Origin of the sequence: Streptomyces sp. NPDC057486 (assembly GCF_042802415.1) — a bacterium.
Lineage (GTDB): Bacteria > Actinomycetota > Actinomycetes > Streptomycetales > Streptomycetaceae > Streptomyces > Streptomyces yanii.
Genome location: NZ_JBHVEE010000088.1, coordinates 1 through 40,892, shown reverse-complemented (window position 1 = coordinate 40,892; position 40,892 = coordinate 1). Strand labels below are relative to the sequence as shown.

General features: G+C 68.6%; 35 protein-coding genes and 6 pseudogenes. 23 read left to right on the top strand and 18 right to left on the bottom strand.

Translation table 11 applies throughout. From position 1 onward, the window contains the following. Positions 1-334, top strand: a 334-nt coding sequence (locus tag ACFU6I_RS32025; protein WP_384372972.1) for an aldo/keto reductase, incomplete at its 5' end; no start/stop codon positions are given. A gap of 50 nt (positions 335-384) precedes the next feature. Beyond that, positions 385-804, top strand: a complete 420-nt coding sequence (locus ACFU6I_RS32020; RefSeq protein WP_384372970.1) for an SRPBCC family protein — start codon at positions 385-387, stop codon at positions 802-804. A gap of 291 nt (positions 805-1,095) precedes the next feature. Here ACFU6I_RS32020 and ACFU6I_RS32015 read toward each other — a convergent pair. From ACFU6I_RS32015 to ACFU6I_RS31990, 6 genes and pseudogenes are all read right to left on the bottom strand, one after another. Beyond that, positions 1,096-1,293 (bottom strand): annotated as a pseudogene (locus ACFU6I_RS32015) (hypothetical protein); the annotation flags it as partial. A gap of 43 nt (positions 1,294-1,336) precedes the next feature. Then, on the bottom strand, positions 1,337-1,507 hold the full coding sequence (locus tag ACFU6I_RS32010; RefSeq protein ID WP_384372968.1) for a YceI family protein: 171 nt from the start codon (positions 1,505-1,507) through the stop codon (positions 1,337-1,339). Then, complete coding sequence (locus tag ACFU6I_RS32005) at positions 1,501-1,704, bottom strand: hypothetical protein (RefSeq protein WP_384372966.1); 204 nt, start codon at positions 1,702-1,704, stop codon at positions 1,501-1,503. Before ACFU6I_RS32005 ends, ACFU6I_RS32010 begins: the two co-directional genes overlap by 7 nt. Positions 1,705-2,034: 330 nt before the next feature. Continuing rightward, positions 2,035-2,172 carry a hypothetical protein gene (locus ACFU6I_RS32000; protein WP_384372964.1) on the bottom strand — a complete coding sequence of 46 codons (138 nt, stop codon included), beginning with the start codon at positions 2,170-2,172 and terminating at the stop codon, positions 2,035-2,037. A 441-nt stretch (positions 2,173-2,613) separates the two neighbouring features. Further along, entirely contained in the window at positions 2,614-3,480 is an 867-nt protein-coding gene (locus tag ACFU6I_RS31995) for an RNA polymerase sigma-70 factor (protein WP_384372962.1), read from the bottom strand. Further along, positions 3,477-4,055: a carboxymuconolactone decarboxylase family protein gene (locus tag ACFU6I_RS31990; RefSeq protein WP_384372960.1), complete on the bottom strand. Its 579-nt coding sequence runs from the start codon at positions 4,053-4,055 to the stop codon at positions 3,477-3,479. Before ACFU6I_RS31990 ends, ACFU6I_RS31995 begins: the two co-directional genes overlap by 4 nt. Before the next feature lie 138 nt (positions 4,056-4,193). Here ACFU6I_RS31990 and ACFU6I_RS31985 point away from each other — a divergent pair. Then, positions 4,194-4,382 (top strand): annotated as a pseudogene (locus ACFU6I_RS31985) (Tn3 family transposase); the annotation flags it as partial. A gap of 83 nt (positions 4,383-4,465) precedes the next feature. Here ACFU6I_RS31985 and ACFU6I_RS31980 read toward each other — a convergent pair. Next, entirely contained in the window at positions 4,466-4,981 is a 516-nt protein-coding gene (locus tag ACFU6I_RS31980; protein WP_384372958.1) for a putative immunity protein, read from the bottom strand. A gap of 386 nt (positions 4,982-5,367) precedes the next feature. On the opposite strand from ACFU6I_RS31980, the gene ACFU6I_RS31975 reads away from it, so the two are divergent. From ACFU6I_RS31975 to ACFU6I_RS31965, 3 genes are all read left to right on the top strand, one after another. Next, positions 5,368-6,804: an MFS transporter gene (locus ACFU6I_RS31975; protein ID WP_384372956.1), complete on the top strand. Its 1,437-nt coding sequence runs from the start codon at positions 5,368-5,370 to the stop codon at positions 6,802-6,804. An 881-nt stretch (positions 6,805-7,685) separates the two neighbouring features. Further along, positions 7,686-9,329: a cytochrome c oxidase subunit I gene (gene ctaD / locus ACFU6I_RS31970; protein WP_384372974.1), complete on the top strand. Its 1,644-nt coding sequence runs from the start codon at positions 7,686-7,688 to the stop codon at positions 9,327-9,329. Then, on the top strand, positions 9,326-9,715 hold the full coding sequence (locus ACFU6I_RS31965) for a cytochrome c oxidase subunit 4 (RefSeq protein WP_384372954.1): 390 nt from the start codon (positions 9,326-9,328) through the stop codon (positions 9,713-9,715). Before ctaD ends, ACFU6I_RS31965 begins: the two co-directional genes overlap by 4 nt. A gap of 9 nt (positions 9,716-9,724) precedes the next feature. On the opposite strand, the gene ACFU6I_RS31960 is transcribed toward ACFU6I_RS31965, so the two are convergent. Together ACFU6I_RS31960 and ACFU6I_RS31955 are read right to left on the bottom strand one after the other, a co-directional pair. After that, a complete protein-coding gene (locus ACFU6I_RS31960; RefSeq protein ID WP_384372952.1) occupies positions 9,725-11,365 on the bottom strand; it encodes a cytochrome bc complex cytochrome b subunit in 1,641 nt (546 codons plus the stop codon). A 477-nt stretch (positions 11,366-11,842) separates the two neighbouring features. Further along, positions 11,843-12,631 (bottom strand): MBL fold metallo-hydrolase, encoded by a 789-nt coding sequence (locus ACFU6I_RS31955; RefSeq protein WP_384372950.1) that lies wholly within the window; start codon positions 12,629-12,631, stop codon positions 11,843-11,845. A 96-nt stretch (positions 12,632-12,727) separates the two neighbouring features. Here ACFU6I_RS31955 and ACFU6I_RS31950 point away from each other — a divergent pair, with 96 nt between their 5' ends. Both ACFU6I_RS31950 and ACFU6I_RS31945 read left to right on the top strand, forming a co-directional pair. Further along, a complete protein-coding gene (locus tag ACFU6I_RS31950; protein ID WP_384372948.1) occupies positions 12,728-13,336 on the top strand; it encodes an ABATE domain-containing protein in 609 nt (202 codons plus the stop codon). A 389-nt stretch (positions 13,337-13,725) separates the two neighbouring features. Beyond that, positions 13,726-15,036, top strand: a complete 1,311-nt coding sequence (locus ACFU6I_RS31945; RefSeq protein WP_384372946.1) for a PP2C family protein-serine/threonine phosphatase — start codon at positions 13,726-13,728, stop codon at positions 15,034-15,036. Positions 15,037-15,276: 240 nt separating this feature from the next. On the opposite strand, the gene ACFU6I_RS31940 is transcribed toward ACFU6I_RS31945, so the two are convergent. The 3 genes and pseudogenes from ACFU6I_RS31940 to ACFU6I_RS31930 form a co-directional block, all read right to left on the bottom strand. After that, positions 15,277-15,684 (bottom strand): STAS domain-containing protein, encoded by a 408-nt coding sequence (locus tag ACFU6I_RS31940; RefSeq protein ID WP_384372944.1) that lies wholly within the window; start codon positions 15,682-15,684, stop codon positions 15,277-15,279. Positions 15,685-15,830: 146 nt separating this feature from the next. Further along, positions 15,831-16,195 (bottom strand): annotated as a pseudogene (locus tag ACFU6I_RS31935) (DUF488 domain-containing protein). A 529-nt stretch (positions 16,196-16,724) separates the two neighbouring features. Continuing rightward, positions 16,725-17,201 (bottom strand): annotated as a pseudogene (locus ACFU6I_RS31930) (HAD family hydrolase); the annotation flags it as partial. Between the two features lie 459 nt (positions 17,202-17,660). Here ACFU6I_RS31930 and ACFU6I_RS31925 point away from each other — a divergent pair. Together ACFU6I_RS31925 and ACFU6I_RS31920 are read left to right on the top strand one after the other, a co-directional pair. Beyond that, complete coding sequence (locus ACFU6I_RS31925) at positions 17,661-18,161, top strand: Dps family protein (protein WP_384372942.1); 501 nt, start codon at positions 17,661-17,663, stop codon at positions 18,159-18,161. 298 nt (positions 18,162-18,459) lie between these two features. Further along, on the top strand, positions 18,460-19,230 hold the full coding sequence (locus tag ACFU6I_RS31920) for an SDR family NAD(P)-dependent oxidoreductase (protein ID WP_384372940.1): 771 nt from the start codon (positions 18,460-18,462) through the stop codon (positions 19,228-19,230). 498 nt (positions 19,231-19,728) lie between these two features. On the opposite strand, the gene ACFU6I_RS31915 is transcribed toward ACFU6I_RS31920, so the two are convergent. Then, positions 19,729-20,907 carry a GDSL-type esterase/lipase family protein gene (locus ACFU6I_RS31915; protein WP_384372938.1) on the bottom strand — a complete coding sequence of 393 codons (1,179 nt, stop codon included), beginning with the start codon at positions 20,905-20,907 and terminating at the stop codon, positions 19,729-19,731. A gap of 92 nt (positions 20,908-20,999) precedes the next feature. After that, positions 21,000-21,569, bottom strand: coding sequence for a TetR/AcrR family transcriptional regulator (locus tag ACFU6I_RS31910; RefSeq protein ID WP_384372936.1), 570 nt, complete (start codon positions 21,567-21,569; stop codon positions 21,000-21,002). 71 nt (positions 21,570-21,640) lie between these two features. On the opposite strand from ACFU6I_RS31910, the gene ACFU6I_RS31905 reads away from it, so the two are divergent. The 7 genes and pseudogenes from ACFU6I_RS31905 to gap all read left to right on the top strand — a co-directional run bounded on the left by ACFU6I_RS31905 (position 21,641) and on the right by gap (position 30,042). Then, positions 21,641-22,132 (top strand): FBP domain-containing protein, encoded by a 492-nt coding sequence (locus ACFU6I_RS31905; protein WP_384372934.1) that lies wholly within the window; start codon positions 21,641-21,643, stop codon positions 22,130-22,132. Positions 22,133-22,337: 205 nt separating this feature from the next. Then, a complete protein-coding gene (locus ACFU6I_RS31900; protein WP_384372932.1) occupies positions 22,338-23,486 on the top strand; it encodes a serine hydrolase domain-containing protein in 1,149 nt (382 codons plus the stop codon). 153 nt (positions 23,487-23,639) lie between these two features. After that, positions 23,640-23,942 (top strand): annotated as a pseudogene (locus ACFU6I_RS31895) (transposase); the annotation flags it as partial. Positions 23,943-24,535: 593 nt separating this feature from the next. Then, positions 24,536-26,737, top strand: coding sequence for a M4 family metallopeptidase (locus ACFU6I_RS31890; protein ID WP_384372930.1), 2,202 nt, complete (start codon positions 24,536-24,538; stop codon positions 26,735-26,737). A 264-nt stretch (positions 26,738-27,001) separates the two neighbouring features. Then, a complete protein-coding gene (locus tag ACFU6I_RS31885; protein ID WP_384372928.1) occupies positions 27,002-27,490 on the top strand; it encodes a carboxymuconolactone decarboxylase family protein in 489 nt (162 codons plus the stop codon). 489 nt (positions 27,491-27,979) lie between these two features. Then, positions 27,980-28,936, top strand: coding sequence for a GlxA family transcriptional regulator (locus ACFU6I_RS31880; protein ID WP_384372926.1), 957 nt, complete (start codon positions 27,980-27,982; stop codon positions 28,934-28,936). 107 nt (positions 28,937-29,043) lie between these two features. Then, a complete protein-coding gene (gene gap / locus ACFU6I_RS31875) occupies positions 29,044-30,042 on the top strand; it encodes a type I glyceraldehyde-3-phosphate dehydrogenase (protein WP_384372924.1) in 999 nt (332 codons plus the stop codon). Positions 30,043-30,469: 427 nt separating this feature from the next. Here the strand turns inward: gap and ACFU6I_RS31870 are convergent, their stop codons facing one another. Beyond that, the gene (locus tag ACFU6I_RS31870) at positions 30,470-32,002 is read right to left on the bottom strand and encodes an ArnT family glycosyltransferase (protein ID WP_384372922.1); all 1,533 of its coding nucleotides are present in this window, start codon (positions 32,000-32,002) and stop codon (positions 30,470-30,472) included. 647 nt (positions 32,003-32,649) lie between these two features. Between ACFU6I_RS31870 and ACFU6I_RS31865 the strand changes: the two genes are divergently transcribed. From ACFU6I_RS31865 to ACFU6I_RS31850, 4 genes are all read left to right on the top strand, one after another. Beyond that, the gene (locus ACFU6I_RS31865) at positions 32,650-34,131 is read left to right on the top strand and encodes an NCS1 family nucleobase:cation symporter-1 (RefSeq protein ID WP_384372920.1); all 1,482 of its coding nucleotides are present in this window, start codon (positions 32,650-32,652) and stop codon (positions 34,129-34,131) included. 23 nt (positions 34,132-34,154) lie between these two features. Further along, positions 34,155-34,880, top strand: a complete 726-nt coding sequence (locus tag ACFU6I_RS31860) for an aspartate/glutamate racemase family protein (RefSeq protein ID WP_384372918.1) — start codon at positions 34,155-34,157, stop codon at positions 34,878-34,880. A gap of 56 nt (positions 34,881-34,936) precedes the next feature. After that, positions 34,937-36,313: an allantoinase AllB gene (gene allB / locus ACFU6I_RS31855; RefSeq protein WP_384372916.1), complete on the top strand. Its 1,377-nt coding sequence runs from the start codon at positions 34,937-34,939 to the stop codon at positions 36,311-36,313. A 384-nt stretch (positions 36,314-36,697) separates the two neighbouring features. Next, positions 36,698-36,985, top strand: a complete 288-nt coding sequence (locus ACFU6I_RS31850) for a hypothetical protein (protein ID WP_384372914.1) — start codon at positions 36,698-36,700, stop codon at positions 36,983-36,985. A 312-nt stretch (positions 36,986-37,297) separates the two neighbouring features. Here ACFU6I_RS31850 and ACFU6I_RS31845 read toward each other — a convergent pair whose 3' ends face one another. Next, positions 37,298-37,990, bottom strand: coding sequence for a DUF899 domain-containing protein (locus ACFU6I_RS31845; RefSeq protein WP_384372912.1), 693 nt, complete (start codon positions 37,988-37,990; stop codon positions 37,298-37,300). 138 nt (positions 37,991-38,128) lie between these two features. On the opposite strand from ACFU6I_RS31845, the gene ACFU6I_RS31840 reads away from it, so the two are divergent. Continuing rightward, positions 38,129-38,776 carry a GNAT family N-acetyltransferase gene (locus ACFU6I_RS31840; RefSeq protein ID WP_384372910.1) on the top strand — a complete coding sequence of 216 codons (648 nt, stop codon included), beginning with the start codon at positions 38,129-38,131 and terminating at the stop codon, positions 38,774-38,776. Between the two features lie 86 nt (positions 38,777-38,862). Here ACFU6I_RS31840 and ACFU6I_RS31835 read toward each other — a convergent pair whose 3' ends face one another. Then, positions 38,863-40,146 (bottom strand): NAD(P)/FAD-dependent oxidoreductase, encoded by a 1,284-nt coding sequence (locus tag ACFU6I_RS31835; protein WP_384372908.1) that lies wholly within the window; start codon positions 40,144-40,146, stop codon positions 38,863-38,865. Between the two features lie 101 nt (positions 40,147-40,247). Here ACFU6I_RS31835 and ACFU6I_RS31830 point away from each other — a divergent pair, with 101 nt between their 5' ends. Continuing rightward, positions 40,248-40,595 (top strand): transposase, encoded by a 348-nt coding sequence (locus ACFU6I_RS31830; protein WP_384372906.1) that lies wholly within the window; start codon positions 40,248-40,250, stop codon positions 40,593-40,595. Between the two features lie 142 nt (positions 40,596-40,737). Here the strand turns inward: ACFU6I_RS31830 and ACFU6I_RS31825 are convergent. Continuing rightward, positions 40,738-40,892 (bottom strand): annotated as a pseudogene (locus ACFU6I_RS31825) (SAM-dependent methyltransferase); the annotation flags it as partial.

The window sequence follows — 40,892 nt, the reverse complement described above, 5'->3', positions numbered from 1 at the left end:
GAACGTCGACATGGTCGTCGGCGGCCCCTACAGCTCCGGCGTCCTCGCCGGCGGCACCCACTTCGAATACCAGCAGGCCCCGCCCGAGATCATCGAGAAGGTCACCCGCCTCAAGACCCTGACCCACAAGCACGGCATCTCCATCAAGGCCGCCGCCCTCCAGTTCTCCCTCGCCCACCCGGCCGCCGCCGCCGTCATCCCCGGCGCCACCCGCCCCAGCCGCATCGCCGAGGACACCGCCGCCCTCAACGAAACCGTCCCCGCCGCGTTCTGGACCGACCTCCGCACCACCGGCCTCGTCAGCCCCGCCGCCCCACTGCCCAACGACGCCTGACCCCCCACCCCGAAACCCCCACCCCAACACCAGGACCCAGGAGAAAGACCATGGCCTCCACCTCCGTCAGCCGCACCGTACCCGCCTCCCCCGACCAGGTCTGGAACCTCATCGGCGGCTTCGACACCCTGCCCGACTGGCTCCCCTACATCCCCGAAAGCACCCCCCTCGAAGGCGGCCGCGTCCGCCGACTGACCAACCCCGACGGCGAAGTAATCATCGAACGACTGGTCGACTTCAACGAGACCGAACGCCACTACAGCTACGCCATCCTCCAGGCCCCGTTCCCGGTCAACGGCTACCTCTCCACCATCCGGGTCCACACACTCCCCGGCCGGGACGACATCGCCGAGGTCCAGTGGTCCGGCCGCTTCAACCCCCACAACGCCACCGAGGACGAAGTCGTCGACCTCTTCACCACCATCTACCGCGACGGCCTCGACGCCCTCCACAAGGCACTCTCCGCCTGACACCAAAGCCGTGACACGGCCAAACCGTGCAGCCCGGACATGCATCTCGCGTGCCCGGGCTGCGGTTTTCCCGGACCCCAGCCTCGCCCTCCGTCGAGGGAGCGGCAGGGGCCGGTCTGGTTGCCTTGGGTGCCGAAGAACACCCGCAGGGGGCGGGGTGCCGGAGTCAACGATCTTGAGGAGTGCCCGGCCTGCGCTCGGTGACTGGCCGCGCTCCGCTGGCGTACGGGGATCTAAGCACCGGTTACGCAGTGCACCGGCGCCGCACCGCCTGCCGGATCACGTTGCGGGTGGGCGGGTTCCCTCACGTCCTCGGGTGCCTGGTCCGGCCTGGGCGGTCCAATACCCCGCATGATCACTCCGGTCGTGCGGGGGCGGTGCCGTCCTTCCCCAAGCTCTCAACTCCGTTCGAGCAGGGGATACCCCATCCCGGACCGGGTGCCCGAGGGCGCGTCGTCCGACCGTGATGCCCGCGGCATCGTGACGGGACATCATCAGTAAGCAATCCGTGCGGCAACATGGAGGAGAGTTGTCAGGTCCGCCTGATCGCGGCGATGTCGAGCTCCAATGTCACCTTCGGGCTGACCAGAATCCTGCTCGCGGCGTTCCAGTTCACGCCCCAGTCGTTGCGGTTGATCGTGATGCCGCCCTTGAAGCCGACCCGGAAGCCGCCCCGCGGATCGTTCTCGGCGCCGGTCAGCACCTCGCGGGTGGACAGGTCATCGCGGTGGTCAGGTAGCGTGATCCCTCTGCGGTCGGCGGGCAGGTCATGTCGCCGAACAGCCGCAACTCCGGGCGAGGCGCGGTGAAGTCGCGCTCGAGCAGGTCCGGGGCAAACACCGGCCTGCGGGCCTGGCGGGTCAGACCGCGGCGCCGGCGGCGACACGCGCGCTCGCGCATGATCCGTTCCACGCCATCGTTGCCATCCCACGCAGCCCCAGGCCCTGCACCGCACCTGCGTCGGCGCAACGCCAACGCCCGCCCCCGGCAGGCTCGCCGCCCGGCGCAAGGAACGCACCCGCATCCGCATCGAGACAGGCATCCGCTGGGGTGGACGCCCCCTCGCACCCGCATCCTGACCACACCGGCGAACCGGTACGGTCACACCTGGGCCGCCTGGTCGTCGCCTGCGAGGTCGTGCAGGGTAGCGACGCGCGAGGCCAACGCTTGCGTCTCACCGTCGTCGATCCAGGTTCGGGCCACGCCCGCGAGGACGCTGAACGCGGGTTGTCAGTGGTCGTCGACCGCGGTGACGGTGATCCGGACGGCGGCATACTCATCGGCCTCAGGCATGGGGTCGGCGATCACCTGGGCGTCTCCGCGTGCGGTGAACGCAACGTTGCCCTCGGCGAGGAAGGTGAGTGCCACCCTTGGCCGGCGCCTGAGGCGGTCGAGCGTGTCCGGCTGCGGTGCAGGCTGAGCAGGATCGTGCTGGCCTCGGCGCGGACCGGCGCGGACACGGGGATGGCATGCACGCCGTGCTCGGGCAGATCGCCCAGCGTGCTCAAGACGCCGATGGTGCGCGCCGGCCAGTCGGGCAGGATGGTTATGCGGGTCACTCCAAAGGATGTTGTAGTAGTGCCTGACGGCCGGGTGGGCCATGGACCGGCTGAACGTCAAGCCGGCTGGACCAGGCCGATGACACGGGTGGATCGCCGTCAAGCGCGAGCGCGAGATGGACCCGGTGCGGCTGCGCCCGCAGCCGTGCGAGTTCGCCCCGTACTCCGCCGTCGGACCACGGTGCGGTGGTGAGTGTTCCGGGCGGTTCCAACCGCCCGGAACACTCACGACGCCGGTGCAGCAGCGGGCTTATCTGGCGAGTTCGGCCGGTTGGTCCAGCCGCGTCAGTTTCCGCGGGTTTCTCACCACGTAGATCCGGGTGATCCGCCCGTCCTCCACCACGACGCTCACCGCGGACGGCTCACCGTCGAACTCGACCCGGCCCGCAGGCGCACCGTTGAGCCATACGGCCGTGGTGTCGAAAGCGGACACCACCCGGTGTGCGCGCGCGAGCAGCGGCGCCACCAGCTCGATACCGTGGACCGGTTCCAGAGCGGCGGCCACAAGTCCACCGCCGTCAGCGATCAGGACCACGTCCGGCGCCATGACCTCCATCAGCTCCTGCACCTGCCCGGTCCGCAGCGCGACCAGGAACCGTTCCATCACGGCCTGCTGCTCCGACCGGCTCACCTGCACCCGCGGCCGCCGAGCCGCCACATGCTCGCGTGCCCGCCGAGCGATCTGCCGCACCGCGGCCGCGGTCTTCCCGACGGCCTCGGCGATCTCGCCGTAGGGCATGTCGAAGACCTCACGGAGCACGAACACCGCCCGCTCCGTCGGCCCGAGTGTTTCCAGCACGGTCAGCATCGCGATCGAGACGCTCTCCGCGAGTTCGACGTCCTCGGCGACATCGGGGCTGGTCAGCAGCGGTTCCGGCAGCCACTCGCCGATGTACTCCTCCCGGCTGCGCGACAACGTCCGCAGACGGTTGAGCGCCTGCCGCGTGACGACCCGGACGAGGTACGCCCGCGGGTCGCTCACCTGCGCGTGGTCGACGGCGGCCCATCGCAACCAGGACTCCTGCAGCACATCCTCCGCGTCGGCCGCCGATCCGAGCATCTCGTAGGCGACTGTGAACAGCAGACTGCGATGGACGACGAACGGATCCTCGGTCATGCCGACGGCGCCACGCCGGACGGCTCAGGGCGCTTGGCCAGCGGAATCTCGCAGGCATCGGAAAAACCCTGCGAGGTGACTCCGTTCGCGTTGTTGTTCCTGGTCGCCATGTTGACAAACGCGATGTACGCGGTGAGCTCGACCATCGCCGCGGGGCCGAGCCGCTCCAGCAAGCCGGCGTACAACTCGTCGGTGACGGTCGGCGGAGTGCTCGTCATGGCCTCGGCGTACTCCAGCACGTCCCGCTCCAGCGGCGTGAACACCTCCGACTCCCGCCAGCGCGGCACCTGGCTCGCCTTGACCAGGTCCAAGTCCTGGTTCTGCGCCTGGAAGTAGCCGACGTCCAGGCACCAGCTGCAGCCGACCTGTACGGCGACCGCCATGTGCGCGAACGACTTCAGGCCCGCGTCGGCCGCGTCCCACTCGGCCAGCTTGCCCGAGAACTCCAGATTGGACGTGGCCACCTTGGGGCTGTGCCACACCACCTCGACGGGCTCGGGCACTTCACCCAGCTGCTTGATCATGTTCTCCCTCAGCTCGGTGGGAAGTTCCGCCTTCGGCACGCGCAGCGCCATGATGTCCTCCTTGAACGGTTGCCTTTCCGGCAGTACGCCATGAAGACACCGCCGGACCCGCGAATGTGACAACCACCGCCACCGCACACAGATCATGAGCGCGCACAGGCCCACGCCCGCTCACAGAAGCCATCCGCGATCTCCATCCGTGAAGGTGCCATCTCCTCCACCCTGCTGCTGCAGCGCCTGCGCGCGGGCTCCCGCAAGAACGCCACCTACACCGCCTTCCGCGAGGTCGGCCGCGTCATCCGCACCGTCCAGCTGCTGCGCTACCTCACCGACGCCCCGCTGCGCCGGCGGGTCACGGCCGCGACGAACAAGGTCGAGGAGTTCAAGCGAACGTTGCGCCGCCGCTGGGGCAGATTGGACTCCATTGTGATGCTGGACGGGACTGGCGCCCCGACGTGCGCTCAGCAGTCGAACACCGACCAGCAGATGTCGTTCCGCAACCGCTGGTCGTCAAGTACGAGTTCGCGAATCGCCTCCGGGAGCTGGTCACGCTGCCACTGGCACTCGAGTCGCCCTGCGGCCTCGCCCTCGCCTTCCGGCGCAGCAACACTTGCAGCCTTGATCGCATAGGCGGCCGCACCGAGTTCGTGCGCGGCGACGTGTGCCACAGCCCCGGCCTGGCCGGCAGCGTACGCGGCATGCCGTGCTGCCCCACGCAGGTCTCTGGCCGCACCCATTGCATGGCCGCCCGCCGCGCGCGCCTCGGTCATCTTGACCTCGCCACGCACCCAGGCGCGGGCATGCTCGATCGCCTGACGCGGCCGTGGGTCCCCAGGCCGAGCCAACTCGAAGAGGTCAAGGACGTGCTCCGCGCAGGATGCCGCCCAAAGAGCGAGGAGGTGGTGATCGGAATCAGTGAGGGTCCCACCGCGGCGGATCGTCACGAAACGAGGGTCCCGGACCTTCGGGAGGATCATGGTTGGCACTCCTTTGCTTGCATCCGCCCAACGCCCGAGGGCGCGCACGCGCGCCAGGCACGCCCACAAGTAAAGCCTGCAAACCCAGTGGTTGGCTCTGCGGTGGGCTGCTGCACCGGGGCATCGTCCGCACGGCCGTCGCCGACCTCATGCCCGAGCCCGCCGCGGCCGGCCGCGGACACTGCCATCCCGAAGCTGCCGGTCACCCTCGACAAGCCGGGTACCGACGGTCCCGGCGCAAGGCAAGGCCCGTCGCGACTACGGCAACCGCTTCAACACCCTGGCGGCATCAACCGGACCGAGCACGACCTTCCATACCCACCAGGGGTATGTTACGGTGCAGCCGTTAGATACCCCTAGGGGGTATTCAGAAAGGGGTCGGAGCCATGTCAACCGTCAATCCCAGGCGCTGGTGGGCACTCGTCGTGCTCGCCGCGGCGCAGTTCATGGTGATCATGGACACGTCGATCATCGGGGTGGCGCTCCCCGAGATGCAGAAGGACCTCGGCTTCTCGCAGGGCGAGTTGCAGTGGGTCTTCAATGCGTACGTCATCGCCTTCGGCGGGCTGTTGCTGCTCGGTGGCCGCCTGTCCGACCTGATCGGCGCGCGCAGGATATTCAGCGCCGGCTGGGTCGTGCTGATCGCGGGCTCGATCGTCGCGGCAGCCGCGCAAACGGCCTGGGTGGAGGTCGTCGGCCGTGCGGTGCAGGGCGTGGGCGGTGCGCTGATCGCACCCTCGGCCATGACCTTGCTGATGATGCTCTTCGCGCACGACCCGAAGGAACTCGGCAAGGCCATGGCGCTCTATGGCGCCGCAGCTCCCGCGGGCGGCACGGCCGGTGTGTTCCTCGGTGGCGTGTTCACCGAGTGGCTGAGCTGGCCGTGGATCTTCATCATCTATGTCCCGATCGGCGTTGCCACGCTCGCCGCGACCAGGCTCCTGCCCGCTGTCGGCAGCCGTCGCGGTGCCGTCGACGTTCTCGGAGCGGCCGCGGTCACCGCCGGCCTGGCGCTCGCCGTGTTCGCTATCGTTCGCGCGCCGGAAGCCGGCTGGCTCTCCATCGGCACCGTGCTTCAGCTGGTCGGCGCCGCCGCGCTGCTCGTGCTCTTCTTCGTGATCCAGAAGACGGTGCGCGAGCCGCTCATGCCGCTCGGTATCTGGCGCGTCCCACGGCTCGGCTCGGCCAACCTCGCGATGGCTCTGCTCGGCGCCGCGTGGATCCCCATGTGGTACTTCCTCAACCTGTACCTCCAGCAGGTCCTCGGCTACGGGGCCTTCGCGTCGGGTGCCGCGCTGCTGCCGATGACCGGCCTACTGATGATCTTCATGACCGCGATCACCGCGAGGCTGCTCGCGAGGTTCGGAGCCAAGCCGCTGATCGGCGCAGGTCTGCTCGTCCTCGCCGCCGGTCTGTTCTGGCTGTCCGCCGTCGAGCCCACCGGCACGTTCGTGGTCGACGTCCTGCCGGCCTCGCTGGTCGCCGCGCTCGGCATGTCGCTCGCCTACATCCCGGCGATGATGGCTGCGATGTCCGGAGCCCCGCAGGAGCAGGCGGGCCTGGCGTCCGGCATCGTCAACACCACCTACCAGGTGGGCTCGGCTCTCGGCCTCGCCGCGCTGACCGCGGTGGCCACGTCGCAGGGCGCCGGTCAGCTGGGCAACCTGCCTGCACTGACAGTCGGCTTCAGCGCGGCATTCATCTGGGCCGCCGCGATCGCTGCGGCAGGCGGAGTCATCACCCTGCTGGCGATGCGAAGCGACAAGGTGGCTGCGGCGCAGCAGGCCACCGGCGCTCCGGAGAGCGAGCGGGCCGGCGTCTGACGCCGGCGGAACCCGCTGAGGCAGGCGGATGTATGGCCGCGTAGGCCGCCGGCCACCAGAACAACAGGCCAAAGAACCGGCGAAGGGCCGTTCAGTACAGGGTGACCTGCACCGGACGGCCCTCTCCCTTTGGATCACATGCCCGTCTCTGGCTCCTTCAAGAGTTCTGGTCCACATGTACCGACAGAGCCGTGCGCCTCACTGGCTCTTCAGGGAGACGTCGCGCAGGGTGTCGGAGACGGCCCACGTCAGGCCGGCGGTGAGGGTAGTAGCGCCCCACGGGCCCCAGGCAGCTGCGGGCGCCTCGTCGGCCGGAAGCCCCAGGGAGGGCGAGCATCGCAGCCTCTGTCAGAGCGATCGCCACGTCCCATGACGGGCAGCCCACGTGGTGCACCTGGCTGCCGCACGCTGTGACGATCACGAGGCCGACAGCGATGAGAGACCGGGTCGGTGTCGTCATCGCCGCTCGCCTTCGAACGGCGGGTCGATGCGGTCCGTGGGCACACTCCCCGGCGGCTGGCGGACGTCGACCGACCGGTGGTGCAGCTTCGGCCGGAACGCCGGCGTGTGCTTCGCGTATGCGGTCCGCCGTTCGCCGAACCGGCGGCGGCTTCGCGGTTCCCGTTCGCTCGCACCAGAACGGACAGCTGTCTGACTCCTGCCCCCGGGCATCCTGGACACGTCGGGCCCTTGGACACCCGTTCGGAGCATCGGTGAACCGGTGAAATTCGAGGTGTCACCGCCAGTCGTACGGGCGGCCCATGGTGGCAGGCTCCACCATCGAGTCAACCTGGCGGGACGGAGAACCGATGGCGCAGGACCTACACGAAGCCGCGCCGGCCGAGTCGGCCAACAGGCGCATCAATGCCGGTGTGAGACTCATGGGATGGCTGACGACCACGGACCACAAGGTCATCGGCAATCTCTACATGGTCACCGCGTTCGGGTTCTTCCTGCTGGCCGGAGTGATGGCCATGCTCATGCGAGCGGAGCTGGCCCGGCCAGGACTTCAGATCGTCAGCACAGAACAGTACAACCAGCTGTTCACCATCCACGGCACCGTCATGATGCTGCTGTTCGCCACGCCGATGTTCGGCGGCTTCGCGAACGCCATCATGCCGCTGCAGATCGGTGCGCCCGACGTCGCCTTCCCCCGCCTCAACGCGCTCACCTACTGGCTCTTTCTCTTCGGCGGAATCATCGTGGTGTCCGGATTCGTGGTGCCCGGCGGCGCGGCACATTTCGGCTGGTTCGCCTACGCTCCGCTGAACAGTGCCGTCTTTTCGCCCGGCGCCGGCGGAGACCTCTGGGCCATGGGCCTGGTGCTGTCGGGGATCAGTACGACCCTGGCATCGGTCAATTTCATCACTACGATCGTCTGCCTGCGCGCCCCGGGTATGACCATGTTCCGAATGCCGATCTTCACCTGGAACGTTCTTTTCACCTCGATCCTCGCGCTGTTCGCCTTTCCGGTGCTCGCTGCCACGCTGCTCGTCCTCGAAGCCGACCGGAAGTTCGGGGCGCATGTCTTCGACTCCGCCAACGGCGGTGCGCTGCTGTGGCAACACCTGTTCTGGTTCTTCGGCCATCCCGAGGTCTACATTGTCGCGTTGCCCTTCTTCGGAGTGGTGAGCGAGATCATTCCCGCGTTCAGCAGGAAGCCGATGTTCGGGTATTTCGGAATGGTGATGGCCACGGTCAGCATCACCATGCTCTCAGCGGTTGTCTGGGCCCATCACATGTTCGCAACGGGAGCCGTTCTCCTGCCCTTCTTCTCCGCCATGTCGTTCATCATCGCCGTGCCCACCGGCGTCAAGTTCTTCAACTGGATCGGCACCATGTGGCACGGAAGTATCTCGTTCGAGACACCCATGCTCTGGGCGATCGGCTTCCTAGTGACATTTCTCCTCGGCGGCCTCAGCGGAGTACTGATCGCCTCACCCCCGCTGGACTTCCATCTCACCGATTCATACTTCATCGTCGCCCACCTCCACTACGTGCTGTTCGGAACAGTGGTCTTCGCAATGTTCGGCGGCTTCTACTTCTGGTGGCCCAAGTTGACCGGCCGCATGCTGGATGAACGCCTCGGACGTATCCATTTCTGGTCCTTGTTCGTCGGATTTCAGCTGACCTTCCTGGTCCAGCACTGGCTGGGGGAGGCCGGAATGCCCCGGCGTTACGCCGACTATCTCTCGGCGGACGGCTTCACCCTGCTCAATACGATCTCGTCCGTCGGCTCCTTTCTGCTGGGCCTGTCGACCCTGCCGTTCCTGTACAACGTGTGGCGCACCAGCCGTTACGCACCGAGGGTCGAGGTGGACGACCCCTGGGGGTTCGGCCGTTCCCTGGAGTGGGCGACCTCCTGTCCACCCCCGAGGCACAACTTCCGGGCTCTGCCCCCCGTACGTTCAGACTCACCGGCCTTCGACCTGCGCCACTCCATCGGGCCGGAGAAGGAGAAACCGGGCCTCGGCCGAGGCGGGTCCCACTCCGCATCGGGCGCCGAAGAGGAGTCGGGCCAATGAAGACCGAGGCCATTCTCTTCGCCGGAGTCGCGGGGTTCTTCCTGGTGACCGATGTTCTCTATGCCGTGTGGTCCCGTGATCCGACAGGCACGGCAGCTCTCACCGTCTCGTTCCTCATGGCGTTGCTGGTCACGTTCTTCTTCGCCACCAACTACCGGAGGAAAGGACTGCGCCCCGAGGACCGCGGGGACGGGCACGTCGATGAGCGGTCCGGTCCCGTGGGCTTCTTCTCCCCGCACAGCATCTGGCCGTCGCTGACAGCCGCGGGGATGGCCCTGCTCGCCCTCGGTGTGGTGTTCGGTCTGTGGCTTTTCCTGATCGGGCTGGGTGTGGTCCTGGCCGGGGTGTTCGGAATGGTCTTCCAGTACGCGCGTGCGCAGGCCTGAGGACGGTTCTCAGTCCTCAAGCCTGCGGACCGGCTCCGGCGGCGCCATCCGCTCTGCGATGTGGGACCGTTGCTCGTCCGTGGCCGGCAGTTCCACGAGGTCCCCGTAGTACCAGCTGCTCAGCACGGTCCGAAGCCGTTGCCGACGCGAGATCGGGCTCTCCGCGGGAAGCTCCAGAGGCGTCGGGACATCACGCATCAGGATGCGGTGGCGGGCTGTCTGGCTCAGGCCTCGGTGGCTCTCCGAGAGGTCTCCGTTCACCGACTGGACCACCTGGCCGGTCTCCTCGCCCTCGGCCAGCCGTCGGCGGTCCCGCATCTGAAGGGCGAGACAGAGGCGCTTGGTCAGCGCGAAGGCCAGAACCGGGGCGGCGATCAGCGCGATTCTGAGGATCCAGATCATGGCCTCGATCGAAACCCTGAACGAGAGGGCGACGACGTCGTTGCCGCCGGCGACGAGGAGAACGGCGTAGAAGACGATGGCCGCCACGCCGAGCCCCGTACGGGTCGGCCGGTTGCGCGGCCGGTCGCACAGATGGTGTTCCGCGCGGTCGCCCGTCAACCACTTCTCGAAAAAGGGATAGAGGAACAGCACTGTGAAGACCAAGCCCGGCAGCACGATCGCCGGAATGAACACATTCCACATGATGGTGTGGCCCGCGATGTCGGTCTCCCATGGCGGCATCAGCCGGAGCGCGCCCTCCAGGAATCCGACATACCAGTCCGGCTGCGCGTTACCGGATACCTGGTTGGCGCGGTAGGGGCCGTAGTCCCACACAGGGTTGATCTGGGCGAGCGCACCCAGCAAGGTCAGTACGCCGAACACCATGAAGAAGAAACCTGTGGTCTTCGCGGTGAAGTGTGGGAACGCCGGTGAGCCGACGGCGTTCTTATTGGTCTTCCCCTGACCCGCCCAGTGGGTGTGTTTGAGATAGACAACCAGGATGAGATGAGCGGTGATCAGCGCCACGATAAGACCGGGCACGAGCAGGACATGCACGGGGTACAGACGAGGGATCACGTCATCGCCCGGGAACTGTCCTCCGAAGACGAACAGCTCAAGGTACGTTCCGACGACAGGGATCGACCCCATGATGGTGGCCGCCGTCCTCAGGCCCGTACCGGACAGCAGGTCGTCGGGCAGCGAGTAACCCGCGAATCCTTCGAGGAGCGCGAGTACGAACAGTGTCACGCCCACGATCCAGTTGGCCTCCCGCGGTTTACGGAAGGCACCGGTGAAGAAGATCCGCAGCATGTGGACGGCGATCGCGGCGACGAACACCAGAGCCGCCCAGTGGTGGATCTGACGCATCAGCAGGCCTCCGCGCACATCGAAGCTGATGTCGAGGGTGGTGGTGTAGGCCTGCGTCATCCTCTCGCCCTGAAGGGGCACATAGGAACCGATGTAGACACTCTCCGTCATGCTCGGGTTGAAGAACAGGGTGAGGTACACGCCCGTGAGGAGCAGGACCACAAAGGAGTAAAGGGCGATCTCGCCGAGGAGAAAAGACCAGTGGTCGGGAAAGGCCTTGCGCAGCAACGGCCTGGCCAACTCGCTGACGGGCAGGCGCGCATCCACCGCGCCGTATCCACTGGCCGTCGCCGGCCCGGCCTGGGTCTTCAGCATCGCCTTACGCCTCCGCAGGGGCATGCACCACTCTCCCGTCGATCTACCTGCCAGCCTGCGCCCCTTGTCGTTCCGGTTCGCCCCTTATGGGTAACGCATTACTCGAAGGGGCTACGCAGAATCGCGGTATCGGCACCTGATCAGCCGACTCGGCCTTGACGTGCCGGGTGGGGTCGCACTGGTGCGTCGGGCCCAGGGTCGGCGGCAGGGCGCCCTGCCCGGTGTGGTCCCGAGGTTCGCCCACGAGCGCCGTCGGCGTGAGGCGGTGCAGGGCGGTCCGGGTGGAACATGCCGGCGAGCATGTCGTAGTCCCCGTGCTCAAGGGCCTGGTAGAAGCGGCGCACGAGGCCGGCATTGGTTTCGGTGGACACGTGATGGGCCCCTTCCCTGTCGTCCTGGTGCGGCGCCGGGACCCGCGGGGGGCTGCTGCCGGAGTCGGGGCCCGACGCGTATCGGGCCCCGACCGGCACGAGGTCTTGGTTCCTGAACGGCAGTTCAGGTTCAGACGCGCTGCGTCCAGTCCTGGTCCAGGCGGTCGGCCAGGCCTGCGGCGGTGAAGGCGGCCTCCAGTTCCTCGTGTCCCTCGGTGAAGTGGGCCCAACTGTCGTGGTGGACCGGGACGACGCGGCGGGCGCCGAGGATCCGGGCGGCCTCGGCGGCCTGCTCGCTGTCCAGGACGATCAGATTGCCGTCGAAGAGCATGGGGAAGCGGGGTGCGCCGGCGAACAGGATGGCGGTGCCCACCGGGGCGAAGCGCTCGGCAATCTGCCGGACCGCGTCGAGGGAGGCGTTGTCGCCGCTGACGTAGACCGCCGGCAGGCCCTCGCCGGTCAGGACGAAGCCGACGACCTGGCCGGAGAAGGGCTCGACCTCCTCGCGCCGACCGGGGCCGTGGATGGCGGGAACACCGGTGACGGTGACCGTGCCTCCGCCCGGACGCTCCAGCTCGATCGACTCCCAGTCGGCCAGGCCCTTGGCCTTCTCCCCGAGGCGCCGTCCGCCGCCGGGAGTGGTCAGGGTGAGGGGGACGTCGGCAAGCAGAGCCCGACCGGAGGTGTCGAGGTTGTCGGCGTGCTCGTCGTGGGAGAGCAGGACCACGTCGATGGGGCCGAGGTCTGCAGGGGTGGCGGCGGAGGGCGCGGTCTTGGTCAGGGTCGGGCCGGGCGAGGGGTATTCACCGGGGCCGTCGAAGGTCGGGTCGGTCAGGAAGCGCAGGCCGCCGTACTCGAACAGGGCGGTCGGCCCGCCGAACGTGCGGACCGGGAACTGCTCGGCGTTGAGCTGGGACATCACGTCTCCCTCATTTCTAACGGAAACTCTCTGCATTTAACGTGACTCCAAGCTAGGCAGGCATCACGGAAAAATGCAAGCGCTACCATGAGATGCATGGACGACACCCTGGCCACCGACACTGCGCAGACCGCTCTGCCCCCAGCTCCGGGTGCCGACCGGTACCACTCCTTGGACTTCGCCGACACCGCCGCGACCCTGCCCGCCGGCCAGAGCTACGACCTGCTCGCCGCCCCCGAATCGGCCATGCGCTGGCTCGCCGCCCACGACCTGACGACCCCGGGCGTGCAGCTGTACGAGGTGTGCGCACAGCGGATGCGCACGCTGCGCGCACACGTGCGGACCCTCTTTGCCGCCCGCGTCGACGGCACCACCCCGCCCGAGGAATCCCTGTTCGCGGTGAACGAGGCACTCACGGCCGTACCCACCGCACCCCTGCTCGCCTGGGACGGGGCCCAGGGACTGCGCCGCATCCAGGCACACCCCACCGACCAGGCCGTCAACCACGCACTGGCGACCCTCGCCGCCGACGCCGCCGACCTGCTCACCGGTCCCGACGCCGACCTCCTTGCCGCCTGCGGCTCCTCCCCCTGCGACCGTTTCCTCCTGCGCACCCACGGCCGACGCCACTGGTGCTCCACCCGCTGCGGCGACCGCGCCCGCGCTGCCCGCGCCTACGCGCGGCGCAGCGGTGCCCCGCACTGACGCTGCCCTCGCCGAATACCTCATGCGCCCTGGTGGGGGTCAGTATGCGGGGGTGCACAGGAGCCCGACGCCGGTCGCTCGCGTCGGTGCTCCGGCGCGGCTGCCGAGGGCTGCGGCAACATGATCGGTCGCGCTGATGCGACTGGCCCACCCAGGCGTGACGACCGCGTTGGCCATGGTGCGCCTGCTGCCGATGAGCGACCGGGACCAAGGGCTGTCCCGTAATCCCTGGCGGGCGCACGACGACAGAGGGAGCCTGACACAGGGGCCTCCTGGGCCGGGCACAGGGACGGCGCTCCGCTTCGGCCTGCTCCCGGTCGAGTGAGCGCGTAGTGTGACAAGGCAGGGCGACATGATGACGGTGCCCAATGGCGCCGAGAGGAAGCACCATGGCGCACAGCCCGTGGCAGAAGCGGGGACGGGGCCAGGCCCGGGGCGGCGTGCCCGTGCCGCCGCAACGTGCTCTGGACGCGCGCCGACTGCGGCGCCTGCTGGGCGCGGTCGGGGCGGTCAGCGCCGACATGGACACCCGCATCGTGCTGCACCGGATCGTGGAGGCGGCCACCGATCTGGTTGCCGCGCGCTATGGGGCACTTGGGGTGGTTTCGGAGAGCGGCAAGATCATCGACCTGATCACCGTGGGCGTCGACGATCCGCACCTGTGCGCCGCCCTGGGCCTGCCGCAGGGCCATGGGCTGCTGCACACCATGGTCGACGACCGGGAACCGTTGCGGGTGGCGAATGTGGCCACGCACCCTCATTCGGTCGGCTTCCCGCCCCGGCATCCGGTCATGCGGACCCTGTTGGGCGTTCCGCTCGTGGTGCGCGGCAACGTCTACGGGGACCTCTACGTCGCCGACAAGTTGGATGGCACACCCTTCGATGACGATGACGAGGGCCTGCTGACGGCATTGGCCAGTGCCGCGGGCGTCAGCCTCGAAAACGCCCGCCTGTATCAGCAGCTCAAACGCGCCGCCGAGCACTTTCAGCGCCGCATGCTGCCTGTCCTTCCCGACCTCTCGCCGCTCGAGGCCGCGGCCCGCTATGAACCCGCGTCCGAACTGCTGAGGCTGGGCGGGGACTGGTACGACGCCATGGTCCTGCCCGATGGCGCCACCTGCGTCGTGGTGGGTGACGTGACCGGTCACGACGTGGAGGCCGCCCCGCTGATGGGGCAGATCCGCAACATGCTGCGGGCGATCGCCCTCGACCGGTGCGGGCCGCCCGGCCTCGTCATGTCAAAACTGGACCACGCGCTGACGATGTTCGACGACCCGCCCACGGCCACCCTGGTACTCGGCCGCATCGAGCATGGCCCAGAGGGCGAGGGGTACACCTTCGACTGGAGCAACGCCGGGCATCTGCCGCCGCTGCTGATCGGTGCGGATGGCAGCACGCGCTACCTGGCGCCCGCCCGTCACGGAATCCCGGTGGGCATCGACGCGTCCGTCTCCCGGTTCACCCACGACCACCCCCTCCCGCCCGGCAGCACGCTGCTGCTGTTCACCGATGGGCTGGTCGAACGCCGCGACCAGGACATCGACACCGGGCTGAGTGACCTGGCCGAACAGGCCGCCCGCCTGGCCACGGCACCGTTGGAGGAGCTCTGCGACACCCTGATCAGCCGAAGCCGGAAGGTGTTCGACGACGACGTGGCCCTGCTCGCCCTGCGCACCCCCTCGGACAGCACGGCGCAGTGAGAGACACGCGCCCGCCGACCGGCACCGCTTTCCTGGCCGACATCAAAGCACTGCTCGAACACTGCACACCGTCGTGCAGGACTGTCCTGGCCTGCCTCGCCCTCCTCCCGTGAACGGAGGTAACACCACACGGCCACAGCTGAGATCGAACATGGAGGAAACCGCACCCCACACGGGGCCGCGCACCCACCACGGGTCGGCCGCCATCTGAACACCTGGTTCGGCGACGCCGCGCGTTCCTCAGTCGGAGGTGGGATGGGGCCAGTGCGCGAGGCTTCCGGGCGACGGGGGCGACTGCACCGCTTCCGCTGCCGAGGGGTAGAACTCGTAGCTCTCACGCATGCCGCTGAGGTCGAAGATCCTGAGCACCCGGCTCGACACGGACGCGATATGCAGCGATCCCTCGTACTCACGGATGCGTTTCGTGATCGCCACGATCACGCCCAACCCCATCGAATCCATGAAGGCGACGAAGCCCAAGTCCAAAACGAAGTGGCGGCGCCCCTCATCGAGAAGCTTGATCACCGCTTCGCGGATCATGGGCGCGGTATGGGCATCCACCTCACCGTCGACCTCCACGACGGTCCAGCCGTCAACCACGTCATAGCTGACGATCATGCTCTCGTGCCGGACGATGTTCGTTCGCATGGCCATCCTTCTTCACTTCTGTGGACGGCGCAGGATCCGCCGGCACGATGAGGCCTGGACGATCAACCCACATCCCGATCGCGGTCTGCCACGGACCGGTCGGCGCAGATGACGGAGACCGTCGCCGCTGGTGTCCTGCGTGATGGTCATCGGCTCCTGGTCAGCCACTCGGCGAGAACAGCGGCCTGGCCGTGGTCCACATCCTTGGTGGCGGCCAGCAGTATGAGCTTGTTGTGTGCTGCCTGGTCACGCAGATGCTCGGCCGCCTCGTGATGCCCGGCGTCGCGCAGTTCTGCCGGGTAGCGGCGACGGAACTCGGTGAAGCAGCTGGGCGCATGGCCATGGACCACCTCCGCAGTTCGCTGGACGGGGCGGCAGCACGCTGCCACTCGCCCGGATGCGCGTCCTCCTTGCGCATGCCGCGGGGCCGGACCCGGTCGACCAGCACGCGCTTGCCGTCCTTCGGCGCAGCTTCCTCGTGAACTCGGCGATACGTGATCTGTTCGGCCATGACGGTTCCCTTCCAGATCGGTCGGCCGCCTCGGCCTTGAGCAGGTGATGGCTCCGTACCCTTGCTGGAAGCGGACGTTCCCGACTCGCCCATTTTATCGGGGACTGGTGACGCGAACCCGTCGGGACTCCGCGGGGTCGGTCATGAACCGTCACCGGAGCAGCGCCGTCCGGGGCGGCGCATCGACGAGGAGCATGGCGTGCCCAGCAGACGCCTCCGCTCGAGTCACACGATCTTCCCGCGCGGACGGCTCCCCGCATGAGGTCCTCCCACGAGCTGGACGCGGCAGGGGCCACCGGGGTCGTGGACGGCCCGGGGCTTCCGCCACGGGGCGAGCACTGTCGATATGGCCTGGCCGAGGCCGGTCTTGCCGATACCGGTCACATGCCGAGGAGTGCTGGGATCCGGTGGACGCCGTCGAGGATGTGAGTGGGGTGTTCGGCTGCGAGTTCGTGCCGGGTCTGGGCGCCGGTGAGTACGCCGATGACGGTTGTGGCGCGGGCGGCGTGGCCGGCACGGTGTCGAGTGCGGTGTCGCCGGCGACCAGGACGGTCGTACGGTCGGTGACCCCGGTGAGTTCCATGGCGCGGTGGATCATGTGGGGCTCGGGGCGGCCGGCAGGTACTTCGGAGGCGCAGACGACGGCGTCGAGGTGGTCGCCGACGCGCCAGCCGAGGGATTCCAGTAGCGGGTCGGTGACCTGGCGGTCGAAGCCGGTGGTGAGGGCGACACGGACGCCTGCCGAGCGGAGTGCGGCGAGCGTTTCGGTGAACAGCAACCCGCCGCTGGTACGCAGTCCGGCGACCAGCGGGTGGTTTGTGCCGGTGGGATGGATCGTGTCGTAGTCGGCGTCGGTGCGCACCGCGCCCAGGCTCGCCGGCAGGTAGGACACCGCCGCGCCGAACTGATCAGACTGCGCCAGATCCAGCACCACCCGGCCCTCGGCGAGCCAAGGGCTGTCCCGTAATCCCTGACGGAACAGCGCGCGACGTCGGATGCGGTGCATCGCAAGGCGGAGGACTGTCCTCATACTGGGCGCATTCGGGCGTTCCGACAACGCAGCGCGGTGTCGTAGCCGGCGTCGTGCGCCCGCCAGGGGTTACGGGACAGTCCTTAGGAGCGACGCGGTCGCTGGGGTCTGCTCGGCTGATCAGCCGTCGTGCTGGGGACGAGGTCGATCGGTTGCGGTTGCAGCGATTGCTGTACTCCCCTGCTGCACAGCCACTCGTTGTCGATCCCGGTCGTGAGCCGTGAACTCCGGCGCAAATGAGCGGACGAGGGCGGAGCTCTTCTCCTCCCGCTCCCCACGGTGGGCATCCTTCCGGGTCTCCCCCTGATCGCATGGCCGCCCAAGCGGATCAGGCGCAGTGGCGGCAATGAGAGACCTACGTACGCTTGATCGCGTAGAAAGGCAGCCTCCAGTTCCAGGGGGCTGCTATGCGATCCATGCACAAGGAGACGCGTCATGAATGCTTCCCCTGGGGGTTCCCGACGTTCGGAGAACGATGCCGCCGGATTCACGGCCTCGCCGCAGTTGACCCGAGCGTTGCAACAGATCGTGGTGGATCTCGTCGAACTGCACCTCCAGGGGAAGCAGGCCCATTGGAACGTGGTCGGCCACAACTTCCGGGACCTGCACCTGCAACTTGATCAAATCGTCGACGACGCAAGGGAGTCGGCCGACATCGTCGCCGAACGCATGCGCGCCCTGGCGACGTTGCCGGACGGTCGCTCCGACACTGTGGCTGCGAGCACCACTCTCCCCGCATTCCCGGAAGGAGAGCTGAGTGTGAGCACTGTTGTCGATCTTGTCACCACGCGCCTGCGTGCCACCGTCGATACGGTGCGTACCCACCATGCCCAGGTCGACAGCGAGGATCCCTCCACAGCCGATCTGCTGCACGCGATCATCGACTCCCTTGAGAAGCACGCCTGGATGGTCAGCGCGGAAAACCGATCCTTCTGACACCACTGCACGCCCCTGGAAGCAGATCGGTGAAGTACAGGGTGTCGGCATCCGATCCGGCTCGACCGCGGGTGTGCTGTCGGGCCAGGGCAGGACTTTGTCGACGCGGACCGGTACCGGCGCATACTGCGGGCCGGGGCACACGAATGAGCTCACCGACTTGCACGCCGCGTGCACGCGGAGATCGGCACCGCGGGGATCCGGGGTCAGGTTCCTCTGGTATGTGGCCCAAAAGGTCACCGTCTTCCCCCGTCGTCACGCCCCTCACGCCTGCAAGCCCCTACCGAAGGACCACGTCATGCCTGCTCTTGTTGTCCTCATCACCGGCGCGCTTACCGGGATCGGCCGCGCAACCGCCCTCGCCTACGCCCGTGAGGGCGCGAACGTGGTGGTCAGCGGACGCCACCAGGACGAAGGCGACGCGCTCGCCAAGGAAGTCGGGAGCAGCGGTGGCCGAGCCCTGTTCGTGAAGACCGACGTACGCCGAGACGCCGAGGTCCAAAACCTGGTCGACCGCGCGCTGGAACACTTCGGGCGACTCGACGTCGCCTTCAACAACGCCGGTACCGAGGGCAGGCTCACCCCGATCACCGAGGTGACCGACGAGTTGTACGAGGAAACCTTCGACACCAACGTCAAGGGCACGCTCCTCAGCCTGAAGCACGAGTTCCGGGCAATGAGGGCGCAGGACGGTGGCGGCAGCGTCGTCAACGTCAGCTCCACCTACGGCCTGATGGGCTACCCCGACTATGCCCTGTACGCGGGTAGCAAGCATGCCGTCGTCGGTATCACCAAGGCCGCGGCCCTGGAGGGCGCCAAGCACGGCATCCGCGTCAACGCAGTGGCACCCGGCTACACGAGGACAGCGATGTACGAGCGCGCCACCGGCAGCGACGCCGTCCGCGCCGCCGTCAACTCCGTACTTCCGATGGGCCGTCCGGGCACCCCCGAGGAGATCGCGGCGGCCGTGCAGTACCTGGGGTCGGACAAGGCCAGCTACATCACCGGCCAGACACTCACGCTCGACGGCGGCCTGATGTCCGGCTGGCCCCTGTTCCCCGCCTCCTGACTCGTCCTTGATCGTCGAGGGGCTCTTCGCCCTCGCCTCCCTCGCCCGGCCGAGCGGGGCGCCAACGGCAACGGCAACGGCAACGGCAACGGCAACGGCAGAAGCTGCTCACGGTCCGCCGTACAGGTCGAACCAGGAACCGATCGCGTCCGGGAGAGGCGCATCGAAGGGCTGAGCCCGATGCGCGGGACACCGCTGCCGCCGCGGTGCCCCGCGTGAGGACTTCGCACTGGAGCCCGAGCTGCCCATCGTCCCGAAGACGGGGACGATCCCCACCGACGCCTCCATCTCGGAGCAGACGCGGCAGGTCCTGCGCGCGAAGGTCGAGATTTCCGCGGTCGCCGTCCGTCGAGGCATCACCGAGGGGACCCATCACCACCCAGCCGGCCTGATGTGCCTGCGCTTGGAACCCGGCGCCCGCATCGGCCACGCGGGCGGGAACTCCCCCGGCATCAGAGCGGCTACGTAGCGATCGCGGTCTACGTGACCGCGATCCGGTCAATCGGTTCCGGCGGCGAAGGGGGCGCCGTCGCCGAACGCGAGCCGCGCAAAGTTCTCGCCGATGCGGCGGTGTCCCGCAGGGTCGGGGTGGACCTCGTCGGGCAGCGGGAATTCGGCATAGTCCTTCTCGCCGTACAGATCACGGCCGTCGAGGTAGTGCAGGTTCGGGTCGTCGGCCGCCCGCTGGTGGACGATCCGGGCCAGTTCGTCACGGATGACGTTGAGCGTCAGGCGCCCGGCGGCGCGTTCGGCCGGATCGCCCGTCGCCTTGAACCGCAGGGTCCCGCCGTCGAAGTCGGGCGCGAGAGGGCCCGGGGTGTCCTCCTGGACCGGGCACAGGATGGCGGACACGACCAGCAGCGGCGTGGTCGGATGCCCCTCGCGGATGGTGTCGAGGAAGCCGTGCACCGCAGGGGTGAAGGCACGCAGGCGCATCACGTCGGAGTTGACGACATTGATGCCGAGCTTGACGCTGATCAGGTCCGCGGCGGTGTCCCGCATCGCACGGGCGGTGAACGGGTCGAGCAGCGCGCTGCCGCCGAACCCCATGTTGATTAGTTCCACTTGACCTTGGGCAGCTGCCAGCGCCGGCCAGATGGCGGTCGGATGCGCGGCGTTCGAGCCGTGACTGATGGAACTGCCGTGGTGCAGCCACACCCTGCGCCCGCTGTCCGGAGCCGGCTCGACGGGGGCGTCGGTGCGCAGGGCAATCAGCTCGGTGATCTCCGTATGCGGAAGCCAGATCTCGACATCCTTGTCACCCGGCGGCAGATCGGCGAACCGGGCGGTGCCGGCGGGCCCCTCCGACAGCTCGGAGGACTGGGTGAGCATGTCGGTGATCGTGCGCACATTACCGCCGGCCACCGTGGCCTGGGCAGTGAGACGGCCGTCGACCAGCAGGTCGTACACGCCGTCCGCCGGGGCCGGGAAACCTCGGTAGACCCGCTTGGTGGGCAGCGTGTCCAGTTCGATCGTGGTGGCCCGGGTGCGGAAAGCCAAGCGCACACCGGAGGGCTGGGCCTCGGCCACGGCCAGTTGGTCGTCGGGGATCTGCCGGCGCGCCCGGGCGGGCAGCCGGTGCGGCAGCAGACCGTGCGCGGTCGCTTCCACATCGAGGGAGCCGCGCAGCATGTCCGCGGTGACAGGTGTGGTGATCGTGTCGTGCCCTGTGTTCATTGCCTCAGCCTGTTGATCAAGATTTTCGGATTGTTCATGCGAGCCGGCGCGCGGCGCCGCGGACCGCCTCAGGCGGTGCGGCCTTCATCCGGTCAGGGTGTGGCCCGGTTCCGCAGCAGAGCGTCGAGGCCGTCCACGATCCAGGCCCAGGATTCCTGCGCGTCGGGGGCGCTGTGCTCGAAGCCTCCGGCCAGCTCCAGGCTGACGTAACCATGGAAGACGCTGCCCAGCATCCGGACCGCGTGCGTCTGGTCCGGCTCCGGCAGGTCGTAGCCGCGCAGGATCGCCCGCGTCATCTGTGCGTGCCGAGCGCCGGCACTGGCGGCCGCCGTCTCGGGGTCGAGCCTGAGCCGGGCGGCGGCGTAGCGACCGGGGTGCTCCCGAGCGTAGTCGCGGTAGGCATCCGCGAAGGCCGCCAGGGCGTCCTTGCCGGCCCGTCCGGCCAGGGCGTCGGCAGCCCGGTCGGCTAGTTCCTCCAGCGCGAACAGGGCGATCCTGGTCTTGAGGTCCTGGGAGTTCTTCAGGTGCGAGTACAGACTCGCAACCTTGACGTCGAACCGCCGGGCGAGCGCCGAGACGGTCACCTGGTCGAAGCCGACCTCGTCGGCCAGTTCCGCTCCCGCCCGGGTCAGACGCTCCGGGGTTAGCCCTGCTCGAACCATAACCTTCCTCCTATCCAACGAGAACCATTATGCAGTTGCCTAATAGCTTTAGGCAACTTAGCGTGTCTTCCATGAAGCCGCTGACTGAGCAAGACATCCGTACCGCGTTCGTGAACTGCACCAAGGGCGAGGCGAAGCGCCTGCCCGTCCCCCGCGACCTGGCCGAGCAGCCCTGGGACGACCTGGACTTCCTCGGCTGGCGAGACCCCCAGGCCCTCGACCGGGCCTACCTCGTGACCGAACTGGACGGCCGCACGGTCGGCATCCAGCTGCGCTCCTCCGACGTGGGCTCCTGGCAGATGCGGCGAAGCATGTGCTCGGTATGCGTGACCACCCACACCGGAGGCGTCTCCCTGATGGTCGCGCCGAAGTCCGGGAAGGCCGGGCAGCAGGGCAACTCGGTCGGCGTCTACATGTGCAGCGACCTCGCCTGCCCGCTGTACGTGCGAGGCAAGAAGGACGCGGGCGCCGGCGCACGCCTCCACGAGTCCCTCACCCTGGAGGAGAAGATCCAGCGGACCGTCACGAACCTCGCCGCATTCATCGCCAAGATCACCACGTGAAACAGCCGGCCACATCCTTGGGGGGGTAGCCCCCGGCACCGCCCTGAGGACAGCGCATCGGTATGTCAGGGGGAAAGCCGGATGGGGCGATCCCCCCTCTGCTGCTGGGATGGTTGCCGACCGTCGGTTCCGGGGGCCGCACAGTCGCGGGCCACGGCCTGAGCGGTCCCTGAAGGCGTGCAACCTGAACAGAGAAGGGGTCGTCATGCATGGGTCAAGAAGGCGTCGGCGAGGCTTGCTCGTCCTGACCAGCCTGGCCACAGCCGTCCTCGCCGCATCGACCGCGCCCACGGCGGTGGCGAAGTCACGGCCGACCGATCCGCTCCAACGGCAGGTGGAGGCGATCCACGACACTGGGGCCGTCGGTGTGCACGCCGAGGTGACGTCACCGGACGCACGCGACAGCGCGTACGCGGGAACGGCCGCGACGAACACAAGGAGGCCGATGCCGCGGTACGGCAGGTTCCGGATCGGCAGTGCCACCAAGACCTTCACCGCCACGGTTGTGCTGCAACTCGTCGGCGAGGGGCGACTGTCCCTGGAGGACACCGTCGAGCAGTGGCTGCCGGGAGTGGTCCGGGGAAACGGCAACGACGGCAGCCGGATCACCGTGCGGCAGTTGCTGCAGCACACCAGCGGCATCCCTGATGTCGGGCCGGAGATATCCGCGTTGAACAGCGCGGACGGCTATCGGGCCGAGCGGTTCCGCACGTACACCCCCGAGGACCTGGTGGGTCTGGCGATGCGTCACCCTCCCAAGTTCTGCCCGGGCGCCGGCTGGTCGTACTCCAACACCAACTACATTCTCGCCGCGATGGTCATCCACAAGGTCACCGGCCGGAGTTGGGCACGGGAGGTGAGGGACCGGATCATCCGCCCCCTGGACCTGAGGGACACCAGTACGCCCGGCGACTTCCCGTCCATCCTGGGCCCGCACGCCCAGGGCTACACCGCGTTCGGCACCGACACCGACATCGACGTCACAGAGCTCAATTCGAGTATGGCCGTCGGCTCCGGCTCGATCATCAGCACCGCGCATGATCTGAACCGGTTCTACGCCGCGCTGCTCGGCGGCCGCCTGCTGGCTCCGGCGCAGCTCGACGAGATGACGACCACCATGCCCGCGCCCGAGTTGGGCGTGAGGTATGGACTCGGTCTGGCCGAGATCCCGTTGCCCTGTGGCGGCAGCTACTTCGGCCACCGGGGCGAGCTCCTCGGCTATGTCGCCTGGGGCGGCGCCACCCGGGACGGGACCCGGACCGCCGTGGTGTACGTCACCCGTGACGGCGGCCAGGACACCCAGCAGGCCATGACCACACTCGTGGGTCAGGAACTGTGCCGGACGCGTTCTTAGTACTCCAGCCGTAGACATTGATCTTGCTGGTGGACCGACTGCGGGAAGGTCGCGGCCACCCCTGATCATCGGTGTGTGAAGACTGAAGATCATGCAGTGGCCGCAGGTCGCAGCGTAGACCCTGCCCGCCGGCAGGAGGCGTTCGAGGCCCTGATGGGCCGGATGGCGGGCCGGTTCGCGCGGGTTGAGCCCCGGCGCCGGGTGAGGGATCTGGTGCTGGGGCTGCTGTCGGACCTGCCGCGCAAGAACTGCTGGTCGATCGCCGAGTGGGCCGGGGAGGCGAGTCCGGAGGGCATGCAGCACCTGCTCGGCCGGGCCCGGTGGGATGCCGACCGCGTGCGTGATGACGTGCGTGAGTACGTGCTTGAGCATCTGCACGACGAGGATGCGGTGCTGGTGGTCGACGAGACCGGGGACGTGAAGAAGGGCACGCACACCGTCGGGGTCCAGCGCCAGTAGACCGGAACCGCCGGGAGGATCGACAACGCGCAGGTCGAACACAGCACCCGGCACCTGCACATCGCCGCCCACCCCACCCGCGACCGGGCTGTGCAGCAAACCCGAAACCTGGCCACGAGCCCGAAAACCGCCGACTCCTGCGCACCCGCATCCTCGGCGGCGTCATCAACGAGCACCGCTAAGGGTTTGACCTGCAGCGACGACTTCCCGAGCCCCGCAGGGCGGCGGTGCGGAAGATCCGGCGGTAGCGGAGTACTGCCGCTGCACCGCCGTGCGCGGCGGCCAGGACCGGAGGGAGTCACCTGGGCTGTCGGAATCCGGCATGTCAGGAACCAGACACCATCAAGGACATGACATGAACAGGTCGACAATGGCAGGCTCTCGATCGGCCGCACGGGGCTATGCGTTCCCCACAGGGATCTCGCACCGCTGCTGCCATGTCCTCCTCACCGCACCACCAGCTCTACTCGGGCAGTACCCCCTGCCCGGGCTGTCACCGACCGCAACCCCGGTCGCCGCAGAAGGAGTTCCGCGTGAGAAAGACCCCCCGCAAGGCTGTAGCCGCGAGCGCGCTCTTAGCAGGCGCCGCGATGATCGCTGTTGCGCTCCCGACGCCCGCCACCGCCGGCACCCAGGCCGACGCTCCCAAGCCGCAGGTACGGGCCGGCGCGCTGCAGGTCCAGCTCAGCCCGAGTGAGCGCGCCACGCTGCTCGCCGACGCGCAGGCCACCGTCGCCACCACCGCCAGGACCCTGGGCCTGGGCGGCCAGGAGCAACTGCTGGCGAAGTCCGTCCTGAAGGACGCCGACGGCACGGTGCACACCCGCTACGAGCGGACCTTCGCGGGCCTGCCGGTCCTCGGCGGCGATCTCGTCGTCCACGCGGCGGCGAACGGCACCGTCAAGGGCGTCAGCAAGGCGACCAAGGCTACGGTGAAGGTCGCCTCGACCACCGCCGTGAAGAGCGCCGACTCGGTGAAGACCTTCGCGCTCGGTCGCGCCAAGGCCAAGGGCACCACCTCCCCGAAGGCCGACACCGTCCGCAAGGTCGTCTGGGCCGCCTCCGGCAAGCCCGTGCTGGCCTGGGAGTCCGTGATCGGCGGCGTGCAGCACGACGGCACCCCGTCCGAGCTGCACGTCATCACCGACGCCACCACCGGTGCCAAGCTGTTCGAGTACCAGGGCATCGAGACCGGCACCGGCACCGGCCAGTACAACGGCCAGGTCACCCTCGGCACCACGCTGTCGGGCTCGACCTACGAGATGACCGACGGCACCCGCGGCGGCCACAAGACGTACGACCTGAACGGCGGCTCGACCGGCACTGGCACGCTGTTCACCGACGCGGACGACGTGTGGGGCAACGGCCTGCCGAGCGACCGTCAGACCGCCGGTGTTGACGCCGCGTTCGGCGCCCAGGCCACGTGGGACTACTACAAGGACGTCCACGGCCGCAACGGCATCAAGAACGACGGCGTCGGCGCCTACTCCCGCGTCCACTACGGCAACGCCTACGTCAACGCGTTCTGGTCCGACTCCTGCTTCTGCATGACCTACGGCGACGGTGCGGGCAACGCCAAGCCGCTGACCGCCGTCGACGTGGCCGCCCACGAGATGACCCACGGCGTCACCTCCAACACCGCCGGCCTGATCTACAGCGGCGAGTCCGGCGGTCTCAACGAGGCGACCTCCGACATCTTCGCCGCGGCCGTCGAGTTCTACGAGAACTCCGAGACCGACCCGGGTGACTACCTGGTCGGCGAGAAGATCGACATCAACGGCAACGGCACCCCGCTGCGCTACATGGACCAGCCGAGCAAGGACGGCAGGTCCAAGGACGCCTGGTACTCCGGCATCGGCAGCATCGACGTCCACTACTCCTCCGGCCCGGCCAACCACTGGTTCTACCTGGCCTCCGAGGGCAGCGGCGCCAAGGTCGTCAACGGCGTGAGCTACAACAGCCCGACCTCCGACGGCCTGCCCGTCACCGGGATCGGCCGCGACGCCGCCGCGAAGATCTGGTACCGCGCGCTGTCGACCTATATGACCTCCTCCACCAACTACGCCGCCGCCCGCACCGCCACCCTGCAGGCAGCCGCCGACCTGTACGGGCTCGGCAGCGAAACCTACAACAACGCCGCCAACGCCTGGGCCGCCATCAACGTCGGCCCGCGCATCGTCGAGGGCGTGACGGTCACCGACCCCGGCCCCCAGACCACGCTGGTCAAGAAGTCCGCGAGCCTGCAGATCCAGGCCACCAGCACCAACCCGGGCGCGCTGACCTACACGGCCACCGGCCTACCGGCCGGCCTGTCGCTCAACGCCTCCACCGGCCTGATCTCCGGCACCCCCACCAAGCTGGGCACCAGCACGGTCACGGTCACGGTCACGGACTCGACCAACGCCTCCTCCACCGCGACGTTCACCTGGAACGTCGTCAGCGTGATCAGGACCTTCGAGAACACCACCGACGTCGCCATCCCCGACGGGGGCGCCGCGGTCTTCTCGGACGTCAACGTCACCGGGATCGCCGGCAAGGCATCGAGTGCCCTCAATGTCGACGTGGACATCAAGCACACCTGGCGCGGTGACCTGGCCATCGATCTGGTGGCCCCTGACGGCACGCTGTACCGCCTGAAGGATTCCAACATCAGCGACTCGGCCGACGACGTAGTCGCCACCTACACCGTGGACGCCTCCAAGAAGACCGCCAACGGCACATGGAAGCTCAAGGTCCAGGACATGTTCCGCGGCGACAGCGGCTTCATCAACAGCTGGAAGCTGACCTTCTGACCTCAGTAGCAGCACACTGAGGCGGCGGGCCCCCTCCCGCCCGGGCCCGGCCGGTCCTGACCGGCCGGGCCCGAACGCGGTGGACACACATGTCGAGCAGCACGATGGCCAGGCGCATGTGCCTGCTGCCGCATTGGCAGCGGAAGCAACTGCGCCTTGCCCCGACCGAAGAATTTCACGGCTTCCCGTCACATCTGCGTGCGCCGGTCCGTCAGTGCCTTGAAGGCGCCGACCGAGGCGACACAGAAGCGAAGGAGACCAGCCATGACGAACCCCTCGATCTCCCGGATGCCCAACCCGGCCGAATTCGTGCCCGAGCTGAACGATGTCAGCGCCGCCCTGTTCCGCGCCACCGGCAACCAGTCGCTGCCGCGCACCACGATCAACCTGATTCACCTGCGGGCCGGCCAGATCGTCCACAACACCTACCTGACCGTCCTCAACACCGGCTTCCTGCGCAAGGCCGGCGAGTCCGAGGAACGCATCACCGCCGTCGCCTCCTGGCAGGACGCCCCCTGCTTCACCGACGCCGAACGCGCCGCCCTCGCCCTGATCGAAGCCACCCTCCAGCCCGCACCGCACGGCCGCGAGCGCGTCACCGACGAGATCTACGCCGAAGCCGCCAAGCACTACGACGAGAAGGCGCTCGCCACCCTCACCATCGCGATCGGCCAGATCAACTTCTTCATCGCCCTCGCCGTCATCGGCAAGCCCCAGCCCGTCACCTCCCTCGCCGACCAGCAGTGGGACTAAGGGCTGTCCCGTAATCCCTGGCGGGCGCACGACGCCGGCCACGGCACCTCGCTGCGTTGCCGGAACGCCCGAATACGCCCAGTATGTGGACGCTCCTCCGCCTTGCGATGCACCGCATCCGACGCCGCGCGCTGTTCCGCCAGGGATAACGACACACGCCCTGGTGCCGTAGCAGCCGACGTTTGCCCTGTGGGCGCGTCACTCGGTTGCCGCGCCGGGCGGCACCGAGGTGCTGACCGGACCAACTGATCATTTCACCGGCCTCGCTGGTCGCCGGGAGCCCGGGGGAACGTTCCGGTGGTCCGGTCGCGCGTGGCGAGGGCAGTGCTCGGCGTCCCGAAGGCGGCGAGGCGGTCTGGGCACGAGCGCGTCCAAGGGGCCGACGTCCTCACGGTCCGGGCCGCGGGCGGTCCCGCGCAGCTCCAGGCCGCGCAGGTCTGCGGCGGCGACGTCATCGGTCGTCGTGCGAGCCCTCGTACCCTGTTTCCCGTGCCCTCTTCCAGCCTGCGTCGCGTCGCCGTCCTAGTCCTCGAGGGCGCGAAGCCGCTTGATGTCGGCATTCCCGCACAGGTGTTCACGACCCGGGCGAGTATGCCGTACGAGGTGCGGGTGTGCGGCGCGGCACCCGGGCCTGTGACGGGAGGCGACGGCCTGGCCTACCACGTCACCGACGGTCTCGACGCGCTTGCATGGGCTGACATTGTCTTCATCCCGGGCTATCGGTTCCCGGACCGCGACGACCCACCACAGGCCGTCGTCGATGCCTTGATCGCCGCACACGATCGAGGTGCACGGCTGGCCGCCATTTCGACGGGCGCCTTCGCGCTCGCGGCCACGGGCCTGCTCGACGGCAAGCGCGCCACGACGCACTGGCACTACGCGCGGGCGCTCGCAGAGAAGCATCCGCTCGTCCGGGTCGACGAGAACGTCCTGTTCGTCGACGAAGGCAGCGTGCTGACGTCGGCCGGCGCCGCCTCGGGCATCGATCTGTGCCTGCATATCCTGCGCGGCGACCTCGGGGTGGCGGCGTCGAACCACGCGGCCCGGCGCCTGGTCGCGGCCCCCTACCGCAGTGGCGGCCAGGCGCAGTACGTGCCGCGGAGCGTGCCCGAACCGCTCGGGGAACGGTTCGCCGCCACCCGCGAATGGGCCCTGCACCGGCTCGACGAACCTCTCAGCCTCGAATCCCTCGCCCAACACGCGGCGGTCTCTCCGCGCACGTTCTCGCGGCGCTTCGTCGAAGACACCGGGTACACGCCGATGCAGTGGGTCATGCGTGCCCGCATCGACCTGGCCCGTGAGCTGCTCGAGCGTTCGAAGCGCAGCGTCGAGCAGATCGCGAACGACGTCGGTCTGGGCACCGGCGCGAACCTGCGGATGCACTTCCAGCGCATCCTCGGCACCACCCCCAGCGAGTACCGGCGCACCTTCACCCGGGGCGAGTAGCCCGACATCCGGCGCTTGGCGCGATCCTTTCGAACCATGGCGCTCTCGCCACGGCCATGGCCGGATCCCACACGCGAGGCTGGTGACGAACCGAAGGGACACCACACATGACTCGCATCGCCATCAACGGATTCGGCCGCATCGGACGCAACGTGCTGCGCGCCCTGCTGGAACGCGACAGCAGCCTCGAGATCGTCGCCGTCAACGACCTCACCGAGCCCGCCACCCTTGCCCGGCTCCTCGCCTACGACACCACCGCCGGACGGCTCGGCCGTCCGGTGACCGTCGACGAGGGCGCCCTGGTCGTCGACGGCCGGCGCATAGCGGTGCTTGCCGAGCGGGAGCCGGCGCAGCTGCCGTGGGCCGAGCTCGGCGTCGACATCGTGCTGGAGGCGACAGGCCGCTTCACGTCGGCCAAGGCGGCCCGCGCCCACCTGGACGCGGGAGCGAACAAGGTTCTCGTCAGTGCGCCGTCGGACGGTGCCGACGTCACGCTCGCGTACGGGGTCAACACCGAGGCGTACGACCCGGCCGTGCACACGATCGTCTCGAACGCCTCGTGCACGACCAACGCGCTGGCGCCGCTGGCCGCAGTACTCGATGAGCTCGCCGGCATCGAGCACGGCTTCATGACCACGGTTCATGCCTACACACAGGAGCAGAACCTGCAGGACGGTCCGCACCGCGACGCTCGCCGCGCCCGTGCCGCCGCGGTCAACATCGTGCCGACCACGACGGGCGCCGCCAAGGCGATCGGCCTCGTGCTGCCCAACCTCGACGGCAAGCTGTCAGGCGACTCGATCCGTGTGCCGGTGCCCGTCGGCTCGATCGTCGAACTCAACACCACCGTCGCCCGCGATGTGACCCGCGACGACGTACTGGCCGCGTACCGCGCCGCCGCTCAGGGTCCGCTCGCCGGCATCCTCGAGTACTCCGACGACGCGCTCGTGTCGTCCGACATCGTCGGCAACCCCGCCTCGTCGATCTTCGATGCGGCCCTCACCCGGGTCGAGGGCCGCCACATCAAGGTGGTCGCCTGGTACGACAACGAGTGGGGCTTCTCCAACCGTGTGATCGACACGCTGGAACTCCTCGCAACACGCTGAACGGTCCACGAGCGTGACCGTGTCTCGCGTGAGCGGTCACGCTCAACCTGGTGATGACCACACCTGTTGCACGCGCTTCGGCCGGCACTACCGGCGCCGAGCTGTGCCGACGCGTCGCACTTCGGCTCACCGAGCACTCAGTGGTACGTGGCATCCGTTCGAGCGGGCGGAGGATCCATCGTGCGCCATGCCGCGGTCACGCGTGTGGCCCCGGCCGGGAATCCGGCCAGGGCCACAGACGAAGACATGGTCGTGAAGGGCGTTCGCCTACGCGGCGAAAGGGGAGCCGGGCCGAACGCCGCCGACCGGCGGGTACGGGAGGGGCGAAACCTCGCCGCCGCCACCGATTCGAGCCCAACGAGGTGGAAGGGCGACGTCGGGCTCGTGCCGTGACTGCCGTCCGTCCCTTACCACGGCCCCGCGAGCGTCACGCGTAGTTGCGCAGTTCGGGCCAGATCGCGCCCCAGGGGCGGCGGGGGCCGGTGCAGACGTAGACGTGGCCGCCCCATTCGATGTTGTGCACGCCGCCCGGGTTGGAGAGGGTGGCGGCTACGCGGACGTGCCGGAAGTACCGGCGCAGGTGAGCGGCGTACCCGGGGGCGTAGTCGGGGCCGGGGGCGACGGCCACCACGGTCGTGGCGTGCGGGTTGCCGGGGCCCCACCACCAGTCGGTGTTCTGGGCGCCCGCGGCGGTGGGCAGTCCGGCGCTGCGGCCCAGTTCGTTGATGGCGCCGGCCTCGCTGTAGTCCGCCGCGAAGATCACCGCGTTCGCGCGCTGCCCGGCCGGGAGCCCGGTCCATACCTGCCGCACGGTGCCGACCAGTTGGGGCCAGCCCAGGGTCTCCCCCGATATCGGGCTGGTGCCGTACGTCCAGGCGACGTCAGAAGGAGGCAGCACGGGCAGCACGATCACGGCGGACAGCGCGGCCGAGACGGCGGTTCCGATCGTCAGGCCGCGCAGCCGGCCCGGGCGGGAGTGCAGCCACCCGTCGAGTCCCACCGCGCCGGCCGCAAGTAGGCACACGTACAGCCCGCCCAGGTAGTAGACCTGCGCTCCGGTCGTCACGGCGAACAGTACGAACAGCACGGCGTATGCGGTCACCAGGCACTGCCACAGCGGCCGGCCGGACCGCCACAGGAATCGCAGGCCCGCCACCCACAGCACCGTCATCGCCAGACAGGACATGCCGAGCTGCCCCACGATCCAGGTGAGGATGTTCCCCGCGCCGCCGTGCTCCCCGTTCAGCGCCCGCGTCATCGCGAACATGGCCCAGCCGTGCCGCGCCTGCCACCACAGGTCGGGCAGCACGAGCAGCACGGCGATCACCACGCCCGCAAGCAGGCGGCGATCAACTACGGTCCGGCGGGCCGGGCCGAGCAGCATCGCGGCCAGCAGGACGGTCCCGAAGATCGCCGCGAGGTGGTTGAATTCCGAGCCGAGGCCGACCAGCGCTCCCGCGGCGAGCCACCACCGCGTGTCTCCGGTGCGGCCGATCCGCACGACCACGAGCGCGATCGCCGCCCACGCCAGCACTTCGTACGACGTCGTGTTGGCGACGTGCCCGCTGCCCAGCAGCACGGGCATGGTGCCCGTGGCGATCGCCGCAAGCAGCTGCGCCCGCCGCGTGCCGCCGAACTCCCGCGCGGTCAGCCCGCCCACGACCACCGTGCCCGCCACGGCCAGTGCGGCCCACAGCCGCAGGCCCGCCGCCGAGACCCCGAACAGCGACAGCGAGACCCGGGCCAGCATGGGTGTCAGCGCCGGCTGGTCCACATAACTCGCCTGGAGGTGCCGGGCGGAGTCGAGGAAGTACAGCTCGTCGCGGTGGAAGCCGTAGCGCGGGGACAGCGCCATCAGCACGGCCAGGACCACCCCCGCGACGACGAACACCCGTCGGTCCAGCGGTGCGGTCCGCCCCCCGTCCTCCCCGGCCCCGTCCGCACGCCCCACGTCCGTCATCCCCGCCACCCCCGGTCCTCGGACCCTCGGTCGCGCCGTCCGCGCGGCCGGGGCGGCCCGGCGTGCACGGCTCCCGGGCCGCTCGTACCTTACGCACCCGGCCCGCGCGCGGTGAAGCCTCCGGGTCGGCGCTTCCGGGCACGGCCCCGGAAGGCCGAGCAGCAGCGCGGACCGAGCGGCCCGGCCGGGTGGTAGTGAGCCTCCCCGCGCCGCGCAGGGCGGAGGCAGAGGAAACCCTGGAGCGCCCGGCCCGAGCGCCGGGCCCCACCCATGCCCGGCCGACAGCGGAGTCGAGGCACGCCGCCCACGCACCCACAGCGGATCGTGTTCCACGGCGCGTACGTGACCAGGGGTGGGACCACACGGAGACCGCTCGCCCCGAATCTCCGCCCCGACACACCCGTGATCGTCTGAACTCGGGGTGTTCCATGCCTTTTCGGGTGCGATGTCCGCACGCCGAAGTCATCTGCCCGTAACCCTTGACGCTGCCCTTTGGCGAAAACTACGTTTTGCTTCGCGGAAATCAACTTCTGCTTTGTGGAAACTACTGAACCTCGGTCGCCGGGGCCCACGTCGCACGCCCTCCCTGAAACACGGCACCGACCGGCCTCGTCGCGACCCTCTAGCGAAGACTCGAGGGCTGATCGATGACTGCAGTGGAGGACCGGCCGCCCCAGACGGCCACCGGGGCGACCAGCTCCATTCTGTACACCTACGATCTGGCCCCCACGAAGAAGGCGGGGCGCCGCTGGGGTGCCTACAACGTCTTCACGCTCTGGGCCAACGACGTGCACAGCCTCGGGAACTACGCATTCGCCATCGGCCTCTTCGCGCTCGGACTGAACGTATGGGGCATCCTGGCCGCGTTCCTGCTGGCGTCGATTCTGCTCTTCCTCCTGCTGACGCTTTCCGGGTTCATGGGCCACAAGACGGGCGTCCCGTTCCCGGTCATGAGCCGCATCGCCTTCGGCATCAAGGGCGCGAAGATACCGGCCGCGGTCCGCGGGATCGTCGCCATCGCCTGGTTCGGTATCCAGACCTATCTGGCGTCCGCCGTCCTCAGCGCCCTGCTCATCGCGATGTTCCCCGGACTGCGCGACATGGACACGAACTCCGTGCTGGGCCAGTCGACGCTCGACTGGATCACTTTCCTCGCTCTGTGGGCCCTCCAGCTGCTCATCGTGAGCTACGGGATGCAGATGATCCGGAGGTACATGGCCTTCGCGGCGCCCACGACCCTCATCACCATGTGCGCCCTCGCGGCCTGGATGTTCGTACGGGCGGACGCCTCGATCTCCCTCTCCATCGACGAGCCGCTCGTCGGCGGCGAGATGTGGCTCCAGATCCTGCAGGCAGCCGCGCTGTGGGTGGTGATCTACGGGACGTTCGTGCTGAACTTCTGCGACTTCACCCGGTCCGCCAAGAGCCGCGGCTCCATCGTCCGCGGCAACGTGATCGGCATCCCGCTGAACATGATCTTCTTCGCCGTCATCGTGGTGGTCCTCAGCGGAGCGCAGTTCAAGCTCGACGGGCACATCATCACGAGCCCCACGGACATCGTCCGGACCATCCCGAACATGTTCCTCCTGGCGACGGCGTCGCTCGCCCTCATCGCCCTGACGGTCGCGGTGAACCTGCTGGCCAACTTCGTGGCGCCGATCTACGCGCTCATCGACCTCTTCCCGCGCCGGCTGAACTTCCGCCGGGCGGGCGTGGTGAGCGCTGTCGTCGGTCTGGCGATCCTGCCCTGGAACCTCTACAACAGCCCGATCGTGGTGAACTACTTCCTCGGCGGACTCGGAGCCCTGCTCGGACCGCTCTTCGGCGTCATCATGGCGGACTACTGGCTGCTGCGCAGGTCCCGGGTGAACGTGCCGGACCTCTACACCGACGACCCGCAGGGCGAGTACCACTACCGCCGCGGTTTCAACCCCCGCGCCGTCGGGGCCTTCGTCCCCAGCGCGGCCATCGCGGTCGTCGTCGCCCTGGTGCCCTCCTTCCACGCCGTGGCCGGATTCTCCTGGTTCGTGGGCGCCTTCCTCGCCGCCGCGCTGTACGCGCTCATCGCGGACCGTACGACGCCGGTCCGCGACGTGGACGGCGAGGCCATCGCCGTCGCCGCCGAATGAACCACCGAGCAGAAGGCCGAAGCATGCGCATCCTCGTCGTCAACGTCAACACCACGCAGTCGATCACCGACTCGATCGGCAGGCAGGCGGCCGCTGCGGCCTCACCCGGTACCGAGACAGTCCCGCTCACCCCGCTCTTCGGGGCGGAGTCCGTCGAAGGCAACTACGAGAGCTACCTCGCCGCCATCGCCGTGATGGAGACGGTCCGCGCCTACCCCGAACCGTTCGACGCCGTAATCCAGGCCGGCTACGGCGAGCACGGCCGCGAAGGGCTCCAGGAACTGCTCGACGTCCCGGTCGTCGACATCACCGAGGCCGCCGCGAGCACCGCCCAGTTCCTCGGCCGCACCTACTCCGTCGTCACCAGCCTCGACCGCACCGTCCCGCTGATCGAGGAACGTCTCCACGCCGCCGGTCTGAGTGCGCGCTGCGCCTCCGTGCGCGCCAGCGGTCTTGCCGTGCTGGATCTGGAACGCGACGAGAAGGCCGCAGTCGAAGCCATCGTCGAAGAGTCCGCCCGAGCCGTGGAGGAGGACCGGGCGGAAGTGATCTGCCTGGGATGCGGCGGCATGTCCGGCCTCACCGAACGCGTCGTCGAGCGTACGGGGGTGCCCGTCGTCGACGGCGTGAGTGCCGCGGTGACGATCGCCGAGTCCCTCGTACGCCTCGGCCTGACCACGTCGAAGGTGCGTACCTACGCGACACCCCGGCCCAAGAAGATCGTCAACTGGCCCCCGCAGGTGCGCTGAAGCAGGTCGCGCACGACAGGCGACCGGTGCCCTGCCCCGCCCCGGGCGGACGGCCCATGAAGACACAACCAACCGCGAAAGAGGAGGGGCATCCGTTGCCCGACGTACAGCTCGTACTGCGCTCGACACGCGTCATCACCCCCGAGGGGACGCGTCCCGCGTCGATCGCCGTCTCCGGCGGGACGATCGCCGCGGTGCTGTCGTACGACGCCGAGGTACCGGTCGGTGCCCGTCTGGAGGACGTCGGCGACGACGTCGTACTCCCCGGGATCGTCGACACCCACGTGCATGTGAACGACCCCGGGCGCACCGAATGGGAGGGCTTCTGGACCGCCACGCGCGCGGCCGCGGCCGGTGGCATCACGACCCTCGTCGACATGCCGCTCAACTCCCTCCCGCCGACCACCACCGTGGAGCACCTGCGCATCAAGCAGGAGACCGCCCGCACCAAAGCGCACATCGATGTCGGCTTCTGGGGCGGCGCGCTGCCCGACAACGTCACGGACCTCCGGCCCCTGCACGACGCCGGTGTCTTCGGCTTCAAGTGCTTCCTGTCGCCCTCCGGCGTGGACGAGTTCCCCGAGCTGGACCAGGAGCAGCTCTCGAAGTCCCTTGCCGAGATCGCCGGCTTCGGCGGTCTGATGATCGTGCACGCCGAGGATCCGCACCACCTGGCCGCGGCCCCGCAGAAAAGCGGGAGGAAGTACGTCGACTTCCTCGCCTCGCGGCCGCGCGACGCCGAGAACGCCGCGATCGAGAACCTGATCACCCAGGCCCGGCAACTGAAGGCCCGTGTGCACGTGCTGCACCTGTCGTCCTCGGACGCTCTGCCGCTGATCGCAGCTGCCAAGGCCGAGGGAGTCGGGATCACGGTCGAATCCTGTCCGCACTTTCTCACCCTGACGGCCGAGGAGGTCCCGGACGGCGCCACCGAGTTCAAGTGCTGCCCGCCGATTCGTGAGGCCGCCAACCAGGACGCCCTGTGGGAGGGACTCGCCGACGGGACGATCGACTGCATCGTCTCCGACCACTCACCTTCGACCGCGGACCTCAAGAGCCCCGACTTCGCCTCCGCCTGGGGCGGTATCTCCTCCCTCCAGCTCGGCCTGCCCGCCATCTGGACCGAGGCGCGCCGCCGTGGCCACAGCCTTGAGGACGTCGTCCGCTGGATGTCGACCGCACCCGCACGGCTCGCGGGCCTGGACAGGAAGGGCGCGATCGAGGTCGGCCGGGACGCCGACTTCGCGGTACTCGACCCCGACGCGACCTTCACGGTCGACCCGGCCGAGCTGGAGCACCGCAACCGGGTCACCGCCTACGCCGGCAAGACGCTGCACGGTGTCGTCACCTCCACCTGGCTGCGCGGAGAGCGCATCGCCGACCGCGGCACTCTCACCGCGCCCACCGGACGCCTGCTCGACAGGAACGGCTGAGGCCCGGGTCGACGTGGTCGCCGGCAGGTGAGCGGAGACTGCGGCCCTCGACGGATGCGTCGGGGGCCGCAGTGCGCATGGTGCCGAGCAGTCGTGTGTCGCAGAGCGCACGGCACCGCCGGCCCGCAGTGGTGAGACGCCGCGCCGCCGAGCGCTCCGTCCGTGCGCCGCGTGGCACCGTGCCCTCGTACGGACCCCGGGGCCCAGGCGTCCGACAACGGTCGGCTCGGCAAGCGGCGCGATGACCTGCTCAGCCTCTGCGGCGGCCAGGCCGGGTTGCTACACCGCCGTGGGCGGGTCGTTGCGAGACACTGTGCCGTACTCGAAGATCACCGCCAGGTCGAGTCGGCCCTGGGTGACGGCGGGCAGGGTGTGTACGCCCCCTTGCGCGCCGCTGAGATGGCCGGCGTACGACTGGGAGTGCGCCCCGTCCCCGCGGACGGGCTGCCACTGGTGGGCTGCTCGGCGGCAACGCCCGGCCTTTACACGGTCGTCACGCACAGCGGAGTGACCCTCGCGCCGGCGCTCGGTCTGCTCGCCGCGAAAGAACTCATCAGCGGCGCTTCCGTCCCGGACCTGGCGGACTACAGCCCGGACCGCACCCCGGCCACGGACGTACTCGACGAGAGCGTGCAGGTCATGAGCAGCGCGGGCGCGATCACGGCGGCGTGAGGCGTATCCGCCGCCCTGGTTCGCGGTTGGCCCCCACCGCGGTGGGGGCCAACCGCGCGTGGCGCACATGATCGGCCCGCCCTTACGAACGAACCTCGGCCACCCGGCGGCCGGGTATCGCTCGGGTCAACCGGTGAGCGTCGGCCCGCAGCGCGAAACGCTTGTCACCAGGTGGTGCCGCCTGCGGCGACCGGTCCTCCGTACATCCTGACGCGTCAGCAGGCGGATTCCCACCGGGCTCGGAGGCCCAGCAACTGCAACGCCATCCGGACCGCTCCTGACGACGCCAACCCACCCTGGTGACCCTGCAGTTCAGCTGTTTTGGCCGTATGCGGCTGCGATCTCTTCCGACGCCGCCCACCGGCTGTAGGTGGGCGACTGAGGCCACCCCTCCGGCGAGTCCTGCCACACCTCCTGCCGCCCGTACGGCAGCAGGTCGACCAGGCCGAACAGGTTGCTCATCTGCTCCGTGCCGCGACCGTCGGTGTGCCAGGTCCGGTACACCGTGTCGCCATCGCGCAGGAATACGTTGACCGCGAATCCCGCGTTCTGCGGGGCGCCGACATCGCTGCCGAACGAGCTGTTCGCCGTCGAGTACCAGGTCATCGTGTTCCCGACCTTGCGCCGGTAGGCGAGCGCCTCGTCGATCGGGCCCTGGGTGACGATCACGAACCGGGCGTCGAACTTCTCCAGGCCAAGGAGCCGGGTGAACTGCGAGGTGAAGCCGGTGCAGCCGCTGCACTGCCACTCCGCGCCTTCGTGCCACATGTGGTTGTAGACGATCAGCTGCGGGTGCTCGCCGAAGATCTCGGCGAGGCGGACCGGACCGTCCTCTCCCTCCAGCACGTAGTCGGGCATCTCGACCATCGGCAGCCGACGGCGCTGGGCGGCGATGGCGTCGAGCTCCCGGGTGGCGGCCTTCTCCCGGACGCGCAGCGCTGCCAGTTCCTTGTCCCAGGTGGCGGCGTCGACGACGGGCGGCAGGGCGTTCGATGTGGTGGACATGGTGCCTCCGGACGATCGGGTGCTTTTCTGGGAGTAACGACTCCCCGGCCGGCAGGAAGTCATCGGCCCTCGCCCGGCGAAGTGAGGCGCCCGCAGGGCGGTGGCCGATGCCGGGCCGGTGACCGCGAGACTCTGGCCGTGATCATCTTCTGGGCGGCCCACCAGTTTCTCCGTATCCCGTTGCAGCAAGCCGTTCTGCGAACAATCATGGCCGTCATGGAGCGACCTAGGCAGATCATCCAGTGCGGAGACTTCGTCCTGCGAGGCTGGCGGGGGCAGAGCGACTTCGCTCCGGCATTCAAGTTGATCGAGGAGTCTCTGGACCACCTGCGCCCCTGGGAGCCGTGGGTCGCCCGTCACAGCGAGGAGACCACTCGAGACTTCCTCGCGAAGTCCGAGTCGAAGTGGGCAAGTGGTGACGTGTACAACTACGCCATCGCCAAAGCCGACACTCTCATCGGCATGTGCCAGACCTACCGCGTGGCCGAAGCTCAGGGCCGGCGCATGGGGTACTGGCTGCACCCTGCCGCCACCGGTCAGGGCATCGCCACGAGAGCGACAGCGACCATGGTCACCGAGATGTTCAGCCTGCCGGACGTGGAGTACCTGGAAATCGCGCACGACTTGGCCAACACCTCCAGCGCGGCCATACCGCGTCGGTTGGGCTTCACCGAAGTCCGGCGTGAGCAGGTAACGCCGCCCGCAGCTCCCTCTGGCAGCGGGATCGACGTGGTCTGGCGGCTGAACCGCCCTACGCCGCCCGTTGACGGCACTCGCCACCTCTGAACATCTGAGCCCAACGAGCTCAGCTCCTGTCCCTTCGGCCTGAACTCCTGAACCTGTGCGGTCCTGCGGAAGCTACCGAAAGCCGGTCAAGACTGTGTGTGTGACAGGTGCGCCCTTGGCACGGCCGCCCCGCGATGCTTGATGTTGACGGCCGAAGCCTTGGCCACTGCCACGGGGTTCAGGAAACGCAGCGGACCGATCAGACGGGAGGCAAACAGATACAGGTGCCGCGCCACCGACTCATCGCGCGCTGCCGCCGAAAACATCAGCCGCTCCAGGGGATTGAACGGACGAGCCTTGGCGTAGTCAGCGGCCAGATACTGGTGACCGCGCAGTCGGCGCCGGTGTCTGCGTGCATACACCGCGAGCGACCTGTCGAGGTCGCCCCGACCGGTTGCGGCCGAGGCGACCGCCTCTGCCAACCACTGCGCGGACTGCAGAGCCCATCCGCATCCCACTCCCCACAGGGGATCGCCGGTCAGGGCGGCGTCGCCGATCAACGCGACGTCCGGTGCGGTCGGATCGCGGCTGAGAAGCGGGTAGTTGAGAGTACCGGTGATCTTCGTGATGCGCTCGGCGGAGTCGATGGGTGGTGCCTCGGGCAGGGCGCGGACGAATTCGAAGAAGCTGCCCTCCAGGTCTTCCCGGAAGGCCGGCAGCCGCTTCTTGTCCGGGAGCACCGCGATCACCGTCACCCCGTCGTCGTTCGGAAACGCGTACGCCATGTCGGGCTCGAGGAACCAGGCGTGACCGATCCCGCCGTGGAGCGGAAGATTGCGGAAGTGCGTGAGATAGCCGAACCGCGTGTTCTCGTACAGCCGAGCAGGCACCCCGGCGAACTTTGCAACGGCCGAGTCCTTGCCATCGGCGCCGACCACCAGACGGGCCCGAATCTCCCGCTCGCCCTGTGGTGTCGACGCGCACACCCCCACGGTTCGCCCGGCTTCCCGGACCAGTCCAGTCACCTGGTGACCGAGGAGCAGATCGACGCCAGGGGTCTCCGAGGCATGGGACCTGATGAGCGGGTCGAGAGTGCTACGCCGAATGTTGTACGCGTACGGTAGCTCGGGGCCTGCTGGCGCGGCCCTCGGCTCGATCCATCCCCAGCGGGTGTACCAACGGGCCTCGTTGCGAACGGCTCCAGCCTCCTCAAGAGCGGGGACGAGGCCGAGTTCGTCCAGCACCGGGTAGGCGCTGGCCTGGAGGGAGTGGGTGCAAAGCACCTTGTACGCTTCGGGGTCCGAGCGGCGTTCCAGCAGTGCGACGCGAACCCCGCGTCGAGCGAGCAACATCGCTGCAGCGCTGCCTGCGAGGCTGGCTCCGCTGATAACGACGTCGTAGTCGAATCCCGCACTCTCAGGCTTGGTCATGCGCTGATCGTCCCCTCGGGGTATGCCGTTCGTGGGAGTGGTGCAGTGCCACTGATGTCAGGAACATGATCAATTGTCAAGAGTCATGGATCGGGTGAAATGTGATCGGACTGCGAAGAAGCCGCTGTGTAGAACAATGCCGACGAGGTCGTCCGTGGCATGAACAGCACGAACACGTACGGCAGGACACGGTGGGCCGGATAGGGGCGGGGAACGACAGCGGCAAGGAACATCACCACGGTCTTGCGCTGGATGCCGACGGCAAGACCCTGCTGTCGGCACGGGTCACCGGCGACGGGCCCGAGCCGCTGCAACTGATCGGTGACGTTCACAACCTAGCCGGCGACCGTGAGGTCACCTGGGCCATCGACATGACTGACGGGGAGCCCGCGCTGCTGCCGGCCCTGCGCGGCCCGACGACGAAGCCGCCTTCGAACGCGCACTGCTGACGGATTACCAGACCCTGGCCGTCATCCACAGCTCCGGAACCGCGCAACTGACAAAGTGGCCGGAAAACCACAAGGGTCCGCAACGCCGGCGCCTCGCCCTCGGTCCGCCTGTTCAGCACGCGCTCCCGCGGGCTGGATGCGGTCAAGCGTTCAACTGGACAGACCCTGCCTCGGATTTGCGGGCAAGCAGGTGAATCTCCTTGAACTGCCGCCGGTCGGTGGGCTGAGGCTCGCGAACCATCCGGGCCACCTCGGCCAAACCGGCCGTGCGCAACATCGCGGCGAGGTGATCCGGCG

Coding starts and splice junctions, on each gene's coding strand:
- ACFU6I_RS31940 (WP_384372944.1), bottom strand. CDS start 15,684: ATGCGAACGAACATCGTCCGGCACGAGAGCATGATCGTCAGCTATGAC.
- ACFU6I_RS31870 (WP_384372922.1), bottom strand. CDS start 32,002: ATGACGGACGTGGGGCGTGCGGACGGGGCCGGGGAGGACGGGGGGCGG.
- ACFU6I_RS31905 (WP_384372934.1), top strand. CDS start 21,641: ATGAAGCCGCTGACTGAGCAAGACATCCGTACCGCGTTCGTGAACTGC.
- ACFU6I_RS31960 (WP_384372952.1), bottom strand. CDS start 11,365: ATGCCCCTGCGGAGGCGTAAGGCGATGCTGAAGACCCAGGCCGGGCCG.
- ACFU6I_RS31885 (WP_384372928.1), top strand. CDS start 27,002: ATGACGAACCCCTCGATCTCCCGGATGCCCAACCCGGCCGAATTCGTG.
- ACFU6I_RS31835 (WP_384372908.1), bottom strand. CDS start 40,146: ATGACCAAGCCTGAGAGTGCGGGATTCGACTACGACGTCGTTATCAGC.
- ACFU6I_RS31950 (WP_384372948.1), top strand. CDS start 12,728: ATGGACGACACCCTGGCCACCGACACTGCGCAGACCGCTCTGCCCCCA.
- ACFU6I_RS31920 (WP_384372940.1), top strand. CDS start 18,460: ATGCCTGCTCTTGTTGTCCTCATCACCGGCGCGCTTACCGGGATCGGC.
- ACFU6I_RS31995 (WP_384372962.1), bottom strand. CDS start 3,480: ATGACCGAGGATCCGTTCGTCGTCCATCGCAGTCTGCTGTTCACAGTC.
- ACFU6I_RS31980 (WP_384372958.1), bottom strand. CDS start 4,981: ATGATCCTCCCGAAGGTCCGGGACCCTCGTTTCGTGACGATCCGCCGC.
- ACFU6I_RS31975 (WP_384372956.1), top strand. CDS start 5,368: ATGTCAACCGTCAATCCCAGGCGCTGGTGGGCACTCGTCGTGCTCGCC.
- ACFU6I_RS31860 (WP_384372918.1), top strand. CDS start 34,155: ATGCGCATCCTCGTCGTCAACGTCAACACCACGCAGTCGATCACCGAC.
- ACFU6I_RS31900 (WP_384372932.1), top strand. CDS start 22,338: ATGCATGGGTCAAGAAGGCGTCGGCGAGGCTTGCTCGTCCTGACCAGC.
- ACFU6I_RS31965 (WP_384372954.1), top strand. CDS start 9,326: ATGAAGACCGAGGCCATTCTCTTCGCCGGAGTCGCGGGGTTCTTCCTG.
- allB (WP_384372916.1), top strand. CDS start 34,937: ATGAAGACACAACCAACCGCGAAAGAGGAGGGGCATCCGTTGCCCGAC.
- ACFU6I_RS31865 (WP_384372920.1), top strand. CDS start 32,650: ATGACTGCAGTGGAGGACCGGCCGCCCCAGACGGCCACCGGGGCGACC.
- ACFU6I_RS32005 (WP_384372966.1), bottom strand. CDS start 1,704: ATGCGCGAGCGCGCGTGTCGCCGCCGGCGCCGCGGTCTGACCCGCCAG.
- ACFU6I_RS32020 (WP_384372970.1), top strand. CDS start 385: ATGGCCTCCACCTCCGTCAGCCGCACCGTACCCGCCTCCCCCGACCAG.
- ACFU6I_RS31925 (WP_384372942.1), top strand. CDS start 17,661: ATGAATGCTTCCCCTGGGGGTTCCCGACGTTCGGAGAACGATGCCGCC.
- ACFU6I_RS31890 (WP_384372930.1), top strand. CDS start 24,536: ATGATCGCTGTTGCGCTCCCGACGCCCGCCACCGCCGGCACCCAGGCC.
- ACFU6I_RS31915 (WP_384372938.1), bottom strand. CDS start 20,907: ATGAACACAGGGCACGACACGATCACCACACCTGTCACCGCGGACATG.
- gap (WP_384372924.1), top strand. CDS start 29,044: ATGACTCGCATCGCCATCAACGGATTCGGCCGCATCGGACGCAACGTG.
- ACFU6I_RS31910 (WP_384372936.1), bottom strand. CDS start 21,569: ATGGTTCGAGCAGGGCTAACCCCGGAGCGTCTGACCCGGGCGGGAGCG.
- ACFU6I_RS31990 (WP_384372960.1), bottom strand. CDS start 4,055: ATGGCGCTGCGCGTGCCGAAGGCGGAACTTCCCACCGAGCTGAGGGAG.
- ACFU6I_RS31945 (WP_384372946.1), top strand. CDS start 13,726: ATGGCGCACAGCCCGTGGCAGAAGCGGGGACGGGGCCAGGCCCGGGGC.
- ctaD (WP_384372974.1), top strand. CDS start 7,686: ATGGGATGGCTGACGACCACGGACCACAAGGTCATCGGCAATCTCTAC.
- ACFU6I_RS31845 (WP_384372912.1), bottom strand. CDS start 37,990: ATGTCCACCACATCGAACGCCCTGCCGCCCGTCGTCGACGCCGCCACC.
- ACFU6I_RS31955 (WP_384372950.1), bottom strand. CDS start 12,631: ATGTCCCAGCTCAACGCCGAGCAGTTCCCGGTCCGCACGTTCGGCGGG.